The sequence below is a fragment of the Legionella busanensis genome (genome assembly GCF_900461525.1).
GTDB lineage: Bacteria > Pseudomonadota > Gammaproteobacteria > Legionellales > Legionellaceae > Legionella_C > Legionella_C busanensis.
Map to the genome: position 1 here is coordinate 57672 of NZ_UGOD01000001.1, position 57671 is coordinate 115342.

Sequence of the window (57671 nt, forward strand, 5' to 3'; positions counted from 1 at the left end):
GCATCCTGTAGTTAGCGTTGTGCAAGCCCACCTTGAAGTGGGAAGCCTGAACTAACTCATCCGCTACCCACCTGAACCCAAGGGTTCAAATCACATACTGTCGGCTACCTAAACATCAAAACTCTTTAATTGATCTTTGTAAGCTAACAACTCATCCCTTACTTGTGCTGCTAACTCAAATTCCATATTTTTTGCATGCGCATACATTTGTTTTTCAAGTAACTTTATTTGTTTTGCTAATTGTTCAGGGGTCAAAGATTTATAAGTTGGTTGCCGTTCAGCAACTTGGTTTTTACGCTTAGCACCACCATAAGCGCCTTCCATAATATCCTGGACAGCTTTATTAATACCTTGTGGTGTAATATTATGCTCAAGGTTAAACGCAATTTGCTTATCACGGCGCCTTTTTGTTTCATCTAAAGCACGTTGGATTGAGCCTGTAATCCTGTCTGCATATAAAATTGCTCGGCCTTTAATATGACGAGCAGCACGGCCAATAGTCTGAATCAATGACCGATCAGAACGTAAAAAACCTTCCTTGTCAGCGTCTAAAATAGCAACTAACGCTACTTCAGGCATATCCAGGCCTTCCCGAAGTAAATTAATACCTACTAAAACATCGAATTCACCTAGACGTAAGTCGCGAATAATCTCAACACGTTCCACTGTATCAATATCAGCGTGTAAATAACGTACTTTTATACCGTGCTCGCTTAAATAGTCTGTTAAATCTTCGGCCATGCGTTTGGTTAACGTTGTAACTAAAACACGATAACCTTGTTTAACAACAAGATTGATTTCAGAAAGTAAATCATCAACTTGATTTTTTACAGGCCGTATTATAACGTCTGGATCAACAAGTCCAGTAGGTCTTACTACCTGTTCTGCTATATTATCAGCGTGCTGCATTTCAAAAGGGCCCGGCGTTGCCGAAACATAGATTGTCTGTGGTGAGCGCGCTTCAAATTCTTCAAAACGTAATGGTCGATTATCTAGTGCTGATGGAAGACGAAAGCCGTAATTAACTAAGGTTTCTTTTCGAGAGCGATCACCCCGATACATTCCTCCAATTTGCGGTACTGTTACATGCGATTCATCAATAATTAATAATGCTTCTGGCGGGAGGTAATCAAAAAGTGTAGGTGGTGCTTCACCTTGCTGGCGTCCTGACAAATAGCGTGAGTAATTTTCTATACCAGAACAATAACCAAGCTCTAACATCATTTCGATATCAAAACAGGTACGCTGTTGTAGCCGCTGCGCCTCTAATAATTTATTTTGCGCGGTAAATTCATTAACACGTTCACGTAATTCTTCTTTTACCAATTCAACTGTTTGTAATAATTTATCTCGCGGTGTTACATAATGAGTTTTTGGAAAGACGGTAACGCGTGGTAAGCGTTGAATGACTTCGCCTGTTAGCGGATCAAAGCTTGCTAAATTTTCTACATAATCATCAAATAATTCAATACGAATAGCTTCTTTCTCAGCATCAGCAGGAAACACATCAATAACATCACCATGGACTCTAAATTGACCTCTTTCTAAGAAATTCAGGTTTCGAGTGTATTGCATTTCAGCAAGGCGTTGTAAAATTTTACGCTGGTCACATTGTTCTCCACGGGATAGATGTAATAACATACGCAAATAAGAATCAGGATCGCCTAAGCCGTAAATGGCAGAGACTGTAGCAACGATAATGGCATCTTTGCGTTCAATTAAAGCTTTTGTAGCTGATAAACGCATTTGTTCAATATGCTCATTAATAGAGGCATCCTTTTCAATAAACATATCAGAGGAGGGGACATAGGCTTCGGGCTGATAATAATCGTAATAAGAGACAAAGTATTCGACAGCATTATCAGGAAAAAACGCTTTAAATTCGCCATAGAGTTGTGCTGCTAATGTTTTATTAGGCGCCATGATCAATGTAGGTCGCTTTAATGCCTGAATAACATGAGCAATAGTAAACGTTTTACCTGAACCAGTTACACCTAAAAGGATTTGGCGCGCTAAGCCTGATTTTAGACCATCAATTAAGGAATTAATCGCTGTAGGCTGATCGCCTGCTGGTTTATAATTCGAATAAATTTTAAATATATTTTTCATTTTAACAATAACCTAATTTGATTTAAAACTACAAAAATCAATTTAATAGGAGCTTTAATATGTACATTGCACTAGCTAATCGCGTGCAGCAAGTAAAACCTTCTCCTACCTTAGCTGTAGCAGCAAAGGCTACTCAAATGCAAGCTCAAGGGCTTGATATCGTCAATTTAGGAACAGGCGAGCCTGATTTTGATACACCCAATCATATTAAAGAGGCTGCCATTGCTGCTATCAATGCCGGGTTTACTAAATACACAGCAGTTGACGGTATACCTGAATTAAAACAAGCTATTCGCGATAAATTTAAGCGAGATAACGGTCTTGATTATCAACTAAATCAGATCCTTGTTTCTGTCGGCGGTAAGCAAAGTATTTATAATCTTTGCCAAGCTCTTATTAATGACGGTGATGAAGTTATTATTCCGGCGCCTTATTGGGTATCTTATCCAGATATCGTTTTATTAGCTTGTGGTAAACCAATTATTATACCGTCTACGCCGGCAAATCGCTATAAAATTACACCTAATCAACTTGCAGAGGCTATTACTCCTAAAACAAAATTATTATTCCTAAATAGTCCTTCTAATCCTTCAGGCGTAGCTTATAGTATAGCTGAATTACAAGCCCTTGCTGAGGTGTTGCAGCGTCATCCGCACGTCATCATTGCTACAGATGATATGTATGAGCATATTATCTGGTCGCACCCCTTTGCCAATATCTTAAATGTATGTCCTGATCTTTATGAACGCACTATTGTTCTTAATGGTGTTTCTAAAGCATATGCTATGACTGGCTGGCGCATTGGTTATGCTGCAGGGCCTGCCTCCCTTATCAATGCGATGAAAACCATCCAATCTCAAGCAACCTCTAATCCGTGCTCTATTGCCCAACGCGCAGCAGTTGCTGCTTTAAATGGTGGTTTGGAAACTGTAAAAGACATGGTTAAAGCATTTAAAGAACGTCATGATTATTTAGTCGCTCGACTTAATAATATTAATGGAATTGAAGTTATTCCAGCTGATGGTACCTTCTATATTTTCCCTAGTGTGCAAGAAATTATTACGCGAAGAGGCTTTGCTAATGATATAGAATTTGCAGAAAAGTTGTTACAAGAAGAGGGTGTCGCATTAGTGCCAGGATCTGCGTTCGGTAATGAAGGTTGTATTCGTTTATCGTTTGCAACAAGTATGGAATGCCTACAAAAAGCCATGGATCGCTTACAGCAATTCTGTCAAAAATAAAAAAAATTCAAAATACTTAATAATACTATTGACCCACAAGCGGAATCGATTTAAGATTCCGCCTCATTCCCCGGTAGCTCAGTCGGTAGAGCGGATGACTGTTAATCATTAGGTCGGCGGTTCGAGCCCGTCCCGGGGAGCCAACACACGTGGCTTCTAATAAGATTCATAATCAATCATAAACCATCAGGTTCCATTTAGATAAAAGTGATCAATCTTTTTCTATAATCTTCATAATAGGAGTTTTAATAGATGCTTTCCAATAGGAAATTCATCACGATTTTATTAAGCGTCCTAGTCTTATCTTTTAATATAAAGTTATGCGCATCTGCCCATCTTGTTGAGAGAAAAAATATGTCGAAATTTTCTGAGCTTGCAAATGAATATGAAAATAGTTTATTTGAATATTCACCTGAGTTAGGTCTTTTTTGGGGAAGATCGACGAATATAGCTTTAGATCGTTTCATGGATTCTTCTCTAGAAGGTTATGCAGCCTGGTTAAAGCAAGAGGATAATTTTTTATTAAAACTCAATGAACTCAATGAAAAAGATTTGGAAAATACACCGGAATACACCACCTATTTACTTTTAAAAGAAACGTTAGAAGCTAAAAAGGCAAGCCGTATTTGTAGAGAAGAATTATGGGATATTAATCCAGCTTTTGGTTGGCATAATAAAATGGCTATTGTTGCTGAAAAACAGCCTATTGGAACACCGGAATATCGACGATTAGCCCTTACTCGATGGCAATCCTTTGATAAAGTTGTAGACGATCAAATTAATAATTTAAAATGGGGACTGAAACTTGGATATACTGCCCCAAAACCCGCTGCTAAGAGAGTTTTAACTCAACTCCGTATAATAATTGATGGTCCTATTAAAGAGTCTCCATATTTTGATTTCGCACGTCGTGATGGTGATGAGAAATTTAAAGCGCAAGTAGAGGATTTAATAAAAATAATAATTAACCCTTCCTTAAAGAAATATACAGATTATCTGGAAAATGAGTATATTCCTTCTACTCGAAATGAGATAGGTGTCGGAGTTTTACCCGCTGGTGCTAAATGCTATCAAGCTAAATTAAAACAAGAAACTACATTGAACTTAACGCCAAGCGAAATTCATGCTCTAGGTTTGCAGGCAATGCAAAAAATATCTGATGAAGTAGTAGAAATCGGGTTGAAAAAATATGGCATAAAAGACCTGACTGCTATTTTTGAGCGTGCAAAAAATGAATCAGTGAATTATTTTTCAACAGAACAGGATATCTTAGATTATAATTTTGCAGCGTTAGAAAAAGTTAAATCTAAAGTTTCTGAATGGTTTGATATCATGCCAAAAACCGAAGGAACAATAAAAGCTTATCCAGCTCATCGAGCGAAAACTGGTGCTTCTGGAGAGTATCATCCTCCTAACGACGCAGGTACTAAACCTGGTATTTTTTATATCAATACTTATGAACCTACGAAAAAGAGTCGTATTGACCAAGAAGCTACTTTATTTCATGAGTTAATACCTGGACATCATTTTCAAATTGCGCTCACCTATGAAAACAAAGCACTACCTACGCTAAATCGGTATCTATTTAATGCTGGATTTGGTGAAGGGTGGGCTTTATATGTTGAGCGTCTTGCTGATGAGATGGGATTATATCAAGATGATATTTCACGCTTGGGAATGTTATCTAATGAATCATTAAGAGCTGCTCGTCTTGTTATTGATACTGGAATACACGCTTTCCACTGGAGTCGAGAAAAGGCGGTTAATTATTTAAAACAACATACTGCTCTTAGTGACAATATTATTGAAGGAGAAATAGATCGCTACATTATGATGCCAGGTCAAGCTACAGCTTATCTATTGGGCAAAAATGAAATACAAAGCTTGCGGCAAATAGCTAAAAAAGATTTAGGCGCTCATTTTGATATTCGTCACTTTCATAATGAAGTCCTAAAAAATGGTATGGTCAGCTTATCTATATTGCGGACTCAAATTAAGGCATGGATAGAACAAAATAAAGCCAGTATTTAACTGATTATAGTCAGCGTAGCCTTGAGATGGAAACGTAGTCGTAATTGAGGCTCTTCATTTTCGCTACACATACCTAAGTATGCCTGAGCGCCATTGTTTAATTAAATAACTTTAATACCTATAATGATATAAAAATAAGCAATGTTAATTAAGAAGGTAGATAAGTAATATTGATTAAGCTCTAATTTCAAAGCGACTCTTGCTAGGCTTGTAACGGCGATTGAAATTATATCCCTTTTATTAAATCTAATTATTTTAATGTTAGAATTAATAAGTATATGTCTGGAGAATCTTTGATGAAATTCACAGTGGCTCAACTTGAGTGGGTAAAAAAATTTTATAATCCTACTTTTATAAGATTTGTGATAGTTGGCACTCTAAACACGCTTATTAGCTACCTTGTATATCTTATTCTATTAAATGTTACAACACTTAACATTGCGTATTCTATTACTTATTTATTAAGTGTTGTTACCTCTTATTTACTTAATTTAATTTATGTATTTAAAGAAAAACATTCTTTTAAAAAGAGCCTGCAATTTCCTCTAATCTATGTGCTACAGTTTATTTTTAGCGTAATTTTATTGAATTTTTTTGTTTATTTTTTGGGCATGAATGAAAAGATTGCGCCATTACTGATTATTTTACTTTTTGTACCGTTTACCTATTTTCTCATGCGGATCATTCTAACCAAAAGTTAAAGCACACGTTATAATTAGCCGGCTTGTTCTGGATAACCGGGTGGCCTTGGCCCACGAGAAATATCAAAGGGATTTGGTGATTTGTAAGCATCTGCTTTACTATCCTGAGGGAGAAAAACTTCTTGTTTTTGTGCAGTTTGGGCCAGATCTAACTCCACTTTTTTTGTAGGAATTAAATTTTTATCCATTAGTCTTGTAACAAAAGCATCGTAGTATTTTGATGAATCACCACGAAAAGAAATACTTAATTTATTATCTACCCGAATTAATGTGGCATTAAGCTTAATATTTTGATCGCTCAATTCTTTTCTAAATTGTTTAAATTCATTGTTTATCGCATCATATAGAGTTGCAAGGTCCTTTTGTTCATCTGTATCAAGTAATTTATTTTCTTGAAAAGTAATCAAGCCTTGGGATAAATTCAAAGATAAAAATACAAGGGCTAAATCGTTCTTATATAAATATAATAGGTCCTCTTCGAGAGATTCATGCCAGATTTCACTAGCTTCTAAAAATGAAGATAATAACATTCCCTCTATAAGGGAGGGTTTTAAATTGAGTGAAAGTGGGCTTTCGTTCTCATATAAATCACCGGGATCACGTCCTGATAACTTATCTTCGTTACCAGAGCCACCACCTCCGCCGCCACCCCCATGGCCTTGGCAACTACTTAAGCCAAGTACTCTACACATATTACAAGGGTTATTTTCAATAGCTTTAGCTTTTAATTCTTTTCTATCTCCATTTTCTAACTTGGGTGGAGTACCAAGTGCTGATAACGTAGCCATGTCTGCTTCCTTAATACTTTACTAATGTTATGATCTTAACCTTAATTAGAGGTTTACTTAGGCAAATTGAAGCTTTTTTTACAATTTATTTGCAAAAACTAATTTCATACAGCCTTTGTTAGTATAGGGATTGTTAAGTTTTTCCAAGTTCAGTTTCATCGATTTAATATTGGGATGTCATGGTTGATAAAATTGTTTCAGGTGGCCAAACAGGAGTAGATCAAGCGGCGCTTAAGGTTGCATCGAAGTTAGGATTTATGACGGGTGGGTGGTGTGTAAAAGGTGGGTTAGATGAAAACGGCAGTTGTATATTAAATTACTACCCTACTTTACAAGAAACTACTACATCAAATCTGGCTAAACGTACAAAATTAAATGTTCGTGATTCGGATGGTACCTTAATTATTGTTCCTAATTGGCCCTGGGTTAATAAGAAAGATGTTACTTGCTTAACACTGCAAGAGGCTATAAAACAACATAAACCTTATTTAATTATTAATCTAATGGCAAAAAAGGATGAAATAAATAATTTAAAGGAATGGGTAAGTATAAATAATATTTCTATACTTAATATTGGTGGACCTCGGGAATCTAGTAGCCCCGGTATTTATAAAGAGACCTATCAATTTCTTAAGTGCTGTTTACCTAATTTAAAACAAGTTTCTAATCAATCTACCTAGTTTTTATCTCAATTTAATATTGGTATCAGATATCTCCTGTAATTAAAAAAATTCTCACTTTAAGTGATTAGTAAAGATACTTATACTGCTTTAGTTATTTAATACTGCGTCTAAATTTTGGGGATTTTAAAGGTAAGTTGATAAAAAAATTTAATGGGTAAAAGGAATTGCTGAAAAAACCCTTTTCGTAAATTAGAGAGATTTTTAATGAATAAAAACATCTTACCCACCCTTTTTGTAATAGGAAGTATTTTTACAATACCACTATCGGCTGCAAATTTTTTTCATAAATTAATGCCTAGTAAAATGTCAAATCAGTTTAAGGACTTACACCCAGCAAAACAAGCGAAACAGCAAGGTATCAAATATACAAATTTTTCCGGCAATTGGTCAGGTAATTGTGTCATAGGTAATTTTCCAGCAATACCGATGGATTTCACTATAGAAAATGATGCGGAGTATTTTAGTATAGATGATGAAGAATTTAGTATAGGCGCTCTTCATACGCAAGGAACTTCAGGTGGCGAAAATAATGAGGCAGCGTTTGACCACCAGGTATTTGAATGGAATCAGGATATGTCTAAGTTAACCTTAAAAGGCATGAGTTTTGAAAAATATTCAGATACTAAATTTAATACTACGGAAGCTATTCTTACGCAGATGACTCTTTCTTTAAATAATGAAAAACTGATTATGGAAGGTCAAGTTATAGGGTTTGTTGATTTGGAACCGCAAACACAGAATGTAAGCTGTGCTTTTACCAAAAAATAAATATACATATTAATGTTAGTTTGTCTTAACTAGGTTGTACGAAACTAATAAAAAATGGTAGGTTAGCTTGGGCTCAACCTACGTTTATTTTTTAACTCAAGGACCATTAGCCCCAGCTAAGATATTCAATTTTGTCCAGCCACACTTGGAAAGTGCTTCTACAGCCCTGCATTCATGACTTAGCAAAAAAACCAGGTGAAATTCTAACCAAATTAAAGCTTTTAAAATTTTTCGCATAAGTTTATACTCCAGCGTTCAAATTGACTTATATATGTATAAAATGCCAAAAAATTTCAATAATTTGTTAGAAGGTGATAAAACCTCTCGGAAAATTCACTTTTTTTTACAAAAAAAGTCTTTTGGTATAGGAGAGCAAACCCAAAGTGATAGATGGTCTGCTATTAAGAAAGTAAAACTTACTCTCTTTTATGATATAGCTGATAAAGCTATGATAGAAAATACAACTCAATACGGTATATTTCATTCAGGATTGGAGTGGACTATTCTTGATGAAGAATTAAATCAATTAAAAATTATACCTCAAAAAAGCGTAATAATAGACGTTACTCTTTTAATCAAAAAGTCTCCAGATACGCCTTGGGCTGTAAAATTTATGTCTTACCCTAGTGTAGAAGCAACTAGCGCTTTTCTAGTATTAGGAGGGCTTTTAGCGTTAACTGCGGCGCTTATCACTTTAATACCACCGGTTGGAGCAGCAGTAGCTGTAAGTAGCGCTAGCATTGCATTAGCTGGAGGCATTCTTCTTACTATAGGTTTAACCCTGGCACTTATAGCACGCCATTGTCAAAATAAAGTTGATAATGCACCTTTAAAAGAAGAGGTCGATTTAATTGTAGAGCAATCCGGTACGCTCGATTCTAGGAGGTCAGTTAGTCAGCAAGCAAAAGAGGCTTTAATGCCGCAATTTTTCTCTGTCAAGAAAGACAAGAGTGAAATTGATGAAGAATTTCCTACAAATATCTATAGTAATAATTGAGCTTTATTAGTATATAAATTAGACGCTAAACTTATAATTTATCTTTGTTTATAAAAGCTATTTTCCCTCTTAAATTTAGCAATTATAAAATTTTGTACTATGTTTAAACTGTAGTAGTGAATTATGGACTATTAACGAAAGAGGGAAGAATATGAAAAAGTTAATACTCACAGCAACTTCTGTTGCTATACTTTCAGCAGCCTTAGCTGGCTGTGGTTGGAATACTATGGACAACATGGGTGGTGCTGTAGTTAGAACAAGCACAGGTGTTGTAAATACAACTGGTGCAGTTGTTACTGACACAGTTGGTGGTGGCGTAGCTGTGTTAACAGGCCAACCTGTTGTTTATCGAGATATGGTTGCTTACCGTAAGCATGGTGTTATTTATCATAATGGACATACTTATACTGTTAAACATGGCCGTTATGTTATGATGCACTAATTTAGTTTGCCTTTCATTAACTAGTTTAATGAAAGGCATCTTTACCTACCTTTAAATAAAGTTTTTCTACGTTTTCTATTCTTTTATCAAATTAAAATTCATAGACATTATTTTTAAAAATTAACTTATGCTATTTGCTTAATCTTATCGGGAAGCGATAAAATTATAATTATTTTTCTATATTTAATTAGTAATAGCGGAATAGATTATGCTTAAGTATAGGTATATTTAAAGTCTAAATAAGCATGATAATTAGCTGAAGCATTTATTAATCTAATTCATTATCACGGGGAGTAGCGCTCATGAGGATAATTCTGGCTGGCTTGCTTTTAGTAACAAGTAGCTTGTTAACAGGTTGCTGGACAACTCAATCCGGACAGAAGTCAGGTATTATTGTCAAAGTCGCAAAAGAAGGTCGTTACTGGGGTACGTACGAAGGGGAGTTAATTCGTGGTGGGCTTGATAATGCAAGTGGCGCAACTGGCAAAGAGTTTCATTTTACGCTTGGTCAATTTAAATCAGATTTAGTAAAGAAAGCCATTTTAGCCATGGAAAGTAATAAACATGTGATGCTGACTTATCATTGTGAAGCATTTACTTTTCCTTGGAGTGGTGAAACAAAATGCTTTGTTGATGATATTAAAATTTTAGAGTCTACTATTAAAGGACCTTAAAGTAGTTTTCTAGTTAGCAGGCTTATAAATAAAACCCTAACTTTAGGGTTTTATTTAATTTAATGTTAATTGATCAATGAATGCTGCGCCCATTAATTGTGAAGGTGTTCGATACCCACCTTTTACTTGATTTTTTAAAAGATATTCAACAATTGCTAAGCTACCTGTGACTGTAAGGGCGTATCCATTACCTGTGGTAATACGCATAGTTTTACTGTCACCCATAGTGTTTTTAACTTCTCCCCAAACATAAGTAACAAGATTTTTAAGTTGCTTAGCATCGGGGCCTTTTTGGGCTGCAGCCTTCTTTTTTAAAAAATTTTGTACAAAGTTTAATTTTAGAAGCCACCGTAAGTAATTGGCTTTTTTAAGGGTAGATAGATTTTTTGGAGAGATAGGAAGATAGACTTCAATATTAGGTATTCTGGTTGTGTAATAAGCAGTGCTCACGTCGCCCCAAGGAATAGTGACGGCTAATTTTTCACCTTTACCAAAATCAATTTTACGTGTTTTCCACCCTAATGGGACCGTTTTTAGTTCCCCACTAATACGCACCTTACCTCCCTCCGCTAAACCTTCGACCGCCGTTTTTGCTGTGCCTGGTGACAAAGTAGAGTTAGAATCAAAGCCTAGTGCTAAATAATTGGCATCTGGCAGCGCTTGCTTTAATTTTGCTGCGACGCAATCTGTAGGTATAACATCAAAGCCAGCGCCTGGACAAAGGACAATATTAGCCGTTTTTGCTTGGTCATTTTGACCATAAGCATATTCAAAAACACTGATCTCACCTGTAATATCTATATAATGTGTATTTGACTGAATACAGGCTGAGATTAATGGCTGGCTGGTAGAAGAAAAAGGACCGGCGCAATTTAAGATTAATTTTATATCAGCGAGTTGTTTTATTAAGTCAGCTTGCTCGGATAAGCTAAAAACTCGGCTTGTAAAGCCTAATTCATTAGCCAATAAGTGAATTTTATCAGCGTTACGTCCAGCAAGAATTGGGTTAAGTCCTCGCGCTTTTGCTTCTCTTGCTATTAATTCACCCGTATAGCCATTTGCGCCATAAATCATCCAATTATTCATTATTTTATTCCATAAAATAAGTCTGATGAGGTCTTATCTAAATCATTATCAAAATTTCTGCTCTTATCATAGCGTTATTCATAAAAACAAATAAAGAAGAGAAATAAATAAATTTGTATATCTATAATTAACACATATAGATTGTAAAGGGGTTTGTTATGGCGCCTAGATTTGAAAAAAGGGCTAGTGATTCGAATAATAAATATCTAGTTTTTCTTGCGGACTGTAACAACCTTAATGAAATAACTACTCACTACCTAAACTTATCTGACGTGCAAGAAGCTCGAGCAGACCTGAATAATTTAAATGAAATTATTTCTATAATAGAAACCTGGCAAGCTCAAGGTTTCGACTCTAATTATATTTCTAAGGTAATTGATCAAGTAAAAGATAGAATGGGCTTTGAGGCAATTGAAAGGGAAGTAAAGTCGAAAGAGAGCTACATGCAAAGTTCAAAAGCAATTCTGGGCCAAAATTCTCCATATGAACTTTCATTAGAGGAATTAATATTATTATACAAACTGTTAGGCCGGTCTAAAGATAGCAGAGGTATTGATGAGGCCTTATCACGAGAAGATTTCATCACACAATTACGAAATTTAGCTGAAGATAAGGTCAAAGATAATGGAAATCAGGAAATAATAGCTAGTATTGAAACAATTATTAAAAAAATAAATAATCCTACAATAGGGGAGCTTGATTTAGCAAGGGGCAGAAATAATCCCGATAAGCTGTGGGATTATTTAAAATTTACCTTAAATAGAAAACTTAATCAGGCATATCAATTTATTGAGGAGCGAGATATGTATCATGAGACTCTCCTAAGGCAAAAAGCAATGGAAAGAGGGATTCAATTTTTAACCGGTGATAACAGCAGGACTGCTTTACAACTTTTAAAAGAAAAAAAGGAGAAGATTCAAGCTTATCTTGCCCCTATTGATGCTATTAACCGCGATATGAGTAAATATGGGATTCAATCTACTGTAAATGCTACTAACCTGAAAAAAGATTTAAAAAAAATTTAAAATATGATTAGCAAAGAAAAACGTCGGGGGGATGATCCTGAAAAGATTCATAGCCTTCAACTAAAAGAAAAAAAATTGTTACAATTAATGAAACCGGAGCGGTTCGCTGAAATTCATCACACCATACGAGAACATATTAAATGGGTAGATGTAATAAAGCTGACGCGATATGCAAGTGTAAAACAAGAATCAGAGGAAGAGTTTGAAAAAGGACTCTTGAGAGCAAATAAATCACAGTCTCTGCCCAGAACCAATCATCCTCAAAGATTTTTTAGTTCTACTGATGGCAATTTAACGGAAAGGGAAAGGAAAGTTATTGAACGGAACATGCAAAAAATTAAGTTACTAAGGGAAATGGCGAGTAGCACGCCTGAAAGTGATGTTCCAACAAGGGTAAAAATAGAAAGCTGGAAAAAAATAGAGGCAGAGATAGAAAAATTGGAAAGTAAAAATGAAACAATCCTGTCTAAAGCAGGAATGTCAAGCAAAAGCCCTGCTATAGGAGTAATAGAAAATCAAATTCACTACTTAAAAGAAGGTATAAGAGGTGTTTCCTTAGAGGGTAAAAGCAAAGTTTCTCTAGAAAAAGTATCAAAACATTTAGAAGTTGTAAAAGAGCAGATAGAAACGCTACGAGTTGAAATTGACAAATATCGCGAAGATGCAAATACATCAAGGCAAATAAGCCAGCCTATCTAATTAAATAGGTAACTATTAACCCAACTTTTAAATAGCGTTAATAAAAGTGACCTAAGGCATTTAAGCCAGGAACAGAAAAAAGTTGTTTATCCTGAAGACGTAAAGCCGTAAGACGCCCGCCCCATAAGCAGCCTGTATCCAGAGCATAAATACGAGGATGGGGACTCCTACCTTGTAGAGCTGCCCAATGGCCAAAAACAATATCTGCCTCAATTTCTTGCCTTCCTGGCACAGAAAACCAAGGTATAAATTGGGGCGGAGCTTGCTCAATAGTCCCTTTATATTCCAGATGTAATTCACCATGAGTTCCGCAAAAGCGCATACGGGTAAAATAATTGGTAATTACTCGCCACCTCTCAAAACCTGTAAGATGGGGCGACCAAGAATTCGGTAGGTTGCCATACATATGGTTTAGATAAGCTTGGTAATCTTCACCCTGTAAAACAGCTTCTAGCTCTAAAGCACATGCCTTGGCTGTAGCTAAATTCCATACCGGTGCTATGCCAGCATGACACATGACCATATTAAATTCTTCACTGTAATAAAGAAAAAGCTGTTGACGTAACCAGTGCCCTAGTTCATATCTATCATCGGCTATTAAGATTGCTTGTAGCGTGTCGTCTTTATTTGTCCTTGAAGCATTACCAAAGATTTTATTTAATAAATGTAAGTCATGATTGCCTAATGTCATAGGGGAGGTAATAGGTAAATTTTTAACAAACCTTAAGACTTCTAAAGACTGGGGGCCGCGGTTGACTAAATCACCAACAAACCAAAGTTTGTCCATATGTTCGTTAAATTGGATATGGTCAAGTAAACGTAAAAGAGACTCAAAACAACCCTGTATATCACCAATAACATAGTCAGCCACGTGATGTTAATCCAGAATTTAATTTTTGCTCTGGCGTTTTTGCAGCAGTTGCTTGTTGCCATTGCCCCGCTGTATTTAATATCTCTAGTGAATGAGTGACATTTGTTTGTTGCGGTGCAGTAAAATTACTAGAAAATTGCGCTGAATGAATAACTTCAATATCTGATAAGGTTAATGTTTTGCCTGTGTTTAAGTTATAGAACTGAACTGAAGCAGGTAAGGCAACCGCATAATGGCTAAATACAATACCACTTTGCATTTGCTTAGTATTCTTTTGCTCAAAGCGAGCTAAAGTGTTACCGTCAGGGCCAACTTCATGTAATTTTAAGGATAAAAACGCATTTTGAGCAGCTTGCCAGTTTTTATATTCAGGATGTTCTCGAACAAACCATTTAAAAATATCAGGAGACATTAATAAGCCACCGGGTACCATATACAACGGTGCTTTATTAATCATAATAATTCCGGACTCTAGGGATTTAGTCAGCCATTGGATAAATTGTGTACCTATTTGTTGTTCCAAATTACTAATAGATTCTGGCACGCTGCCCGTGAAAGTGCCTGTCCTACTATAGCGATTATTTTTACTACTTGTAAGTTTAAAGTTTAATTGATTAAGATATCGTTGTATTGCAATCGCATCAGCGCGAATTAATATAGCGCCCAATGTTCCTGCTGAATAAAGATCTTCATTGAGTAAGGCAAGCCAAACAGCTAAAACTTGCGTATTGGAAACAATCCAACTAAAGCCACTGGTTGGCATTAATGTTCGTGCTAAAAGAATATTTAAACGCCTACGTAATTCATTGTCACTTTCTTTTTGAAAAGAGTAATCATAGCAGCTACCTACAGAAGCTAGATTTTCCAATAAGGGATTCCATAATTTTAGAAATTGCCCATTATTATCATAAAGTTCAACGAGATAATCGATTTGTAATTTGCCAATACCTTGTAATAAGGCTGCAGAAAATAAAGTATATTGCCATAATTTTTGTTCTTCAGAATAGTCAGTCTCTTCTTCAAGTAACACAAATTTTTTAAATAAATTAAGTGCTGCTTCAGTTCGATTAAGCGCATAATCTAATAACCCACCCTGCTGAGAATAGTAACTATTTGAAGTTTCAGGTAAATTTTGTACATGATTAACTAGATTATGAATAATACTTAAACAAAGGCTATCAAAGCGTGAGGTCTCTAAAGAGCATGCGCTACGAATTTGCTCCAGCAATAAAGCCCTTTTTTCTTCAGAAAGTATTTCTTCTGCAGTTAAGATTCGCGTTAAATCCTTTAAGGGCTTAGCCTGTCCTGTACCTTTTTTACTGTACCGATTAAACAAGTTAATCTCCAAAAATTTAGCCATAATTTATAATATTACCGTTTATTATTTAAATTTATTTTGTCTGCTAAAAAATTAGCCACTCTAATATAGTTTAGTAGACTAATTTGTTCAGGCCTATAACCAGCATCAATTCCTAAGTTAGTTAATTCTTGTGCGCTAATAAGTGATTTTAAATTATTAGCTAAGGTCTTGCGTCGCATCGAAAAAGCGGTTGCTACTAAATTTTGTAATATTTTAAGGTCAGCCGCTGGATGAGGTAAAGTTAAGTAAGGTACTAATTTTACTACCGATGAGTTGACCTTGGGCTCAGGATAAAAAGCCTCTGGCGGTACATCAAATAAAGGGGTTACTTCACAATAGTATTGGACGATAATACTTAAACGGCCGTAGTCCTTGCTACCAGGTTCTGCACTTAATCGTTCAACAACTTCCTTTTGCAACATAAAATGCATGTCTTTGATATTTTTAACAAAAGATAACAGATGTAAGATTAAAGGGGTAGAAATATTATAAGGTAAATTACCTACAATACGTAACTGACTTCCCCAGGTATCATAAGGAATAGCTAGTGCATCAGCCGCTATAATTTCTAATTGATCTGGCTTAAAAGCTTGGCTTAGAAAGGCCTGTAAATCTCTATCAATTTCAACCGCTCTTAGTTTTTTTAAATGTTTTAACAGTAGATGGGTTAATGCGCCTTTACCAGGGCCAATTTCTAAGACATTATCATCAGGATGCAACCTAAGTGCATTAATTATATTTGCAATAATAGCCTGATCTTTTAAAAAATTCTGGCCAAATCGCTTGCGTGGCTTATGTTTCACTTAATTACCTCAAAACACCTTAAACTGTATTTAATAGCTTATTATATCGCTTTAAGGCTATATAAAGGTATTATTTTAACTTGTAGTTTACAGTCTTGACAGGAATTAGATAGATAATAATGGGTTAGCTAAGGCTGCAATTATACTAAGTAAAATGTTCTTTTCCTGTGAATTTTAAGCTGCATAATTAAAAATTTTGCAGAAAGGTTGCTCCTAATCAAGAATAAAATTATGCTAATTTAAAACTTAACTTATCAAGCGAGTTCATGTTAAGCCACTTATTAGAATTAAGACAACGTGCGTTGCTTGTGATAAGTATTTTTCTATGCTTTTTTTTACTGTTTTTTTATTTCTCGCAACAGCTATTTTATTGGCTTGTAAAGCCGTTGCTTTCTATTTTACCGGCTGATAATTTTATTATTGCGACACAAATTACGTCTCCTATTCTAACACCACTCAATTTAGCTGCTGACACAGCCTTACTTTGTACCGCGCCAGTCGCGCTTTATCATATTTGGCAATTTGCAGCGCCGGGACTTTATGCACGTGAACGACAAAATTTAGGTAGTAGTATTTTACTAAGTATTTCTTTATTTACTATGGGTGTGCTGTTTTGCTTTTATATTGTATTGCCTTTTATGTTTCAGTTTTTTACCAAAGCAACGCCTTTCCCAGTTAAGATTATGCCTGATATGGCAAGCACACTCGATTTTATTACACGGATGTTGCTGTTATTTGGTTTTTGCTTTCAAGTACCACTTGTCTGTTTAACATTAGCTCGCCTAGATTTGGTGAGTATCACCACCTTACGACAAATTAGGCCGTATATTATTGTGGGTGCCTTTACTGTTGGAATGTTATTAACGCCACCGGATGTTTTATCGCAAGTTATGCTCGCAGCCCCTCTGTGTATTTTATATGAGCTTGGTATTATTTTAGCTTCTTATAAACAGAAAAATACTTAAGTTTATAAACATAGTAACCGATATAAAACATGTTCTACCTTTATTAGAGGGAGGTGACATGCAAAAAGTGGCAAAGTTTAATATTGGTGATTGCGTTGTACATCAACAGCATGGTTATCGAGCAGTTGTTATCGATATTGATCCCCTCTTTCAAGCTTCAGGGCGCCCTAACCCGCAAGCGACTAAGCGTGATTTTGCTACGCGTAACGCTTGGTATCGTTTATTAGTTGATAACAGTAGTCAAACAACTTATGTGGAAGAATGCCATTTAAAAAGCGATCTTTTTGAGCATGAAATAGATAATCCGAAAATTTCTTCATATCTTAAAATACAACAGGGCCGTTATTATAGTACTGTAAGTAGGCATTAAGTATTTCTAACCATAAGTATTAATAAGCCTACAAAGGCAATTAAAATAATAGCTAGTATTCCCATAGTAAAAAAACTCTTATTTAAATTGTCGCGACTAAATAAATCGGGCCTAGATTTAATACTGCGATACATAAACCAAATAATTAATCCTGCACCAATAAGTCCTAAAATTTGATAAAATGTTTCCATTTAATTACTCCTTTTTTGCTTCAAAGCTAAATGCATCAGAATACATATGATGAGTTGGAATTCCTTGCACAACTAATGCATCGCGGATGTCATAGACCATATCAAATGGGCCACCAATAACAATTTCGTACTTATCCAGGTCATGTGGATGTTGTTGAACAATATAATTAGCAATTTTATCTTTTATATTGGTATTAGATAAAAGAGGAAAATAACGAAAATGGTCAACATGGGCTTGCCATTGTTTTACTTTTTCATCCATATATAAATCACTTTGGGAGCGCGCACTCCAATAAAGCTCAAAAGGCCTTGCATCACCCGTAGCTAATAATTGTTCTATCATCGCTTTAATAGGTGCAAAGCCAGTTCCCCCAGCAATAAACAATATAGGCGACTTAGCTTTTAATTTATTTAAATGACAATCGCCAAAAGGCAAGCGAATATTAACAGCACCTTGCTTTTTGATTTCGGCAAAAAGGGTGCGATTACAAAAGTCTTGCTGGACATGTCGAATATGTAGCTCATATTTATGAGAGCCTAAGGGCGCATTAGCAATGGAATAACTTAAATAGTCATTTATTGAGAAAATTTGTAAATACTGTCCCGCCTGGTAATCAATGTAATGACTGGGTGAAAGTATTAGTTTGATAACTCTATCAGTTAATGGCGCAATACGCTCAACCTGTGCACTAATTAAAGCCTGATTCACGATGATAGTCCTAAATGTTGCCAATAAGCTTCCACAGTTTGTACAACATCCTTGTCCATGGTTATAGGCTCGCCCCATTCACGTTGTGTTTCACTGGGCCATTTACTTGTTGCATCTAAACCCATTTTAGAACCTAGTCCTGAAATAGGTGAGGCAAAATCTAAGTAATCAATAGGTGTATTATCCATTAAAACAGTATCACGTGATGGGTCCATACGCGTCGTCATCGCCCAAATAACATCCTGCCAATTTCGTGCATCAATGTCATCATCACAAACAATAACAAATTTTGTATACATAAACTGTCTTAAAAAAGACCAAACGGCCATCATAATTCGCTTAGCATGACCAGGATATTGTTTGGTGATGGTAACAACAGCCAATCGATATGAACACCCTTCCGGAGGCAAATAAAAATCGACAATTTCCGGAAACTGTTTTTGCAATAATGGTATGAATACTTCATTTAAAGCAACACCTAAAATAGCCGGTTCATCAGGTGGGCGGCCAGTGTAGGTACTATGATAAATAGGTTGATCGCGATGGGTTATTCGTTCTACGGTGAAAACAGGAAAAGCCTGTACTTCGTTATAATACCCAGTATGATCACCATAAGGACCTTCCGGTGCTTCAACGCCAGGCTCTAGATAACCTTCCAAAATAATCTCTGCAGTCGCTGGTACATGTAAATCATTACCTATACAACGGGTTAACTGAGTGCGTTGACCACGCAGTAGCCCTGCAAAAGCATATTCAGAGAGCGTGTCAGGAATAGGAGTCACAGCCGCAAGAATAGTTGCCGGATCAGCGCCTAAAGTAACCGCAATAGGAAAACGTTCCCCGGGGTAAGTTTGTTGCCAGGCTTGAAAATCTAAAGCGCCACCGCGATGTGATAACCACCGCATAATCAGTTTATTTTTACTTAGCACTTGTTGGCGATAAATACCCATATTTTCGCGTGCTTGCTGCGGGCCTTTAGTCGTTACCAGTCCCCAAGTAATTAAGGGCGCTGCATCTTTAGGCCAACAAGTTTGAATAGGTAGGCTATATAAATCGACCTCATCCTTCTCCCATACATGAGTTTGGCAAGTTGCATAGGTAATGTATTTAGGTGCCATATTTAAGGCTTGTTTTAACAGAGGTAATTTGCTGAAAGCGTCCTTAAACCCTTTAGGGGGCTCAGGTTCTTTTAATGCAGCTAGTAATTTACCTACCTCTCTTAAAGCTGTAATACTTTCCTCACCCATACCTAATGCGACTCGTTCTACTGTTCCAAAAAGATTAGTTAATACAGGCATTGAAGCTTGTTTAGGTTGAGTAAAAAGGAGCGCAGGCCCTTGAGCTTTTAAAACTCTATCGCTAACGACAGTCATTTCGAGATAGGGCGATACAGGATAATTAATACGTTTTAATAAGTTACGGGATTCAAGTTGTTCAATAAAATCCCGCAAGTCAGAATACTTCATATTATTTTAGGGTAAATCATTTAATACGGATTATGTCATAGTCTTTCTAGGAAAGAATAGTTTTATTCATTAAGCTTTATACTGCGTTGCAAGTTCACTTGTCTCAGTGTTGTACGCTTATATATACTCCTTCACCTCCCTCATGAGAATCTTAAGTTTTACTCTAAGCTTGCCACCAAGATTAAAAATGGTATAGTGCAGCTAGATATGATTTAAATTTAACCATGAAGACTTTTAAGGTTTGATGCTTTTGGTAAACATGCGGTTAATAAGTTTAGTGCTTGGTTGGGCCTTAGCTATAATTTTAGGGGCATTTGATCTTTATGCCGCTTCCATAACGACTCCTAAAGAAAGTAGTTCATTATATCGTTGGGTAGAAGCGCCCAAGCAAGAAGCTCTTGAAGTTAGTCAAGCAGGTCAACGTTTAGAGACAGCCATGGCTAATCCTGAATACATGCTTAATAATTGGGTTGAATTACCAACAGCGCCAAATATAAAAAATAAGAAAATTCAACATTTAAGTTTAAGAGAAGCTATTTTATTGGCTTTACGGTATAACCCTAATATTCAGAATGCTGAACTTGATAGAATCATTCAGCGCTATCAGTTACGTTTGGCCAATAATGAATTTGAATTGCAGTATGCTATAGAGGGTGCGGCTTCTATAGAGAAAAATCGCTTTAGCGGGGTAGGTAATAGCGTCAATAAGTCTCTTTATGTTTCTCCTGAGGTATCCTTAAAAACGAAGTATGGAACAACATTAAGCGTAGGTATAGATAATAATGTACCTAATTATAATACTTTTACGCCTGTACTTAATTTCTCTTTTAATCAACCATTATTACGTGGTTTTGGTAAAAACGTTAATGAAGCGAGATTATTAGATGCACGTGATGCAGAATTTATAAGTAAAATTAATTTAAAACAATCCATTATTGACCAAATCACCCAAGTAATTAGTGCTTACCGTAATTTAATTTTAAGTGGGAATAACTTAGAAAATCAGCGCCGTCAGTTAGAAGAAGCACGCAGGACGTTTGAAATTAATCAAAAGAAAATTGCAGCAGGGCAGTTAGAACCTACGGGCAATATTCAACAATCTTATCAAATTGAGTCATTAAGTTTGATGGTTGAGCAGGGAGAAAATGATTTTAAAACTGCAGCGCAAGATTTATTACAAACAATTGGCCTTGATCCAAATATGCACTTAGCTGTACCTAACGATGTGAATTTAGATAATGTTAAAGTGCCGAGCTTACAGCAGTCCATTGATATTGCGCTTAATCATAATAGCCAATATTTAGCACAAAAAATGACGGTGAAAGCGGATGAAAGAGCCTTTAATCTAGCTAAGAATGAGCAACTCTGGGAGCTTAACTTAAGTGGTGGTGTTCAGTCAGGTACGACATCAGATGTAACTGGCCTAAATCGAGGTTTAAGAGGTATTTATAATGGTCGCAATATAAATGAATCCATAAATTTATCGCTTAATATTCCTATTAATGATATCGGTCGGCGTAGTCAACTGATCAATGCTAAAGTACAGTTAGAAAGAGATAAATTAAATTTAATTGCTGCAAAACGTGCACTTATTACCACCATTACTAATACAATTAATGCGATTCAAAGCCAGGCTAAACAATATCGCTTAGCAGAAAAGCAAGTTAGATTAGCTAGGCAATCTTATGAGTTAGAAAAGAAAAAATTACAAGCGGGTATTGCAACAGCGCTCGATGTAAGTAATACCCAAAATCAGTTAATACAAGCTCAAGCAGGATTGATTAGTGCTAAAATAGCCTATCTTAACCAACTATCAGCCTTGCAACGCTTATTAGGTACAACATTAGATGAATGGCAGATTAAGCTTAGGTACGGTCAATGAAAATTATTTCAACATTAACAATTCCATTATTAGTAATGCTACTAATAAGCTGTAGCGATTCCAGTAAACCTACAGCAACTAAACAACAAACTTATACTGTTAAATCAGAACCTATTCATAAAACGCTGTATTTTACGGGAACTATTCAGCCACTTCATGAAAGTGCTATTACATGCCCTATGGATGCTGTCATTGAAACGATGAATTATAACTATGGGCAAGTAGTTAAGAAAGATGAGATAGTCATCACTTTAAATTCGAATGAGTTACAAAAACAATATAATGAAGTTTTAACGGATTACTTAAAAGCTAAAGATAATTTCACAATTGCCAAGGCTAAATTTACCGGGACCGATGAACTATGGAAAGCAGGTCTAATTGCTAAAAATAATTATTTAAGTGAAAAGTCTAGCTTAGATACAGCACGTGTTGCGCTTATGCAGTCAACGCGTAAACTGACAGAAATGTTAGATAAAATTGATGATACGGATGCGAAAAATTTGTCAACTTTAAGTATTGCAGAATTTAATAAAGTTAAAGAGGCTTTAACAAGAAATCATAATCTTATTCATTTAAAAGCGCCCGCTCAAGGTGTATTGCTTTCTCCGCCTAAATCAAGTGATGAGAAATCAGGCCATTTAAAAGTGGGCTCAGCAGTTAAAGCAGGTCAGGTGATTGCCTTAATTGGAGATTTAAGGGGAATTAGTGTAGAGATTGATGTACCTGAAGTGGACATTGATAAAATTAAGCCAGGTATGCAGGCTAAAATAACAGGCGTTGCTTTAGGTAAAGAAGTTTTAGAAGGTAAATTAGTCGCTATTAATGCACAAGCCTCAAGTACAGGAAGTAATGGTTTACCTTCTTTTAATGCTACCGTTGAAGTTAAACAGTTAACAGCAAAGCAACAAGCATTAGTTAAAGTAGGGATGAGTGCAGCGATTGAACTTTCGCTTGATGGAAATAATCAATTAGTTATTCCGATTGCGGCTATAAAGCGTGAGAAGGGCAGCAATGTCGTGCGAGTACTTGCAGATGGTAAAATTGCTACTCGTCAGGTAGCGACCGGTTCAGCCTTGGCGGATAAGGTAATTATAGAATCGGGCTTAAAAATAGGTGATACAGTAGTCTATGATGGATAAGCCACTTATACAGATTAAAGAATTAGTTAAAAATTATTCTCTAGGAGGAGTCACAAGTCAGGTATTAAAGAAGGTTTCTTTATCTGTTGACTCTGGTGAGTTATTAGCTATCGTTGGTGCCTCAGGTTCAGGTAAATCTACCTTAATGAATATTATCGGTTTACTTGATAAAGGCGATAATGGTTCCTATCTGCTTAACCAGCGTAATGTTGCAGCACTTAATCAAGATGAGTTAGCGGCGCTGCGTAATTTACAAATTGGTTTCGTGTTTCAACAATTTAATCTATTGTCGCGGTTTACAGCGAAGCAAAATGTAGCATTACCTCTTATTTATAGAAAAAATATGAGCGCCTCAGAGATAGATGAACGAGTCATGCAGGCTTTAGCGCGTGTTGGTATGGAAACATTTGCTGAGCGTCGTCCTACGCAATTATCAGGCGGGCAGCAACAGCGAGTAGCTATTGCTCGTGCTTTAGTCGGTGAGCCTCAAGTTATTCTCGCAGATGAACCAACAGGTGCTCTTGATTCGAAAACAGGAACTGAAGTTTTAAATTTATTTCTAACTTTGCACGCTGAAGGTCGAACCATTATCATGGTAACGCATGATAACCACGTTGCTGCTCAATGTAAGCGTCGTATTACCATCGTAGATGGCCAAATTGTTGCTGAGAGTGAATCATGAATTTATTAAGTCATTGCCAGCAAGCAATCATTAATTTAAATGCAGCAAAACTGCGATCGTTTTTAGCGGTGTTAGGTATTTTAGTAGGCACTGCTGCGGTGGTGGCTTTAATTAGCTGTGGTCAATTAGCGACTGAGAAAGCTTTAGCTCAGTTCAAAGCACTCGGCACTGATTTGCTTGCTGTTTCTTTATTTCAACAAGAACAAAAGCAAAGTTCGCAAAGCGGTGGGAATGAAGTGTCTTTATCAGTTTGGCAGCAAATTCCTGATAGAATTTCAGCAGTGCAAGAAATAGCACCCTATGCAACAGCTTACCAAACAATAAGTTTTCAAGGATTTCCGTTAAGGGGCGCTATCGTCGGTGCCGATGATGCTTTGGCACGCATTATTCATATTGATATGGCAGAAGGTCACTTTGTTTCCTTCGTTGAATCCTTTGAACATTATTGCGTTATAGGCAATGGCCTTGCAGATCAGTTAAAAAAGCTCACCTTAGATAATCCTATTGGGAAACAATTACGTATAGGCCAGGCTATGTATACTATTATTGGTATTACCAAGCCGTGGCAAGAAAGTGGCTTTTTTAATGAAGATATCAATCAAGCCGTCATTATTCCTATTTCTGGCATGGCCTTAATTAGTAAGGATACCAAGATAAATAATGCAATTATGCTTTTAAAGCCAAATAGCCCCATTGATGACGTTATTTCCGAGCTTAAGCACTACATCACAACATATGCGCCTAAACTAAGTGTATTTCCTCGCAGTGCTAAGCAGATTATTGCTAGTATGGAAAGCCAAGGTCGTATTTTTACCTTACTCTTAGCAGTCATTGGTGGCATTTCTTTATTAGTGGGTGGTATTGGCGTCATGAACGTCATGTTGGTTTCTGTTAGTGAACGTAAAAAGGAAATAGGCATTCGTAAAGCCGTTGGGGCGCGTAACCAAGAAATTCAAATGTTATTCCTAGTCGAGTCAGTTATTTTGTCCCTACTAGGCGGAGTTCTCGGCGTTATTTTAGGACTATTGTTTACAGCCGGCGTTGCTTATTTTAGTGGTTGGGCATTTATGCTCTACTTATTGCCACCCGTTGCGGGTTTTGCTGTTTCCGTTGCTACAGGCATTTTCTTTGGCTTTTATCCTGCTAAACGAGCAGCCAAAATGGAGCCCATTGTTTCTTTACGTAGTGAATAATAGCCTCTTTCTAATTTTTTATTTATCTCCCCTTGAATTTTGAAAAATAATTAATATTTATTAGGCATACCCTATTTCATAAAGGAGAAATTAAGTATGAATAGTTTAAAACGTGATTATTTTCCATCTTTATATCGAGACATCAATTCTTTATGGGATAATTTTTTAAGAGGTCAGCAACAAGATGACTCGTCTTTTGTTACAACGAGTACTTGGGCACCTTCAGTTGATATTAAAGAAGATAAAAATCAATTTGTTGTTATTGCTGATATTCCTGGGGTTAATAAAGAAGATATTCATATTTCACTTGAAAATAATTTATTAACCATTCAAGGCGAACGGAATTTCGACAAAACGGAAGAAAAAAATGGTTATACTCGAGTAGAACGCGCACAGGGACAATTTTATCGTCGTTTTAGTCTGCCTCAAACAGCCGATGATGCCAAAATAAGTGCTAAATACAAACAAGGTGTTCTTGAGATTATTATCCCTAAAAAAGAAGCAGCGCTTGAGAAGAAAATTGATATTCAAGTCGAAGAATAATTTTAAATTTCAAGGCGCCTGCGAGTTTTTATTTAGTTCATAAGCGCTAGTTGTTTCAAACTAGCGCTTGATTCATTTGTTAAATAATAGTGCAAGAGCTATTTGTTGTTTGTTGAGGCTGTTGAGGTACTTGGTTCGGAGCTATAGGAATACCAACGTGGTTAGGCGCATTGTTTGCTTGTGCTCCTGGCAGGGCCGATGCTGCTTGTTGAATCCGCTGAGCATAGGCTTTAATTTCACCCTCACTCCATCCTAGCGATAAAGTACCCGTATAAAGAGCCTTAAATAAAAAACAAAGCTTACAGATTAAATCCGCATTATTTTCGCAGCTTCTACCTTGAACAAGTAATATAATATTTAAAACTAATTGCGCCAAAGCAAAGGCTCCTAGGGCGGCATTTTGCGCTCTTTCCTTATTTTCTACAGCATTAAAAGCACTATAAAAGCCTGCAATTGTTTGTATAATTTTTTGTGGAATTTGTATGATAGGGGTGTCATTGTCACTTAAACTAGCAATAAAATTGCCAACTAGTTCTGTGAATGCTGCTATCTTCTTAGAATTTAAGTCAGTAGTTGAAGGTAGATTTTGAGTTGCATGCTGGATAGCTGCTGTAATTTCACCTACGCTCCAACCTAAAGATAAAAGACTTATATAGAAAATTTCTAATATAAAAATACTACGACAGATTGGATTAGAATCATTTTCATTACAGTTTAAATTTTGAAATAATGAAGTGGTAGTTAAACTTAAGTGCGCTGCAGCAAGTAATCCTAATAAAGCATTTTGTATCTTTTCAAAATTTGTAACGTCTGGTCGGAAAAGGGACGAAAACCCAATTATGGTTTGAACAAATTTTTGGGGAATTTGAGTAGTGGGATTAAAATCTATTACAGCATTAGTAGAGGCAAGGCTGCTTGATACTATTTGAGTTAAGGCACTTGATTTATGAGCATTCAGGCCTGGTTCCGAGGCCGAGGGTTTGATAGAGTCAAAAAACGTAAATGGCATTACTTTATCCTAAAATAAATTATTTAAAGTCTTATTTTACCCAAAAAACATACTATTTGTCTAATATTTTTTCAATTAAAGATTTGTTTTCCTATATATTTTAACTAACCTATTGTAAATAAAAACAAATTGTTTTATCATCGTTCAAAGTTTTCAATTGTTAATTACAATGATCTTTTTTAAAACCAAAAAAACTGTTGCAGAACTTAGAAAAACCCTAAGAACGGGGAATATAAAACAGTGGTGGCTAGATAGTCGAGATGCATACTCAAAACTTAGTGGATTAGCAAGCTATCAGACCCATTTGCTAGATAAAACGATAGCAGCGTTGGATGAGCAAGTAGAAAATGGAATTTATGCTTATAGACTGGATCAATTAAAGGCACTTCATACTCAGTTATCTAATTGGGAAGCTATACACGCTATTCATTCCAAGACTTCCAGTCGAAGTATACAAGTGGAGATTTTAAAAAGTTGGCTTAATGAACAGCTCTATTTTTCTATCCATACTCATATTACTTTACCCATTAAGTACGAAGAAACGGTCTCTACAGCGCTTAAGAAATTAAATTTAAATATACCTTCTAATTCGCAACCTTTACACAAGCAAAGTTTGTATTATTGGTGGAAAGATAAAAGTGATCTTGGGTTTTTTAGTTGGCGTACTAAAGCAACTAAAGAGTTAGATGAACTTATTTATTGGTATTCTACTAGTATAATTATTGATAATTTAGATGCTTTACAAAAAATTATGGATGGAATTGAAGTTTGGCTGAGTGAGCGTAAAAATATTAGCCATCCTTCCCGAGTTGCAGCGGTTATTAATTTACAAAAGATTCTAACTTTAGAGATGGCAAGAGAACTGCAAGTTCGCAAGCAAGATAATTTAAATTCTACACTAGTTAATTCATTTAACTAATGTGAATTCAACATAAAATATTTGCTATATTGTATGTCGAATTTAATTATATTTAATCTGGATCCCGTATAAATGCTTCGCATTTCACGGGATAACGTTCGTTTAGCGACATAAAAGAGCCTTCGTCTCTTTTATGTCGAACTTACGTTAATTAGAATATAATTTTATCTTTTTATTTAAATTCTATGTATTCTAAGCTGATAGGCATTGCTTTAATTCATATTTTTGTAATTTGTCTTAGTAATGTTCTCGTGCAACATCCCTTTACACTCCTAAATTTTCATACAACTTGGGGTGCCTTTTCCTATCCGCTAGTTTTTATCTGTACTGATTTAACAACTAGGCTCATTGGTGCTATTGAGGCTCGTAAAGTTATTTATTTTGCTATGTTACCAGCCTTAATTTTATCTTTTTTTATCTCAAATTGGTTTGATCATGGCTATCTATGGGGTTTAAATCTAATTGTCTTTAGAATTGCATTGGCGAGTTTTCTTGCCTATGTTCTAGGTCAATTACTCGATATTTTTTTCTTTCAGAAATTAAGACACTATGGTCGGTGGTGGGTGGCGCCAAGTATTGCTTCGATTTTTGGCAATATATTAGATACTTTTTGCTTTTTCTTTATTGCTTTTTATCATAGTAATAATCTTTACTTAAGTACGCATTGGGTAGAGATTGCGGCTGTGGACCTAGGATTTAAAATTTTAATTAGCTTAATATCATTTATTCCTCTTTATGGTTTTTTATTAAACTGGCTAACTAGACAGCGTGCCTTTGCAAATTTAAAAATTATTTAAGCATGGCTGCAATGGCAATACATCCTTTACCGGCATGTAAACCAATGGCAATTGATACAGGATCAATAAATAAAGGTTCTTTTTTAAACGCTTCAGTAGTCATGACAGCGAATTCTTCTGCTTTTTCCGCGACCCCTGCATGAATAATACAATAGCTGTCTAAATCCTTGTCTTGCATTAGATTACTCACATTAACAACAAGCTTACTTAACGCTTTCACTTCATTAAATGCTTTATCAACAAGGATAACTCTACCTTCCTTGTCTAATGAAATAATAGGTTTTAATCCTGCATAATGTGCAACTCTTCCTTTTAATTTACTTACTCGGCCGGAGCGTATTAAGGAATCGAATTGATTTACCATAATAAAAAAGTAAGTTTTACTAATTTTTTCCAATACAGCTTCTTTCACTTCACTTATAGGTAAATTTTGGTTAATTAGCTCGGCAGCATAATTTAACAATAACCCCTGACTTCCTGAAACATGGCAAGTGTTGATCACATGAATATTAGCGTAGCGGTTGGCAACATTGACTATGGCGTTATAAGTACCACTTAGCACTTGAGCCACACTAAGAATAAGAACCTGTTCATAATTTTTTGCCAGATAACTAATTTTTTCATTTATAAAAGCATAGGTAGGTGATGAGGTGGTAGGGTAGGTTTTCAAATTTCCTAAAACATTAAAAACATGATTGGCATCAAAACAATAATGATCTAATAAATCATGCCCATCTAATTGGACATTAAGTGGTATTAAATGTATTTGATGTTGATCTAATAGGTATTGAGGAATACTAGCACTTGAGTCAGCAACCAAAGCAATGGGATGCTTTCTTTCGTAAATGGATTGATATTGTCGTAGCATGTCATCTACTTTGGAATATTGAATTTTGCCAATTTCGCGCAAATTAGTAAAAATTTTAGGTGGGTTATTACTATGAATGTGAACGCGACATAAATTTTGATTCGTAGTAATAACCATACTGTCACCTAAATCACCTAATAAATGAGTTAGTTTTTTTTGGTTAAGGTCATCACCTGCTAATAAAGCTTCATTACAATAACGATTTGTTGGTGGCTTGCTATGGCTAGGAAGCTCATGTAAATTCTGTTCGAAATTAAAATCTACTTTTTCTAGTTTTTTAATTGGATTTGCTAAAAACTCGGTAAAACCTTGGATAAAAAAATTAAAGCCTAATGCGCCAGCATCGACTACGTGCGACTCTTTAAGTAATTGTAGCGTCTGCATAGTTGACGCTAGTGCTTTATCAACGACATCTTTTGTCTTTTGTAAAAGAATATTAAAACAGGCAATATTTGTGGCGTTATCCATTAAACTATTAGCCCATGCATCCATCACCGTTATAATAGTTCCCTCAACAGGATTAACAATAGCTTTGCGAACACTAACACAAGCTGTTTTAATCAAATTAGCAAAATCGTTGGTTTTTAATGCATTCGATAAAGGCGTCTCTAAAAAGCCATTAAAAAATTGCGAAAAGATCATCCCCGAATTACCATGTGCTCCTAAAATACCAGCGTTTGCTAAAGATTGGCAGGTTTCAGAAAAAGTAGGTTTAAGTGATGCATGCGTAATGATGGCTTGCGCTGTTGCTGCCATATTATTACCTGTGTCGCCATCAGCAACAGGAAATACATTAATTGCATTTAATGCTTCGCGATGCTCAATAATAGCTTGGCAAGCATTAATGATGGCAGAATAAAACAATTCGACATCAAGTTTAAGTAATGTCATTGTTTTAATTAAATTAATTAGGGTAAATTAAATAATAGCCTGAGTTTGTAAGCTCTGCATCCTATAAAGCGGTTTTAAGTGAATTTTTTACATAATTTAATTCTTAAAGCCTATTATAAGAGCAAACAGGTTGAGTTTTTAGAAGGTGCTTCTTCAGTAGACGGTTGTTTAGAGGGAAAAAAACTTAGTCTTGTGTTTGCTGGCTTTGCACTATTTTGGGTATTAATAGCTTGGTTATCTGGAATTATAACCTCTGGCTCATGTTTTTGGGTTCTACGATGCCAAGTTTCTGTAAATCTGATTTCTCTTCTATTATCTGAACTCTTTTGTCTTTCTTTTTTTAAAAATTCTTGATGAGTCATCATAGTTAATAGTTTAATAGGTAGATGGCCTATTGGTGAATTAAACTTTTTATTTTCCATATGAAGCAAAGTAAAAGGTGAGGATGAAATAATTTTATTATTTAGCTTAGTTAAAAATCTGCCTTGTTTATCTGGTGCATAAATTATACCTTGATAAAAATAGATATGAACATATTCTGACCGTAGTAAAGATAACTGAAATTGATTTGCCATTAATTGATTTTTTTGTTTGTTACCACAGCAATAAAGATGAATGGCACTAATTTTATAAATTATACTTAAAAAATCAAATTCAAATCGTGAAACAAGACTGTCAATATTGATTATTGAAGCCTGATTAGGCTCGGGATGATTTGCTAAAATGTTAGAAATATCAAGTGCCCCATGAGCCAAGATAAAAATAGTACTATTTGGATCAATATTTTCATAATCAAAGTCATCTTTATAATAAATGATACTTATCTTTTCTGTAGTATTTAAAGAATAATTATCTTTCCATAGTTTAGCTTTTTCTCCAAGGTCTCCACAATTAGCGCGTTCAAAAGGGACATATAAAATAATCATACCAGTACCATTTGCATTTATAATAAAACTTTTAACTTAAAACATTAATATTTTTTTATAAAATAAACAAGTAAATTAAATATTATTCATATTTTTCTGTTAACGGAAAAACTTATTGTCAACTTGTTTAAATTAATTAAAAAAAGGTTAATCTAAGCCCTTGTCTTGAAATTGAGCAATTTTATAATTAATTAAGATGTTTGCAAGACTTGTTAGCATTGGTACAAGAATTAGAAGTACCCAGGGGGGATTAAAAGTGAAATTAAGAGCAATGGTATTGAAATAGTAGTTAATCACAATAGCTAAAATAATAGCGAGTAAACCGGCATAAAAACCAATAATAGCTGCTTCACTACTTCTAATCCAAAAAAGCGCTTTTTTCTGTATACCTAATAACTTTAATACATAAATTTCTTGTTGTTTAATATCATTAAAGGCAAGCATCGCTAAAATAGCGATGATGATGCCTATCAAGAAACTAAATATTGTAATCAAGTTAATAGCCTTACTTATATTACGAAAAATTGTTTGTACTTTTTTTATCGTATTTGCAATATCAATAATTGTAATGCCTGGGAATTGCCTTACTAAATTTACTAATAGATGTTGTTTTTCCTCAGGTAAATAAAAACTAGTTAAGTAAGATTTAGGTAAGTTAGCTAATAAAGACGGACTAAATAAAATAAAAAAATTAGGCTTAAAGCTTGTCCAGTTGACTTGTCTAATACTTGTAATAGGCGCATTTATCGTTTGCTCTCCTATACGAAAACCTAACTTATCTCCTACATGGACATCTAATTGCCGTGCTAATCCTTCTTCAATCGAAAGCCACGTGGATTGATTTGTTTGCCAGCTACCCTGAACAATTTTATTTTCTTCAGGTAATTGTTTGGACCAAGATAGATTTAATTCTCTTTGTAAGGCATTAATATCGTTTGCCTTAGCGCCTAATTTTAAAGAAACTTGAGTATCATCTATGGTAATTAATCGTCCCTTAACAATAGGATATAAAATAGCATTTTTAACTTGATTTTGTTTAAGAAAATCTAAGAAATTAGAAGTTTGTGTAGGCTGAATATTAATAACAAAAAAATTGGCGGCATTGGCTGGCAATTGTTGTTGCCAATTTTCAACTAGGTTGGTTTTAAATAAATTTAAGGTTAATAGCGCTGCTAGTGCCAAACCTATACCTATTAATTGTAATAAACTGTTAGTTAAATTACGGCTTATACTTGTAAAGCCAAAACGCCAAATAAACGAAATTTTATTTTTTATAAAGTTAATAAAGAAGTTACTTATTAATATCAGGCTTAAAGCAAAAATGGCAAAATATATTAAGCCTATAAAAACGATAAGAATTAATTGCCAGGAACGAATGTATAAGAACGCAAGCCCAAACAACACGAGAGATGTAATAAAATAATTTAAGAAGGAATATTTATTTATTTGATACTGGGATTTAAATAACGTTATAGCTGAAATTTTACGTAAGCTTAACAAGTGCGGCAGAGTAAAACTAAGTAATATTAAAATGCCAGTAGAAAAGCTAAGCAGAGCAGGTTTGAAGCTATAGCCCCCTTGAAAATCTGGTAATAATCCTTTTAGCCAGTTGAACAAAAAAGGTTGAAAGAGGTAGCTTAATAAGATTCCTATTAAAGAAGCAAAGCAGCCTAAGATAAGTATGATACCTAGATAAATAAGAAAGATATCTTTCTCAGTAGCACCAAAACATCTTAAGATAGATATATTTTTTTGATGTCTTTGATTATAGCGCTGCATAGCCATACTGATAGCAATACCAGCTAGAATTAAACTCATTAAAATACCTAAGTTTAAATAAGCTAGAGTACGTTCAATTGCTTTAATAAGTGTAGGGTTAGTTGTTTTATCTTGCCAATTTTGTTGTTCACTTAAAGGCGGATTAAGTGAATTTTTAAGTTTAGTTAATTGATTCTCTGAGCCTATTAATAACCAGTTATAGTTTACTTTACTACCTGTTTGAATAACTTTCGTTTTGGCAAGATCACCTTGATTAATAATAACGCGCGGTGAGATATTAAACCAATCTCCTGTTTGCCCAGGCTCTTCTATTAATACACTACTAATGATAAAAGTTGCCTCACCGATGGTAATTTTATCACCAATTTTAGCGGATAAAAGAGAGAGTAGTTTTGCCTCAGCCCATAACTGGCCTAATTCTGGTGCATGATTTACACGGGTTGCTAAAGCAAAAGGTTGTGGGGCAACTTTGATGGCCCCTTTTAAAGGATAAGGTGAGGTAATTGCTTTGACCTGAACGAGTTGTAATTTATCATTTGTCATAGCCATACTGAAAAAAGAAATAGTTTGAGTTGTTACTAGTTGCAACGCCTTTGCTTTCCTCTCCCAGTTTTTAGGAATAGGTGAATTGCTTGTAATAGAAACATCTGCGCCTAACATTTGTGAAGCTTGTTGGTTTACTAAGTTTTCAATAGAAGATGTAATATTATTGATACTACTCATACAAGTAACTGCGATAAGTAGCGCTAAGAATAATAGACTAAGCTCGCCGCTACGCCATTCACGTACAAACGTACGTAAGATTAAAGGAAAATTTAGCATTGTAGTTGCCCATCTATAAGTGGCCAGTGAAGTTGGCAACGTGCTGCGAGCGTATCATCATGAGTGACCATAACTAAGGTCGATTGATATTGTTGATTGAGAGAAAATAATAAATTAATAATGGCTTGCCCAGTTTTTTTATCTAGATTTCCTGTGGGCTCATCTGCAAATAAAACAGCTGGTGTAATAGCAAAGGCCCGAGCAATAGCCACACGTTGTTGTTCGCCACCAGATAATTGACTCGGATAATGTTTTGCTCGCTTATTTAGACCAACTTGTGTAAGCCAATCCAAAGCAATAGGTGCAGGATTTTTTTGCTGATTAATTTCTAAAGGTAACATGACATTTTCAAGCGCGGTAAGGTTAGGTAATAAATGAAAAAATTGAAAGATAAAACCAACCTGTCTTGCTCTAATTTTTGCGCGTTTATCCTCATTAAGACTGCTAATTTCTTGTAAACCATAATAAACTTGACCTGAAGTAGGTTTTTCTAATCCGGCCATAATATTTAAGAGAGTTGTCTTACCCGAGCCAGAAACACCGGTGATAGCGATGGTTGCACCAGCAGGAATAGTAAGGTTAATGGCGTTTAAAATGGTTAAAATGTCATTATCAACAGGGATGCTATAATTAACATTTATTAATTTAATTATGGCGTCCGAGTTAATCATGATTAAAAAATTCCTTTGGATAATATGTTTTATTTTTATAATAGCACCAATTTATGCAAAGACGATTCTTATTCTTGGTGATAGCTTAAGTGCAGGCTTTGGTATAGAAGAAGGTAAAGGCTGGGTAAATTTATTAAATGAACGGCTACAAAAAGAGTCTCTGCCTTATAAAGTTGTTAACTATAGTACTAGTGGTGACACTACTTCAAATGGACTGGCTAAATTGTCAGGCGCATTATCAAAACATAAACCGAATATTGTAATTATTGAATTAGGCGCAAATGATGGGCTGCGAGGCCTGTCGATTGCAGAAATAAAGGGTAACTTAGAAAAATTAATTGTTAAATCGCAGGAAAAATCAGCAAAAGTACTTTTACTCGCCACCTTATTACCACCAAATTATGGTTCAACCTATCTAAATCGATATAAGCAAGTCTATATGGATTTAGCAAATCAATATCAAGTTCGATTAATTCCTATGTTTTTAGAAGGCATTGCGGGCAATCCTAGTGCAATGCAATCAGATGGTCTGCATCCTAATCAAGAATCGCAAGTAAAAATATTGGACAACATTTGGCCTACCTTGCAGCAAATGCTTTAAATTTGGTAATAATTGATACTATAATTCTTGTTTACTAAATTTAATTGTAAAAATAATTAATTTTACATTAATTACGGCATAAATCCTGCATATTTATCTTTTACCATGATAAATATATAGTTATATCACCATGGGCTATCAGGTTAATTCGTGAGAACCTACCTACTTAATGAGAGAAAAAAATGAAAAAGTTGATATTTAACTTATTGCCCTGGATTTTGAGTTGCTTTTCATCTGTTGTTATAGCTAGCCCAAGTTGGAATCAATGGGTTGCTACTGTGAGGCAAGAAGCTATTAATCAAGGCATTTCAGCCGAATTATTTGATCAAGCGTTTGCTGATATTCGTGAGCCTAGTCGGCAAGTAAAAAGCCTTGCTCGTTCACAACCTGAACATCGTCTAACGTATACCAAATATTTACATACCCGCGCAGATAGTTATCGAATTACAATGGGGCGTAAACATTATGGAAATAATAAAGCGCTTTTAGAAGATGTAGGTCAACATTTTGGCGTTGATCCTTGTTTTATTGTTGCTTTTTGGGGTATGGAAACCAGTTATGGCTCTTATATGGGTAATTTTCCAGTTATAAAATCTCTAGCAACATTAGCCTATGATTCAACAAGGCCTGATTTTTTCCGTAACGAACTATTTATTGCTCTACGCATTGTTAATGATGGTCATGTTACACTGGACCGTTTTAAAGGTGAGTGGGCAGGTGCTTCTGGCCAACCACAATTTTTACCTTCAAGCTGGGTAAAGTTCGCAGTTGATTATGATGGTGATGGCCGTAAAGATATTTGGTCAAGTAAGCCAGACGTGTTTGCTTCGATTGCTAATTATATGAAGAAAAATGGTTGGCAAACAGGTCAGCCCTGGGGCATTCATGTTAAATTACCGAATGGTTTTGATAAAAATTTAGAAGGTAAATCCATTGTCAAAAAAGTAAGTGAATGGAATGCTATGGGTGTTCGAACAGAAGACGGCCAACCCTTGCCTTATCCAGAACTAGACGCAAGTATAGTACAGCCCAATGGTGGTCCCGTTTTCTTAGCCTATCCAAATTACAAGATGATTTTACGCTATAATAATTCTATATATTATGCAGGTGCAATCGGTTATATGGCTGATAAAATTTGCAATCGCGTAAAGTAAGAAGTTTATTTTCTCTTTAAAGTGGGGTGTGCAATGACTACATACTTAGATAAAACAGCTAGTCTAACTCCACTTGCTAAACGTATTATTTGTCATAAAGCAACGGAATATCCTAATACAGGTATTTATAATCATCTTGTCGGTAGAGGCACATACCTTTGTAGGCGTTGCGGTTTGGCATTATTTAGAGCAGAAAGTCAATTTCACTCTGGTTGCGGATGGCCTAGTTTTGATGAAAATATTGATAAAGCCATCAAGCAATTACCTGATAAAGATGGGATGAGAACAGAAATTGTATGTAATAGATGTGATGCACACCTAGGCCATATCTTTGTAGGTGAATACTTAACTCAAAAGAATATACGACATTGTGTTAATTCCGCGTCTATTGATTTTGTTTTAGATAAAACAGTCTTAGATACTGAAGAAGCTATTGTTGCCGGTGGATGCTTTTGGGGTATTGATCATTTTTTAAAACTTATTCCTGGTGTATTAAAAGTTGAAGTAGGTTATATCGGCGGTACTGTGCAAGAACCCTCTTATGAGCAAGTGTGTCAAGGGTCAAGTGGTCACTATGAGGCTGCTCGAATTGTGTATGATCCATCTCGCGTCAATTATTCTGCTATTATTAAACGGTTTTTTGAAATTCATGATCCAACTCAACGCTCAGGTCAAGGGCCAGATATTGGGCCGCAATATCAAAGTGCTATTTTTTGCTATGATGATGACCAATATCTTGCTGCAAATGCCCTAATACAGACATTAACAAACCGTGGCTATAATGTTGCTACTAGGCTATTTGAAGTGATGCCTTTTTGGGCGGCAGAAGACTATCATCAAGACTATTATGCTAAACATCATAAAGCCCCTTATTGCCATCGTCCTGAATTACGTTTTGGTTCATAAAAAGGCTTATTTTTAGTTATGTTTAATCTCTATTTTTATAAATAGTATCTGCTTGTTCAGCTTTTTGCTGATTCTCACGCAATTGTTGTTCCTTAAGTTGTGCTTGCCAAAAATTAGTTAGCTGCATTTTGAGAGAATTAAGTTGACGAATAAACTTGCCTAAATGTTCAGCAAGCATTGGTAATTTATTGGGCCCAAAAGCAATAAGGGCTACGATGATAATCACCAATAATTCACTCATATTCATGATTTTTTCTCATCATTGTCTTCATTTAATGCTTTGCGAAAGCTTTTAATTGCGCTGCCTAAATCAGAGCCAATATTTTTTAGCTTATTCGTACCAAAGAGAGCAATAATAATTAAAAGGATTAACAATAATGACAATGGACTAACTCCACTTAATCCCATATCAACTCCTGTTATTAAGGTTACTTACGTAAATTAAACCGCCAATTAAAGCAATAGTAAAGGTTGTAGCAGTTAATCTTTCTGGATTAAGTAAATTTAAATAGCTAAGTAAACTTATTATAAGCATAGTGACGAAAATGCCGAAGCCTAAACCTTTAAACCAATTGTTTTGAGTTGATTTATAGCGTTGACGATTAGCAAGATCATTTAAGGACCGAATTTTCTCTTCTTTACTAAGTACTAATACTTCTTGTAATAGACGAGGCATATGAGGTAATTCTTCAACAAAGAAGGGAACGTTTTCACGTAATCGTCTAAAAAACGCTCTTGGTCCTAGCTGCTCTTTTAACCAATTTTGTAAAAAAGGCTTTGCTGTTGCCCATAAATCAAGTTCTGGGTAGAGTTGCCTGCCTAAGCCCTCAATGGCTAAAAGCGTTTTTTGTAAAAGAATTAACTGAGGTTGGACTTCCATATTAAAACGTCTAGCAACTTGAAAAAGTCGTAAAACGACTTGGGCGAAAGAGATATCTTTTAATGGCTTTTCAAAAATGGGTTCACAAACAGTACGAATAGCGCTTTCAAATTCTTCAATACGTGTATTTCTAGCAACCCAACCAGATTCTATATGCAGTTCGGCAACCCGACGATAATCGCGATTAAAAAATGCATAGAAATTTTCAGCTAGGTAACGTTTATCGCTATCATTTAAGGTACCAATAATGCCAAAATCAATACAAATATATTGTGGTTGTTCTGGATGCTCATAAGAAACAAAAATATTGCCTGGATGCATATCAGCGTGAAAAAAACAATGTTTAAAGACTTGGGTGAAAAAGATTTCTACACCACGTTCTGCTAGTTTCTTAATATCAACATGATTAGCTTTTAATGTAGCAATATCACTTATTGGAATGCCATGAATACGTTCCATAACCATGACATTTTCGCGAGTATAGTCCCAAAAAACTTCAGGAATATATAATAAAGGTGAATTTGGAAAATTGCGGCGTAATTGGCCAGCGTTGCCTGCTTCTCGTTGTAAATCAAGTTCGTCTATTAAATTATGCTCAAATTCTTGAACTATTTCTCGCGGCTTAAGTCGCTTGCTCTCTGCTGACCAGTAACGCTCCGCAAGAGATGCAATGGTATACATAAGGCTAATATCTTGGTCGATAATTTTACGCATATTAGGGCGTAAAACCTTTACTACCACCTCTTCACCTGTTTTTAATTGTGCAGCATGTACTTGAGCCATTGATGCAGAAGCAAGAGGCTCTGGATCAAAGTAGGCAAAAACATCATAGGCTGATCGCCCAAACGCTGCTTCAATAATAGCTAACGCTTGCTCGCTAGGAAAAGGAGGGACACTGTCTTGTAATTTACAAAGCTCTAAAGCAATATCAGCAGGAATAATATCAGGTCGAGTAGATAATGCTTGACCAAATTTAACAAAAATAGGCCCTAAATCTTCTAATGTTTTCCGAAGTGCCTCACCTCGTGTAAGTTGTTCTTTGCGAAACCAGTTCCAAGGGTTTAAATATACTATAAAGCGTAGAGCAGAAAAGAGTGGAATTGAAACAATAACTTGATCAAGCCCGTTACGAGCTAAAATAGTATTAATATGAATTAAACGTATTAACTGTTTAATGGATTTCATTGCTTATCCAAGAGATTAATTTGAGCATGTAAGCGCTCAACTTCCAACACTAAATGATCAATATCAGTAAAGAAGTTTTCCACTTCCTCATGGGTAGGAAATAGCCGTAGCTCTTCTTGTAAATAATCAGTCATATTGTTTTGTAACGAGGTGCTAAGTTGACGTTTAAACTCTACACCACGTCGAATCATTGAGCCTAATTGATAAGCGATAACATCGCCTGTAAAATGCGCTAAATGACCTTCCCAGTCAATATCAATTTCATCAAATAATTTTTTGATAGCTAAACCTAGTTCAATATCACCTGAGACTCGTATTTTATCATTAAATAGTGAGCGAGCTTTAGATGCAGGTAAAAAACTTAAACGTATAAGGCCGAGAGGATTACTATGAATAATGGTATCTGGATCATCTGTAACGCGCTCTAATAAACAGAGCTGCCCTGTTGTAAAAGTAATATAAAAGTTAACATTTAATGGCGCAACAATAATTTCAATTACTTTACCTTCAAAAGTTTTAATTTTTGTAGGCATGCTTTCATCTAGGAAAAGAGCTTGATTAATAGCTGCCTGTAATGCTTTTAAAGAATATTTTTTAATCATATCGATGTTCTCAATATTTATAGGCGATATGTAAAGCAACGATACCGCCACTTAAGTTCAAATACTGACAATCTTCAAATCCGGCGTCCTCAATTAATTTTTTTAAGTTTTCTTGGCTTGGATGCATCCGGATTGATTCAGCAAGGTATTTATAGCTATCAGCATCATGCGCAATGAATTGTCCTAATTTAGGTAAAATATTAAATGAGTACCAGTCATAGATAGTTTTTAGGCCAGGAACATTAGGCATAGAAAATTCTAAAATAAGTAATTTACCGCCTGGTTTGCAAACTCGAAACATCGAGCGTAATGCTGCCTCTTTGTTAGTAACATTACGCAAGCCAAAAGCAATAGTAATACAATGAAAACTATTATTATGAAAGGGTAGGATTTCAGCGTTAGCTTGAACATAGGTAATGTTATTAACAAGCCCTATGTTAATTAACTTTTCACGGCCAACACTTAACATCGCGGCGTTAATATCAGCAAGAACAACATGACCTTGATCGCCTACTTTTTGGCTCAATAATCGTGTTAAGTCCCCACTTCCACCTGCTAAATCTAGAACAGCCTGCCCTGATTTAACTTGGCTTAATTCTACCGTAAAACGTTTCCAAAGACGATGGATGCCAAGCGACATAAGATCATTCATTAAATCGTAATTTTTAGCAACAGATTGAAAAACAGCCCCAACTTTTTTTTCCTTCTCATGCCAAGCGACGGGGGTAAAGCCAAAGTGGGTTGTTTTTTCTTGCTTACTCATTGATTTAAACTTTTAAAATTTAGCTCTATATTACCTGATTGACTTGAAAATAGTAATTAGAAATCTTGCAAACTTACTAAATTAACGAAAGATTGATTTAAAAAAGTAAGGCTTTTCAGTTAAATGAGCCTAACTTTTAATTAATTGTATATCTATTCGGAAACTAAAATTAAAAAAAGATATTTTACTAATAAACTAACTTTGAATGCTTGCTAGACCAAGACCTAACAATGATCTCTTAAAAGAATTGTTGCCGCAAGGGTGCATTCTATATAAGGTAGCTAGCGAAAATATGATACATTAATTATTGAGAATTCGGTATTGTTTGATTGCTTGACTCTGGTGGAGTTATATCAACGTTATCCATAAAGAATATATCGTCATCTTCTTCAGGCTCTTCCTCATTATCGAAGATTATTCTATCTTCGGAATCAAAAATAGATGAAGTATTATCTTTGGGGTTTACTATAGCAGGCTTATTGCCATTGGGTGAATCATTGGCAGTGCCACTATCATTATTTAAGGCAGGAGGCGCACTTACAGCAGGAGCCCCTTTAGAATTACCCGGCGCTCCTTTAGTAGTATTATTTAAATTGGTGTTAATATCTTTCTGATTATCTGTTTCCTCAGTCGTTGAAGAAGTAGTACCACTAGGTGTAGCGCTTAAATTAGTATTAACATCGGTGTCATTAGTAGTATTACCACTTTCATCAACCGACGTTGGGGTTGTTGAGTCAACGGTACTATTATTTATAGAAGGATTATTAGTGGTATTACCTTGTTCATCCATAGAATTAGGAGCAGTTCCAGTATTCGGTGTTGTTGGGTTAGGCGTATTACTTGAGTTTAATTGAGAAGGAGGTGGATGATCAGGTTGTAAATGAATAGTTTGATCTGGATTCTCAGTTATAATGGGAGTAATTTTTTGTGATTCAATGCCACTTATTATTAATGGCGGTGTCTTAGCGTTTATAACTGTTGAAGCAAAAAATAAAATAGATATATAAATAGTAACTCTACTCATAGTAATCTCCTTAAACCTCTCTTAAAATCCTTTATTTGTAGTATAATTTATTTTAAGCCTCTATCAGTTATAAAGTATTTTTCAAAAAAATTTTAATTTTTAGCTAAGAGAATGGCTTATCCACTTATTATTTATAGTAATAAAGTTAACTAATTATTTTCTTGCTACTTCTAACTATAGCTGTTTATTTGCGAAAGTATAGCTCCACCCACCAAGCTTTATACTGCGTTGTATGCTCATTCATTGAAGTACGATACACCTATGTACAATCCTTTGCCAAGCGAACTTGTACCTTGTCGAAAACTTAATGGGTGACAGCTACAACAGTAGCATTTAACTGGTTAAAAAGTGACTCTATTTTGTTCTAGAAGTTATTTTCATAAAAGAAAATTTATAATAAGCCTAAGGCTGTGATGTAGGCATTTTCATCAGGAGGCATTTGATTGCGTTGCGCATGCCAAAGACACTCGGCTAAACAATCCATCATTTTATGTTCAACTAATAAGGGATCTTGATAGCGCTCAACCAGTTTTTTAAAACATTTAGTAATTCCTACCGGCCGGTTGGTCGCAATTTGTTCGCGAATAGCCAGGTGCAAACCCATATGTAAAAAGGGATTAGTTTGTCCAAGCTCTGGAAAGTACTGCTGGTTAAGAGAGCCATTATTTGCCGCTAAAAGAGAATGATATTCAGGATGCGCCAAAATAACGTCAACAAGTTGTTGTTCAAGTGGTGTAAGCACTTCTTTTAAAGTATATTTTCGCCAGCTTGTGAAGAAAATTTGTCTGGTATCTTCTACACTATTACCAAAGAACATAACTACCTCGGATACCAATTTTAAATAAGAAGAGATATTAGCCTATTCAACATTAAACAACAATTAAACTAAATGTGAGTCCTGGATAAAAATTGGCTAGAACCTTCGCTAAATAAAAGTTATCTGCGTTTTGTTTCAAACTCTTTAATTTTTCTTAATTTTAACTGATCTCAATCCATAATTCGTATTTTAAGATAAAAATATATAAATTACTTTATTGTTAAGCTTATAGAAAACTGGGTTGACAACTTCTTGGCAAATATGCAATATTATTAATGCGAGGTTGGACTTGCTATGTGTCATTCCACTGGGTCAATTGGCGACACACTGATTGGCCCTTTCTATTAAAATCTTACATCTTCCTTAACCTTCATCAATTAGCTCTTTTTTTTACAAATTGCAATAAAAAACAATTTATGGTAAACCAGCATAGTATGTCAAAGGATGGAGTAGTCATTATGTTTGGAATCTTATTCAGTAAAAGCCCAGGTCAATCTTCTCAATTGAATTTACCTAAAGAGACTTTTAATTATAAAAATTCTGCCCATTTAGAATTTGTTGAAAAGCAAATTTCGCGTTTTAAAGAATCAGCAGATGCCTTAAAAGCAATTGATTATAAGATCTGCTTAGGTGTAATTGTAGGTAGTACCTGTTATTTGGGCGCTTATATATTTCCATTAGTAACACTATCTATAGCTGGTTTTAGTTTTGCAGCACACGCTCAGGCTAAACGTTCAGAAGCTTATGAAAAATATCGTCAATCTTTGGACGATTTAATTGCTATATATAATTGGTCTATGGGTAAGAACACTGGAGATCATTGGTATAAGTTGGCTATTAAGCCTATACAAGATTTAATTTTAACTTTGGGACCTTGTGTACCACCTGATGTAATTCATACTTGGACTTCTGAGGATTTAAAGCCTAATAGTTTAAACCCGAGGAACTTCTTTGGTGGACGTCGTAATGATATTTCTCAAGAGTTTGAAAATCAATTAGCGCGGTTTGCTGCAGGCACACAAGTTTCTGACTTAACTTATCGCATTTATGGCCAGCATGGATTTAATGATTTATTGCAAACCTTAAAAACAACTGTAGCGAGTCAAATAAATAATACAGCGCATAAAATTTTTAATTATCAACCTGGAAATTAATCTGAGTTCAACATAAAAGTGACAAAGACTCTTTTCGGCCTTTAAAAAGAAGTAACGAATTCGACATAAAAATATTTTATGTCGAATTTAGGTTAAATTAAATTACATAAGTATTAGTTTTGCGCCTAAAAATATCATTAAGATACCACTACCAAATTCAAGCCGACGCCAGACAGTTTCCCTAGCCAAAATCTCGGAAAAAAATTGCGTCACAAATGTCAGTAGCATCAGCCAAAGAAAACTGGAAGTAATAACACCTAAGAAAAAGGCATTTTGATGTCCCGGAAATTGGCTACTGCTACCACCAATAATAATCAATGTATCAATAATAGCATGTGGGTTGAGTAAGCTAAAACCTACTGCCAGTAAAATGATTTGTAATCGATTATTAGGCGTTTCCTTTAGTTTAGGATTCTCCTTAGACGATTTTTTCAGTGATTTACTTAAGGCGCTGAGACCATAATAAAAAAGGAAAAGGGCGCCGGCCCAAGTAATCCAAGTTTTTAAAAAGGGGTGAAGATTAAGTAATTGATGTAAACCTACCACGCTTGCAGATACCAAAATAATATCACATATCCAACAAACAGCTGCAGATAATACTGCATACTGACGTAGAACACCTTGACGGATTAAAAAAATATTTTGAGGGCCAAGGGCTGTAACGAGAGACAAGCCTAACGCTAAACCACTAAGATAAACTAACATAGTTTTAGCCCTCCTTTAAAAAAAAATAGGCTTCTATTATCGCTTAAATTTAATTATTATTAAAATTAATTATTTTAATAATTGATAAATTTTACTTATGAAGATAGATTATCGAGCTTTATGTGCCTTGGATATGGTTATTCAAACGCAAAGTTTTGCAAATGCGGCTAAACAATTATTTATAACGCAGCCTGCCGTAACTCAACGTATAAAACAGCTGGAAAATCAATTTGGCCAACCCCTACTTATAAGATCGTTACCCTATACGGCGACGCCACTAGGTGAAAAGTTATTAAGCTTATTACGGCGTACAAGATTGCTTGAAGAGCATTTGTTGCAAGAATTACATCTTGATACACCAAGTCGTTTATCAATTGCTTTAAATCGAGATAGTTTAGAAACATGGTTTATGAAGGCATTACCTAATATAAATAGTTTAAATACGGTAAATATTGACATTATTACTGATGATCAAGAGTTAACTATTGATTATTTACGTAAGGGCATTGTGTCTTCATGTTTGACCAATTATGCCAAACCCTTACCTGGCTGCGAATGTGGACTCTTAGGGCATATGGATTATTTATTAGTTGCTTCTCCTGACTTTATTAAGCGCTACTTTAAAAAAAATCTTTCTATACAGGAAAATATGATGTTAGCGCCTATTTTAGTTTTCGATAGTCGTGATAGATTACATGAACATTATTTTCAACATTTTTTTAAAATTTCTTTTAATCCTAAACGCTATCATATGGTGCCGTCTGTTGAAGGATTTAAGCAATTTGCTTTACAGGGTTATGGTTTTGGCTTAATTCCAAGGCTCGATATTCTAGACGAGTTAGAGCAAAAGAAGCTTATTGAAATTAATCCTGGTAAGCGCTGGCTTATGCCACTTTATTGGCATTATTGGCAAGTATCTGCTCCCCAGTATCAAAAATTTATTCAAGAAATAGCCAATGAGGCAAAATTATACCTTATTTAACTTAACAAGATTGTCTTTAATTTAGTCCACATATAATTTAAGATTACCTGCTTTTGATTTATCACCTTGATTAAGAATGATATTTTAGCTCGAATAATTTAAAGGAGTAACAATCAATAATATAAGTTTTTATAAAAATTTATAAAGAAGTAGAATTCCATTAAAACTAGATTGCAAGTTATAGCTTGAGAAGTATAAAATGCCTGATTATTTTGAGTATTCATGAAGTCAGTCGTCTGTTAATTAAGGAGGGAGCGTGCGCTCTTTGTTGAAAAGTAAGGCAATATTGCTTTTTGTTTTTGGCATAACTAATTTGTTTAATGTATATGCAGATACAGTAAATAACGAAAATAAAGCTAATACTGCCAATACAGCCAATGTGACTAATACAGCTAAACCAGCTGCTCCAAAAAATAGTACAGGCTCAACAAGTGCAGCAGGTACTGCAACTAATCCTAATGCAGCGAATAATGCAGGAACTACGAATGGTTCAGGGACCGGGAATACAGCGAATACCACTAATCCAGCTAATACAGCCAATCAAACAGGAACACCCAATAAAGCAAATGTTACTACGTCCCCAGTTACAAATGAGCCTAAAGAAATACCTAATACTGGTAACGTTAATCAAGCAACAAAAGTAATTGAACCTTATCTTCAAGAACTTTACCCTACCTACCCACCTACTAAACCGGCTACTGGCGCGCAAGAAACGTTAATAAAGCGTGGCGAATATCTTGCTAAAATGGGCGATTGTATTGCTTGTCATACAGATGTTAAAGGTGGAACACCGTCCTATGCAGGCGGATTACCTATAGCAACGCCATTTGGCACATTTTACAGCCCTAATATTACCCCAGATAAAGAGACTGGTATCGGTAATTGGACTGAAGCAGATTTTATTAGAGCTTTAAAAGATGGTCGGGATCCCCACGGTAGAAATTATTTTCCTGTTTTTCCCTATGTATATTTTTCTAAAATCACTGATGACGACGCACGCGCATTGTATGCTTACTTTATGAGTATTCCTCCTGTTAAGCAGAAGAATAAATCACTTCCTTTCCCTTTTAATATACCTGGTGCAAGGTTTGCTCTATGGGGATGGAATCTTTTATTTTTCTTCCCTGAGGAAAATGAATTTATTTACGAAAAAGATAAATCACCTGCTTGGAATCGAGGTAAATATATTGTAGATACACTTGGTCATTGCAGTATGTGTCATACACCACTGAATATATTTGGTGCTCCAAAGCAGCGTTATTATCTAACCGGAGGTTTCATTGATGGTTATTGGGCACCCAATATCACAGCTGCCGGATTAGAATCTGCAAGCCATCATGAAGTTGCGAATGTCTTTAAGAAAAGTGAATTGATTAATCAAGCAGGACCTGTTGCAGGTCCAATGGCTGAAGTAAATCATAACAGTCTGCAAAATTTGACTAATGAGGACAGATTGGCTATTGCTACTTATTTAAAAACGGTCGTTAGTGAAGAACGCTTAGGTGTTGCTGCTTCAGAGAAACAACCCACGTTAAAGCGCGGCAAACAAGTTTATATTAACGCCTGTATTGTTTGTCATCAGAAAGGAATGATGGGTGCGCCTGTAATTGGTAATGGTGCAAATTGGTTTAATCGCTTAAAAGATAGTGGATTAACCGGGCTTTATCGTCATGCGATATATGGTTATAACAGCATGCCTGTCAAAGGGGCCTGTGTAACCTGTTCAGATAATGATATTATTTCGGCAACCGATTACATTCTAAACAGCTCATTATCTCGCTCTCAATGGCGTGATCTAAAATCAGGCGGTTCAAAAAAATACCCTTCTAATGGAAAATTAGTTTATAACGAAAACTGTAGCGTATGTCATAACGAAGGAAAAAATGGCGCACCTAAACTTGGTGATAAAGCAATATGGGGACCATTAATTGCTAAAAATATGGATGTTTTAATTGAGAATACTATTCACGGTGAATACCATCCTAAAAATGGTGGTTGTAAAGTCTGTTCAACCGATGAGATTATCGAAGCTATCAAGTATATGGTAAGCCAGTCAAAAACTGATGGTAATTATAGTTTATGGTAGGACTTTAAGTTAAGTGGATAACAATTTGATTTAAACATTAAGCCATAACTGCGGTTAGTTTATGGCTCATGATAAGGTGAGGATGGGGATGCTAAATAGGTTTCAGGTAAGTAAAGTGCTTACCCTTTTGGCTGGATTAATAATCAGCTCAGAGGCAATGGCCAGAAATGAGTGGCAGTTAAATATGCATAGAGGTGTTACTCCATTAAGTAACGATATGTATAATTTACATAATATTGCCATGATTGTTTGCTCTATTATTGGAATAATTGTTTTTAGCGTTATGATTTACTCCCTTATCTATCATCGGAAATCTCGGGGTTATGCGCCAGCAACATTTATACATAATAGTCGCTTAGAAATTTTTTGGTCTATCGTTCCATTCCTTATTTTAGTTGGTTTAGCAATTCCAGCGACAAGTATTCTCCTAAATCTTGAAGATACGGCAGAGGCTGACGTTACAATTAAGATCGTGGGTTATCAGTGGAAATGGCAATATCAATATTTAGACCAAGGGATTAGTTTTTTTAGTAATCTAGCTACCCCATTTAATCAAATTGAAAATAAAGATAAAAAAGGACAATGGTATTTGTTGGAAGTAGACAAGCCTTTAGTCTTGCCTGTGAATAAAAAAATCCGCTTTCTTGTTACATCTAATGACGTTATTCATTCTTGGTGGGTACCTAAATTAGGTGTTAAGCGCGATGCCATGCCTGGCTTTATGTATGAGGCGTGGGCGAGAATTGAAAAACCCGGTGTTTATCGAGGCCAATGCACTGAGTTATGTGGCCTAGGTCACGCTTATATGCCGATTGTAGTACAAGCTGTTAATGATGAAGATTTTACAAAATGGGTTAACCAGCAACCTAAAGTTGCTGATCAATATTCCAGCACGGCCACTAATACGCAAGTACAAAAAAACATGACTAACGCAGAAATTATGGCAGCAGGTAAAACTAAATATGAACAAGTTTGCGTTGCTTGTCATAAGGCAGATGGAACAGGAATGCCGCCTGTATATCCGCCCTTAAAAGGTAGTTCAGTTGCGGTAGGTAAGCCAATTTCAAGACATATAGACATTGTTTTAAATGGCGTCCCTGGCACAGCAATGCAAGCATTTAAAGATCAGTTAACTGATGAGGAAATTGCTGCCATTGTAACGTATGAGCGTAATGCATGGGAAAATAACACCGGTGATATTATTCAACCTGCTGATGTTTTAAGCGTTCGGCAAGGTAATAGTCAAGAACCTAAAATGGTAAATAAAGCTCAAGCTGGAGGTTTACGATGAGTGAAGTAATAACCCACAATGTTGATGATCATCATGATCATGGGCCTGAGCAAGGCAGAGGTATTTTAGGATTTGCAAAACGTTGGTTGTTTACTACTAACCATAAAGATATCGGCACTCTTTATTTATGGCTTGCTATGATTAGCTTTTTTGTTGCAGGCGCTATGGCACTTGTAATTCGAGCTGAATTATTTCAACCCGGACATCGATTTGTTGATCCAAATTTTTATAACCAAATGGTTACTCTCCACGGCTTAATGATGCTATTCGGGGTCGTTATGCCAGCGTTTACAGGTATGGCTAATTGGCAAATTCCCATGATGATTGGTGCGCCGGATATGGCATTACCTCGCTTAAATAACTGGAGCTTTTGGTTATTACCTTTTGCATTTGCTTTATTAGGTTCCACGGTATTTCATAGCGGTGGTGGGCCCAATTTTGGCTGGACAATGTATGCACCGTTATCTACTAAATTTGCTCCGCCCAGTACTGACTTTATGATTTTTGCCATTCATATGATGGGCATCTCCTCTATTATGGGCTCGATAAATATTATTGCGACTATTTTAAATATGCGAGCGCCAGGCATGACTTTAATGAAAATGCCCATGTTTGTTTGGACTTGGTTAATTACAGCCTTTTTACTTATTGCAATTATGCCAGTATTAGCTGGAGCTGTAACGATGATGCTAGCTGATAGACACTTCGGCACTAGCTTTTTTGAAGCAGCAGGTGGTGGCGATCCTATTCTCTTTCAACATATTTTTTGGTTTTTTGGTCATCCAGAAGTGTATGTATTGGTATTACCTGCATTTGGAGTAATATCAGAAATTATTCCTACTTTTAGCCGTAAACCTTTATTCGGTTATCATTTCATGGTTTACGCAACGGTTGCTATTGCTGGCTTATCATTTATTGTTTGGGCACACCATATGTTTACAACCGGCATTGCGTTAGGTGCAGAGTTATTTTTTATGTATGCGACGATGTTAATCTCTGTGCCTACCGGCATTAAGGTGTTTAACTGGGTAAGCACGATGTTTAAGGGTGCTATGACTTTTGAAACGCCTATGCTCTTTGCAGTTGCTTTTGTGTTTTTATTTACTATAGGTGGTTTTACCGGTTTAATGTTGGCGCTTGTTCCCGCTGACTATCAATATCAAGATACTTATTTTGTGGTTGGCCACTTTCATTATGTATTAGTGCCTGGCGTCATCTTTGCACTTCTTGGCGCGACTTATTATTGGCTACCGAAATGGACAGGCCATATGTACAATGAGCGCTTAGGTAAGTGGCATTTTTGGCTATCGGTTATTTCTGTTAATGTTGCCTTCTTTCCAATGCATTTTTTAGGATTGGCAGGTATGCCTAGACGTATTCCAGATTATGCTTTGCAGTTTACAAACTTTAATATGATTTCATCAATAGGTGCCTTTGTTTTTGGATTTGCTCAATTATTATTTCTCTATAATGTTATTAGAACAATCCGTAGAGGCCATAAAGTAACTAATCAAGTTTGGGAAGGAGCACAAGGCCTAGAGTGGACTTTATCTTCGCCACCTCCTTATCACAGTTTTACGATACCTCCAAAAATTGATTAACAAGAGGATATTTTTTGATTAACTTACTACTTAAAAAGTTAATAGAAAATAGTTATATAGAGGAATAAGTTAGTGGTAAAACGACATACGCGATTAACTATTATTCTAAGCTTTATTACGCTTGGTATGTTTGCCTTTGGTTTTGCATTAGTACCAATCTATAATCGCTTATGCCAAACCTTAGGAATTAACGGTAAAGTCAATAGTCAAGTTGAGGCATATGAAGCTACTGATAAAACGATTGATAAAAATAGAGAGATAACCGTTGAGTTTGTAGCCACAAATAATAGTAGTGTACCTTGGGCTTTTTATCCGAAAACAAAAAAGATTAAAGTACATCCAGGTGAAATTGCCAAGCTTGCCTTTTATGCTGAGAATCAAAGCAATTTTCGTATGACAGTACAAGCTATACCAAGTGTAACTCCAGGAATTGCGGCTAAATATTTAAAGAAAACAGAATGTTTTTGTTTTACTCAACAAACCTTAAATGGCCATGAAGCAATGAATATGCCTTTGTTGTTTCATTTAGATACCGATTTACCAGAAAAGGTAAAAACAATAACCTTATCCTACACTTTATTTGATGTAACCAACCGGGTGATTAACTAATAAAGTTTAAGTTAAAAGAGATAGAGATAATAGGAGAATTAATTTATGGGAGCGCATGGCACCTATTACATTCCCAAACCTAGTCACTGGCCCTTAGTAGGCTCTATAGGGCTTACAACAACCTTAGTGGGCGCAGCATCATGGTTGCATCATGATTGGTATGGGCCCTATATTTTCACCTTAGGCTTTATAATACTTATTGGTATGATGGTTGGCTGGTTTGGCCAGGTGATTTATGAAAATCAAAAAGGATTATATGACTCGCAAGTTGACCACTCATTTCGTTGGGGAATGACGTGGTTTATTTTTTCTGAAATTTGCTTTTTTGGTGCTTTTTTTGGCGCTCTATTTTATACCCGCTATTGGGTTGTACCCATGTTGGGTGGTGAAATACACCCTATGACTCACTATACATTGTGGCCAGATTTCAAAGCAACTTGGCCTTTGCTGATGAATCCAAATAATCAAATTTTTGCTGGCGCTAATGAGGCAATGGGTGCTTGGGGATTAGCAGCGATAAATACTTTAATTCTTTTAACCTCAGGCGCTACCATTACTTGGGCACATTGGGCTTTAAAATTAAATAAAAGAAAGCAACTTATCGTTGGTATGGCATTGACGATTGCGCTAGGTATTTTGTTTTTAACATTACAAGCCTATGAATACCATGAGGCTTATACAGAAATGTATTTAACCCTAGATGCTGGTATTTATGGTACGACCTTTTTTATGCTTACAGGATTCCATGGTCTACATGTTACTATTGGTACTATTATGCTAATAGTGATTCTCATACGCTGTATAAAAGGGCATTTTACGCCGGAACGTCATTTTGCGTTTGAAGCCGTGGCTTGGTATTGGCATTTTGTCGACGTGGTGTGGTTATTCTTGTTTGTGTTCGTCTATTGGTTATAAAGTGGCGGCTGTTCAGCTCTATTTGCCGAACAGCTGCATTTGTCGCAACCAAACTTTAAATCCGATCGATTGCTTAGTCAGATTTAAAATTTCGCTTTATACACTTACGGCTATAAAGTTGTTAAAGAAATCATTTTTATATCATAATACTTAAGCCTTATTTACCAAATATTATAAATAAATTAGTTTGACATAAAATTAGAGTATATCTTTGCTGTCGAACTAATTTTAACTGATAATTTGCTCAATCACTGTTTCTAATTCTTGTAAGGAATTATAGTGAATAACTAAGGAGCCTTTGCCCGCTTTACTATGTTTAACATTAATTTGGGTATTTAAATGCTCTTTTAATTTTTCTAAATGTGAATAAATTAATGAAAATTGCGGTAATGATTCACGGCTGTTAGGCTGAGGTAATTTATCAGCCTCTTCTTTGAGTCGGTTTACCAACTGTTCTGTTTCCCTTACAGAAAGATTTTTAGCAATAATGATGTTAGCAACTTGTATTTGCTTTTCTTCATCAAGAATAAGTAGAGCACGCGCGTGCCCCATGTCTAAATCGCCATTATCAAGTAACCTCATCACTTCAGGCGAAAGTGTTAACAAGCGAAGAAAATTACTAACTGCGGCTCTAGATTTAGATAAAAGATCTGCAATTTGCTGGTGAGTTAAACCAAACTCTTCAATCAATCTTGCCATTGCGCGAGCTTGATCTAAAGGGCTTAAGTTTTCGCGCTGTAAATTTTCAACTAAAGCCATGGCTATAGCAGTTTCATCATCTACTTGTTTGATAATAACTGGTACCTCAGTTAAACCAGCTAATTGACAAGCACGCCATCGTCTTTCACCAGCAATAATTTCATAGGCTCCATTAACGAGAGAGCGGGCCAGGATAGGCTGTAGTAACCCTTGTTGCTTAATAGAACTAGCTAATTCATGCAATGTTAAATCATCTATTGCTGAACGCGGCTGATATTTACCAGGCTGTAAGCAATCAAGCGCTAATTTAATTATTATTTCATTTTTGCTGGTATTAGAAATAAGGTTTGGCGCGGGTGTGCTAAGTAAAGCTGATAAATTACGCCCTAAACCTCCTCGTTTGATAGACATAAATTACCCCTTAAATTGTAACAGATTGTTTTTTAATAACTTCAATGGCAAGCACCATATACGCTTTAGCTCCAGCAGATGTTTTATCATATTGTATTGCAGGCATGCCATGACTAGGTGCTTCTGCTAAACGAACATTACGAGGGATAACGGTGCGATATATTTTATTACCAAAGTGTTGTATTAATTGTTTGGATACTTCTGAACATAGACGGTTGCGAGCGTCATGCATTGTTCGTAAGATACCTTCTAGTTGTAAGCGTGGATTTACCGAGCTTTTAACCTGTTCAATTGTTGATAATAAAGCTGCTAAACCCTCAAGCGCATAATATTCACATTGCATTGGAATAATTACTGAATCTGAAGCAACAAGTGCATTAATAGTAAGAGTATTTAAAGCAGGAGGGCAGTCAATTAATATAACGTCGTAGGAATCACGGATTGTTTGTAATGCTTTTAAGAGAAATGTTTCTCGATGATTTCTTTCCATTAAACTAACTTCAGCTACAGTTAAATCACCATTTGCTGGAATTAGATCAAAGCCACATGCCGTCGTAAGGCATGCTTGTTCCGCTAAACAATCACGTAAAATAACGTCATTACAAGTATGTACGAGGGTATTTTTGTCAACGCCAACACCCATGGTGGCATTTCCTTGCGGATCTAAATCAACAAGCAGCACTCGCTGGCGATTTGCAGCAATAGAGGCAGCTAAGTTGATAGCGGTTGTGGTTTTACCTACACCACCTTTTTGATTGGCAATTGCTATAACTTTCGCCATATTTTTATTCCTTGGTTTTATTATTCTTTATAATTACGCAGCAGCGTTCACCTTCTAAGCCTGGTATGCTATATGCTTTAACTTGATAAGGAAAGCTAATCCCTTGTAATTCATCTTCTGGATAACGACCTTTCATGGCGAGCCATATTCCAGAAGGCGCAACTAATTGTTGTGTCCAGGTTATCATTTGAGCAAGGCTACTAAAAGCTCGGCTCATAACTGTATCAAAACCTAGCGTTGGACGATAGGTTTCGACCCGAGATTGTTCCACTATAACATTATCGAGATGTAATAATCGTTTTGCCTCTTGCATAAAACGAACTTTTTTACCATTACTATCTAGAAGGACAATTTCTAAACTAGGGTTAGCAATGGCTAGAGGAATGCCTGGTAAACCTGCTCCTGCTCCTACATCAATTATTCTTTTTCCGTAAATCCACGGCAAGATGGCAAGGCTATCTAACAAATGTTTAATGACCATATCGTCTAGATTACGCACTGCAGTCAAATTATAAGTGCGATTCCATTTTGATAAAAGCAGAAGATACTGAATTAATAAATCAGGATTAATAGTTAAACCTAACTGTTTTAATCCCGATTCTAATAATCGTTCTGTATTATCCTGCAAGCTCATGCTGGCGCCTTATGCTTTTTAAGATAAATGAGCAGTAAGGATAAAGCGGCGGGCGTTACACCAGAAATTCGGCCTGCTTGTGCAATAGTTATAGGTCTTATTAGACTTAATTTTTGTACTATCTCAGCTGATAAACCTGAGACTTCAGCATAGTTAAAATCAGCAGGAATCGCTGTTGCTTCATGCTTGCGTAGACGGTCAATATCCATCTGTTGCCGCTCAATATAACCAGCATATTTACTTTGTATATCTAGCTGCTCAGCTACCTCATCAGCAAGAACAGGCAATTGAAAGCTATCGATAGATTGTAACTTTTGATAGTTTACCTCAGGCCGTTTAATTAAATCAGACATTCTGCAGTCATGCTGTAATGGTGTAGTAAGGATAGGCGCAAGCGAGGCATTATCATTAACACGTGCCCAAGTATTGTAAAGTTTGTCTTGCCCCGACTTAATTGCTTCTTGTTTAATATTAAAAGCCTGCCAACGTGCTTCGCCTACTAAACCTAATTCATAACCTTTTGCTGTTAAACGTTGATCGGCATTATCTTCACGTAATAATAAGCGATATTCAGCTCGAGAGGTAAACATACGATAGGGTTCTTGCGTACCGCAGGTAATTAAATCGTCAATTAATACACCAATATAAGCTTCATCACGACGTGGAGACCATAATGGTTTTTCTTGTACTAATAAAGCGGCATTTAAACCGGCAATAATACCTTGCGCAGCTGCCTCTTCATAACCTGTGGTACCATTAATTTGACCTGCAAAAAACAAATTTTTTATAGGCTTTGTTTGGAGAAAAGATGTTAAACCACGAGGATCAAAGTAATCATATTCAATGGCATAACCTGGACGAGTAATGTGCGCGTTTTCAAACCCTTTAATTGTACGTACAAATTGGATTTGTACCTCATAAGGTAAGCTTGTTGAAATACCATTAGGATAAATTTCAGACGTAGTTAACCCTTCTGGCTCAACAAAAATTTGATGAGAAAGTTTATCAGCAAACCGAACAATTTTATCTTCAATAGAAGGACAATAGCGTGGTCCAATGCCTTCAATAATACCAGCATACATCGGTGACTGATGTAAATTTTCAAGAATAATTTCATGGGTTTGTTCAGTTGTATGTGTAATATGACATGGAACTTGTTGCGGATGTAAAGTCACATTGCCTAAGTAGGAAAAAACAGGAGTCGGCATATCACCTGGTTGAACCACCATTTTAGAATAATCAAGGCTACGTCCATCAATACGAGGAGGGGTCCCCGTTTTTAAACGTCCTACTGGTAAATTTAAATCCCGTAGCTTTTGTGCTAGCGCATTTGCAGGAGGATCACCCGCACGTCCACCGGCATATTGTCGCATACCTACATGAATTTTCCCGCCTAAAAAAGTACCTACTGTAAGGACAATAGCGCGAGCATGAATGGTTAGCCCCATTTGAGTTACCACACCTGTTACTCTATCACCACTAATGATTAAATCATCAACTGCTTGTTGAAATAGAGTAAGATTAGGTTCTGCTTGTAAGTACTGGCGAATTGCTTGCCGATAAAGAACTCGGTCTGCTTGAGCACGCGTAGCACGAACAGCAGGGCCTTTCGAGGCATTAAGAATTCTAAATTGAATACCTGCTTGGTCAGCGGCTAAAGCCATCACGCCATCTAGGGCATCAATTTCTTTAACTAAATGTCCTTTGCCAATGCCACCAATGGCAGGATTACATGACATCTGACCTAATAAGTCGAGGTTATGCGTAAGTAAGAGAGTATCAGCACCAAGTCGTGCAGCTGCAAGTGCCGCTTCCGTACCAGCATGACCACCACCGATAACAATAATATCGTAAGTTTTTTTCAGATTCATGATTTAAATTTGGGCAACAAAAGAGGTAATTATACACATTTTAAAAGGGAAAAGTAATTGAAGAATACAAAACTTAGATGCCTTAACAGGCATCTAAGTAAAAATAATAACTACATAATATTACAGGGCCTACATTTAGATTTATTCGCATTTTCTTCATCATGTTCATGATTTTTATGTACTAGGGTATTGAATTTATCTTTTAATTGAGCAAACTTGCCATAGCGACTATTACTAACCTTGGATGGCTCAGTTGTTTTTGCTGTTTCTGGTTTAACTTCTCTAACTTCTTGCGCTATTTCAGGCTTAACTTCCTTAATTTCTTGCGGTGTAATATTACTAGTATTTACATAAGATGAAGTCATTTGATGCTGTTTAGCAGCCTCTGCCATAACATTAGCCGTTTGGAACTGAGAATAGAGTATGCTTAGAGGATCTGCATTACTCATTACCTGCGGTTTAAGTTGTTCTAAGCCTGAGTTAATAGCAGCTCTTTCGTTACTATTAGCTAGCCGTTGAGCAATTTCTGCTTCACGACCAATTAAATAAGATGCTACTAGACGTGGATGTTTGTGGAATAAAGCTGGATTGAAATCTGAACTAGTGAATGCCAGATGTGGCTCTGAGCTTTGTAATAGAGTTAATAGTCTTTTAAGCACAAAAGCTTCACCTAAAGCTGGCCCAAGTTTAGTTTCTGATAGGCCTGCGCGAACATTTTGGTTTAATTCTTGTATTTGATTATCAGGCGTTTTAAGAACTAAGTTATTGACTAGATCTGTTAATTCTTGCTCAGTTAATTGAATTTTTAAATCTCTAAATTCATTAAATAAGTCAGCATTAAACTCATTGCCTAATAAATTATTTTGTGGATGAGGATTTTGCTGATCAGCCATAGCTTGAATACGGTGACGTACTTCTAAGCCTCGGCTTAATACACGATGGAAGGATTCCTCAGTCTCTTGATGATGGCGTAGTTCTTCTGATTTTAAACTAAGTGAACGTAATTGATTATTTGGGCATGCTAAAACCATTTTAGTAGCTACGCTAATCTTATCTTGATAGCCTAACTGCTCTAGACTATCGCGATTTTCAGCCATCGTATCACTATCTTCAAATAACTCTTTGTAGGGGTTAGATAGGTTTTTTAATTCTTCTACGGTGTACTTAGGCATCTCACTCTCCTTTTGTAGATATCCTGCTGCGATAAAATGAGATATGTTGGTAGAGTTTATTTCGATTTACTTATTAGACCTCTTATATAACCTGTTTATTTTACGCGATTGCTATGTTGCAAGCTTTTCTCCGGTGCTTATTTACTCCATGTAAACTTCCGCTCCTCAAAAACCTTACGCCTTGCACTCACAAAAAATAAACAGGTTATATAAGAGGTCTATTTAAAAGCGACCTTAATAGAACTGCTTACATATCTATTAACCTATGGCTTAACTTAGCCAAACTTCTTAGTGAAGAAGGTTATTATAGTAACCAAATCACTTAGAGATGCAAGTCAAGTTTAAAAAAGCTAGATAAAAATTACTTAAGTTTTAGCCAAAACGGACGATGATAGCTATGAGTGTTGTTGCCTCAACAAGAATAAAAAGGAGAGGGCAATGTCTAAAATTAATTTGTTGCAAGATGCTTTTCTTAATGAATTACGTAAAGAAAAAGTGCCAGTATCTATTTTTTTAGTAAATGGTATTAAATTACATGGTGTGGTAGATTCCTTTGATCAATATGTAGTTATGCTTAAGAATTCAGTAACACAAATGGTGTATAAGCATGCAATTTCTACGGTGGTACCTTCAAAGTTAGTTAAACTACCGTTTAATGAAGAAAATGAGTCAGAACAACAGCCAGGTAATAGTTAATTTTCTTTTATAAAAAGATAACTATAAATAAT

57 protein-coding genes, 1 tRNA gene and 1 other RNA gene (1 of these 59 only partly in view) are annotated in these 57671 nt (G+C 35.7%); 32 read left to right on the forward strand and 27 right to left on the reverse strand.

All coding sequences use genetic code 11. The features are described from left to right. A non-coding RNA gene (ssrS, locus tag DYH30_RS00235) (6S RNA) lies at window positions 1-110 on the forward strand (it extends 49 nt beyond the left edge of the window). Here ssrS and uvrB read toward each other — a convergent pair. Then, a complete protein-coding gene (gene uvrB / locus DYH30_RS00240) occupies window positions 109-2109 on the reverse strand; it encodes an excinuclease ABC subunit UvrB (protein WP_115329462.1) in 2001 nt (666 codons plus the stop codon). The genes ssrS and uvrB overlap by 2 nt on opposite strands. 59 nt (window positions 2110-2168) lie before the next feature. Between uvrB and DYH30_RS00245 the strand changes: the two genes are divergently transcribed. The 4 genes from DYH30_RS00245 to DYH30_RS18665 all read left to right on the forward strand — a co-directional run bounded on the left by DYH30_RS00245 (window position 2169) and on the right by DYH30_RS18665 (window position 6082). Further along, the gene (locus tag DYH30_RS00245) at window positions 2169-3350 is read left to right on the forward strand and encodes a pyridoxal phosphate-dependent aminotransferase (protein WP_115329463.1); all 1182 of its coding nucleotides are present in this window, start codon (window positions 2169-2171) and stop codon (window positions 3348-3350) included. Window positions 3351-3417: 67 nt separating this feature from the next. Continuing rightward, window positions 3418-3493 (forward strand) — tRNA-Asn (locus tag DYH30_RS00250). Window positions 3494-3704: 211 nt separating this feature from the next. Further along, window positions 3705-5381, forward strand: a complete 1677-nt coding sequence (locus tag DYH30_RS00255) for a DUF885 domain-containing protein (protein WP_115332453.1) — start codon at window positions 3705-3707, stop codon at window positions 5379-5381. A 296-nt stretch (window positions 5382-5677) separates the two neighbouring features. Further along, complete coding sequence (locus DYH30_RS18665) at window positions 5678-6082, forward strand: GtrA family protein (protein WP_160116131.1); 405 nt, start codon at window positions 5678-5680, stop codon at window positions 6080-6082. 14 nt (window positions 6083-6096) lie between these two features. Here the strand turns inward: DYH30_RS18665 and DYH30_RS00265 are convergent, their stop codons facing one another. Next, window positions 6097-6870 carry a hypothetical protein gene (locus tag DYH30_RS00265; protein WP_115329465.1) on the reverse strand — a complete coding sequence of 258 codons (774 nt, stop codon included), beginning with the start codon at window positions 6868-6870 and terminating at the stop codon, window positions 6097-6099. Window positions 6871-7049: 179 nt separating this feature from the next. On the opposite strand from DYH30_RS00265, the gene DYH30_RS00270 reads away from it, so the two are divergent. The 5 genes from DYH30_RS00270 to DYH30_RS00290 all read left to right on the forward strand — a co-directional run bounded on the left by DYH30_RS00270 (window position 7050) and on the right by DYH30_RS00290 (window position 10434). After that, the gene (locus DYH30_RS00270) at window positions 7050-7550 is read left to right on the forward strand and encodes a putative molybdenum carrier protein (protein ID WP_115329466.1); all 501 of its coding nucleotides are present in this window, start codon (window positions 7050-7052) and stop codon (window positions 7548-7550) included. A gap of 207 nt (window positions 7551-7757) precedes the next feature. Next, window positions 7758-8321, forward strand: a complete 564-nt coding sequence (locus DYH30_RS00275) for a hypothetical protein (protein WP_115329467.1) — start codon at window positions 7758-7760, stop codon at window positions 8319-8321. Between the two features lie 271 nt (window positions 8322-8592). Then, window positions 8593-9318 (forward strand): hypothetical protein, encoded by a 726-nt coding sequence (locus DYH30_RS00280; RefSeq protein WP_115329468.1) that lies wholly within the window; start codon window positions 8593-8595, stop codon window positions 9316-9318. Between the two features lie 151 nt (window positions 9319-9469). Continuing rightward, window positions 9470-9760 (forward strand): hypothetical protein, encoded by a 291-nt coding sequence (locus DYH30_RS00285; protein ID WP_115329469.1) that lies wholly within the window; start codon window positions 9470-9472, stop codon window positions 9758-9760. A gap of 302 nt (window positions 9761-10062) precedes the next feature. Beyond that, entirely contained in the window at window positions 10063-10434 is a 372-nt protein-coding gene (locus DYH30_RS00290) for a hypothetical protein (RefSeq protein ID WP_115329470.1), read from the forward strand. Between the two features lie 54 nt (window positions 10435-10488). On the opposite strand, the gene DYH30_RS00295 is transcribed toward DYH30_RS00290, so the two are convergent. Then, a complete protein-coding gene (locus DYH30_RS00295) occupies window positions 10489-11520 on the reverse strand; it encodes a saccharopine dehydrogenase family protein (RefSeq protein WP_115329471.1) in 1032 nt (343 codons plus the stop codon). A 158-nt stretch (window positions 11521-11678) separates the two neighbouring features. On the opposite strand from DYH30_RS00295, the gene DYH30_RS00300 reads away from it, so the two are divergent. Together DYH30_RS00300 and DYH30_RS00305 are read left to right on the forward strand one after the other, a co-directional pair. Beyond that, window positions 11679-12545 (forward strand): hypothetical protein, encoded by an 867-nt coding sequence (locus DYH30_RS00300; RefSeq protein ID WP_115329472.1) that lies wholly within the window; start codon window positions 11679-11681, stop codon window positions 12543-12545. A gap of 3 nt (window positions 12546-12548) precedes the next feature. Beyond that, window positions 12549-13244, forward strand: coding sequence for a hypothetical protein (locus DYH30_RS00305; protein WP_115329473.1), 696 nt, complete (start codon window positions 12549-12551; stop codon window positions 13242-13244). A gap of 37 nt (window positions 13245-13281) precedes the next feature. Here the strand turns inward: DYH30_RS00305 and DYH30_RS00310 are convergent, their stop codons facing one another. The 3 genes from DYH30_RS00310 to rsmA are packed head-to-tail and all read right to left on the reverse strand — an operon-like array spanning window position 13282 to window position 16278. Further along, window positions 13282-14115 carry a symmetrical bis(5'-nucleosyl)-tetraphosphatase gene (locus DYH30_RS00310; RefSeq protein WP_115329474.1) on the reverse strand — a complete coding sequence of 278 codons (834 nt, stop codon included), beginning with the start codon at window positions 14113-14115 and terminating at the stop codon, window positions 13282-13284. Continuing rightward, a complete protein-coding gene (locus tag DYH30_RS00315; protein ID WP_174233261.1) occupies window positions 14108-15451 on the reverse strand; it encodes a TraI domain-containing protein in 1344 nt (447 codons plus the stop codon). Before DYH30_RS00315 ends, DYH30_RS00310 begins: the two co-directional genes overlap by 8 nt. 35 nt (window positions 15452-15486) lie before the next feature. Continuing rightward, complete coding sequence (rsmA, locus tag DYH30_RS00320) at window positions 15487-16278, reverse strand: 16S rRNA (adenine(1518)-N(6)/adenine(1519)-N(6))-dimethyltransferase RsmA (protein ID WP_115329476.1); 792 nt, start codon at window positions 16276-16278, stop codon at window positions 15487-15489. A gap of 266 nt (window positions 16279-16544) precedes the next feature. Here rsmA and tatC point away from each other — a divergent pair, with 266 nt between their 5' ends. After that, the gene (gene tatC, locus DYH30_RS00325; protein WP_115329477.1) at window positions 16545-17243 is read left to right on the forward strand and encodes a twin-arginine translocase subunit TatC; all 699 of its coding nucleotides are present in this window, start codon (window positions 16545-16547) and stop codon (window positions 17241-17243) included. Window positions 17244-17301: 58 nt separating this feature from the next. After that, window positions 17302-17613: a heat shock protein HspQ gene (gene hspQ, locus DYH30_RS00330; RefSeq protein WP_115329478.1), complete on the forward strand. Its 312-nt coding sequence runs from the start codon at window positions 17302-17304 to the stop codon at window positions 17611-17613. Here hspQ and DYH30_RS00335 read toward each other — a convergent pair. The 3 genes from DYH30_RS00335 to ubiD are packed head-to-tail and all read right to left on the reverse strand — an operon-like array spanning window position 17610 to window position 19979. Beyond that, window positions 17610-17804, reverse strand: coding sequence for a hypothetical protein (locus tag DYH30_RS00335; protein WP_115329479.1), 195 nt, complete (start codon window positions 17802-17804; stop codon window positions 17610-17612). The two genes, hspQ and DYH30_RS00335, sit on opposite strands and share 4 nt — an antisense overlap. Window positions 17805-17808: 4 nt before the next feature. Continuing rightward, window positions 17809-18513, reverse strand: a complete 705-nt coding sequence (locus DYH30_RS00340) for a ferredoxin reductase domain-containing protein (RefSeq protein ID WP_115329480.1) — start codon at window positions 18511-18513, stop codon at window positions 17809-17811. After that, entirely contained in the window at window positions 18510-19979 is a 1470-nt protein-coding gene (gene ubiD / locus DYH30_RS00345) for a 4-hydroxy-3-polyprenylbenzoate decarboxylase (protein WP_115329481.1), read from the reverse strand. The genes DYH30_RS00340 and ubiD overlap by 4 nt, the downstream gene beginning before the upstream one ends. A gap of 259 nt (window positions 19980-20238) precedes the next feature. Here ubiD and DYH30_RS00350 point away from each other — a divergent pair, with 259 nt between their 5' ends. The 5 genes from DYH30_RS00350 to DYH30_RS00370 all read left to right on the forward strand — a co-directional run bounded on the left by DYH30_RS00350 (window position 20239) and on the right by DYH30_RS00370 (window position 25418). Further along, window positions 20239-21861 (forward strand): TolC family protein, encoded by a 1623-nt coding sequence (locus DYH30_RS00350; protein ID WP_115329482.1) that lies wholly within the window; start codon window positions 20239-20241, stop codon window positions 21859-21861. Continuing rightward, on the forward strand, window positions 21858-23000 hold the full coding sequence (locus DYH30_RS00355; protein ID WP_115329483.1) for an efflux RND transporter periplasmic adaptor subunit: 1143 nt from the start codon (window positions 21858-21860) through the stop codon (window positions 22998-23000). Before DYH30_RS00350 ends, DYH30_RS00355 begins: the two co-directional genes overlap by 4 nt. Then, on the forward strand, window positions 22990-23682 hold the full coding sequence (locus DYH30_RS00360) for an ABC transporter ATP-binding protein (protein WP_115329484.1): 693 nt from the start codon (window positions 22990-22992) through the stop codon (window positions 23680-23682). The genes DYH30_RS00355 and DYH30_RS00360 overlap by 11 nt, the downstream gene beginning before the upstream one ends. Next, window positions 23679-24875: an ABC transporter permease gene (locus tag DYH30_RS00365; protein WP_115329485.1), complete on the forward strand. Its 1197-nt coding sequence runs from the start codon at window positions 23679-23681 to the stop codon at window positions 24873-24875. Before DYH30_RS00360 ends, DYH30_RS00365 begins: the two co-directional genes overlap by 4 nt. A gap of 96 nt (window positions 24876-24971) precedes the next feature. Continuing rightward, window positions 24972-25418, forward strand: coding sequence for an Hsp20/alpha crystallin family protein (locus DYH30_RS00370; RefSeq protein ID WP_115329486.1), 447 nt, complete (start codon window positions 24972-24974; stop codon window positions 25416-25418). Between the two features lie 79 nt (window positions 25419-25497). Here DYH30_RS00370 and DYH30_RS00375 read toward each other — a convergent pair whose 3' ends face one another. Beyond that, the gene (locus tag DYH30_RS00375; protein ID WP_115329487.1) at window positions 25498-26427 is read right to left on the reverse strand and encodes a hypothetical protein; all 930 of its coding nucleotides are present in this window, start codon (window positions 26425-26427) and stop codon (window positions 25498-25500) included. Between the two features lie 169 nt (window positions 26428-26596). Here DYH30_RS00375 and DYH30_RS00380 point away from each other — a divergent pair, with 169 nt between their 5' ends. Both DYH30_RS00380 and DYH30_RS00385 read left to right on the forward strand, forming a co-directional pair. Continuing rightward, window positions 26597-27346 (forward strand): hypothetical protein, encoded by a 750-nt coding sequence (locus DYH30_RS00380; protein ID WP_115329488.1) that lies wholly within the window; start codon window positions 26597-26599, stop codon window positions 27344-27346. A 185-nt stretch (window positions 27347-27531) separates the two neighbouring features. Continuing rightward, window positions 27532-28143 carry a 7-cyano-7-deazaguanine/7-aminomethyl-7-deazaguanine transporter gene (locus DYH30_RS00385; protein ID WP_115329489.1) on the forward strand — a complete coding sequence of 204 codons (612 nt, stop codon included), beginning with the start codon at window positions 27532-27534 and terminating at the stop codon, window positions 28141-28143. On the opposite strand, the gene DYH30_RS00390 is transcribed toward DYH30_RS00385, so the two are convergent. From DYH30_RS00390 to DYH30_RS00405, 4 genes are all read right to left on the reverse strand, one after another. Beyond that, window positions 28136-29902: a DegV family protein gene (locus DYH30_RS00390; RefSeq protein WP_115329490.1), complete on the reverse strand. Its 1767-nt coding sequence runs from the start codon at window positions 29900-29902 to the stop codon at window positions 28136-28138. The genes DYH30_RS00385 and DYH30_RS00390 overlap by 8 nt on opposite strands. 113 nt (window positions 29903-30015) lie before the next feature. Next, on the reverse strand, window positions 30016-30828 hold the full coding sequence (locus tag DYH30_RS00395) for a hypothetical protein (protein WP_115329491.1): 813 nt from the start codon (window positions 30826-30828) through the stop codon (window positions 30016-30018). Window positions 30829-30975: 147 nt separating this feature from the next. Continuing rightward, window positions 30976-33429 (reverse strand): ABC transporter permease, encoded by a 2454-nt coding sequence (locus tag DYH30_RS00400; RefSeq protein WP_115329492.1) that lies wholly within the window; start codon window positions 33427-33429, stop codon window positions 30976-30978. Beyond that, window positions 33423-34100, reverse strand: a complete 678-nt coding sequence (locus tag DYH30_RS00405) for an ABC transporter ATP-binding protein (RefSeq protein ID WP_115329493.1) — start codon at window positions 34098-34100, stop codon at window positions 33423-33425. Before DYH30_RS00405 ends, DYH30_RS00400 begins: the two co-directional genes overlap by 7 nt. On the opposite strand from DYH30_RS00405, the gene DYH30_RS00410 reads away from it, so the two are divergent. The 3 genes from DYH30_RS00410 (at window position 34099) to DYH30_RS00420 (ending at window position 36761) form a co-directional block, all read left to right on the forward strand. Continuing rightward, the gene (locus tag DYH30_RS00410) at window positions 34099-34701 is read left to right on the forward strand and encodes an arylesterase (RefSeq protein ID WP_115329494.1); all 603 of its coding nucleotides are present in this window, start codon (window positions 34099-34101) and stop codon (window positions 34699-34701) included. The genes DYH30_RS00405 and DYH30_RS00410 overlap by 2 nt on opposite strands. Window positions 34702-34883: 182 nt before the next feature. Continuing rightward, complete coding sequence (locus DYH30_RS00415) at window positions 34884-35855, forward strand: lytic murein transglycosylase (RefSeq protein WP_115329495.1); 972 nt, start codon at window positions 34884-34886, stop codon at window positions 35853-35855. Window positions 35856-35888: 33 nt separating this feature from the next. After that, on the forward strand, window positions 35889-36761 hold the full coding sequence (locus DYH30_RS00420; protein WP_115329496.1) for a bifunctional methionine sulfoxide reductase B/A protein: 873 nt from the start codon (window positions 35889-35891) through the stop codon (window positions 36759-36761). Between the two features lie 22 nt (window positions 36762-36783). On the opposite strand, the gene DYH30_RS00425 is transcribed toward DYH30_RS00420, so the two are convergent. The 7 genes from DYH30_RS00425 to DYH30_RS00455 all read right to left on the reverse strand — a co-directional run bounded on the left by DYH30_RS00425 (window position 36784) and on the right by DYH30_RS00455 (window position 42032). Further along, window positions 36784-37008: a Sec-independent protein translocase subunit TatA/TatB gene (locus tag DYH30_RS00425; protein ID WP_115329497.1), complete on the reverse strand. Its 225-nt coding sequence runs from the start codon at window positions 37006-37008 to the stop codon at window positions 36784-36786. After that, window positions 37005-37169: a twin-arginine translocase TatA/TatE family subunit gene (gene tatA, locus DYH30_RS00430; RefSeq protein ID WP_115329498.1), complete on the reverse strand. Its 165-nt coding sequence runs from the start codon at window positions 37167-37169 to the stop codon at window positions 37005-37007. Before tatA ends, DYH30_RS00425 begins: the two co-directional genes overlap by 4 nt. 1 nt (window position 37170) lies before the next feature. After that, window positions 37171-38826: a ubiquinone biosynthesis regulatory protein kinase UbiB gene (ubiB, locus tag DYH30_RS00435; protein WP_115329499.1), complete on the reverse strand. Its 1656-nt coding sequence runs from the start codon at window positions 38824-38826 to the stop codon at window positions 37171-37173. After that, the gene (locus tag DYH30_RS00440; protein WP_115329500.1) at window positions 38823-39428 is read right to left on the reverse strand and encodes a ubiquinone biosynthesis accessory factor UbiJ; all 606 of its coding nucleotides are present in this window, start codon (window positions 39426-39428) and stop codon (window positions 38823-38825) included. Before DYH30_RS00440 ends, ubiB begins: the two co-directional genes overlap by 4 nt. 10 nt (window positions 39429-39438) lie before the next feature. Next, the gene (ubiE, locus tag DYH30_RS00445; RefSeq protein ID WP_115329501.1) at window positions 39439-40191 is read right to left on the reverse strand and encodes a bifunctional demethylmenaquinone methyltransferase/2-methoxy-6-polyprenyl-1,4-benzoquinol methylase UbiE; all 753 of its coding nucleotides are present in this window, start codon (window positions 40189-40191) and stop codon (window positions 39439-39441) included. Window positions 40192-40495: 304 nt separating this feature from the next. Then, window positions 40496-41215 (reverse strand): hypothetical protein, encoded by a 720-nt coding sequence (locus tag DYH30_RS00450; protein WP_115329502.1) that lies wholly within the window; start codon window positions 41213-41215, stop codon window positions 40496-40498. 391 nt (window positions 41216-41606) lie between these two features. Beyond that, complete coding sequence (locus tag DYH30_RS00455) at window positions 41607-42032, reverse strand: DUF1841 family protein (RefSeq protein ID WP_115329503.1); 426 nt, start codon at window positions 42030-42032, stop codon at window positions 41607-41609. 458 nt (window positions 42033-42490) lie between these two features. Here DYH30_RS00455 and DYH30_RS00460 point away from each other — a divergent pair, with 458 nt between their 5' ends. Further along, the gene (locus DYH30_RS00460) at window positions 42491-43186 is read left to right on the forward strand and encodes a hypothetical protein (RefSeq protein ID WP_115329504.1); all 696 of its coding nucleotides are present in this window, start codon (window positions 42491-42493) and stop codon (window positions 43184-43186) included. A gap of 102 nt (window positions 43187-43288) precedes the next feature. Here the strand turns inward: DYH30_RS00460 and DYH30_RS00465 are convergent, their stop codons facing one another. Next, window positions 43289-43891: a LysE/ArgO family amino acid transporter gene (locus tag DYH30_RS00465; protein ID WP_115329505.1), complete on the reverse strand. Its 603-nt coding sequence runs from the start codon at window positions 43889-43891 to the stop codon at window positions 43289-43291. 97 nt (window positions 43892-43988) lie between these two features. Here DYH30_RS00465 and DYH30_RS00470 point away from each other — a divergent pair, with 97 nt between their 5' ends. The 6 genes from DYH30_RS00470 to DYH30_RS00495 all read left to right on the forward strand — a co-directional run bounded on the left by DYH30_RS00470 (window position 43989) and on the right by DYH30_RS00495 (window position 51375). Beyond that, entirely contained in the window at window positions 43989-44873 is an 885-nt protein-coding gene (locus DYH30_RS00470) for an ArgP/LysG family DNA-binding transcriptional regulator (protein WP_115329506.1), read from the forward strand. A gap of 643 nt (window positions 44874-45516) precedes the next feature. Continuing rightward, on the forward strand, window positions 45517-46959 hold the full coding sequence (locus tag DYH30_RS00475; RefSeq protein WP_242604701.1) for a c-type cytochrome: 1443 nt from the start codon (window positions 45517-45519) through the stop codon (window positions 46957-46959). A gap of 88 nt (window positions 46960-47047) precedes the next feature. Continuing rightward, window positions 47048-48250 carry a cytochrome c oxidase subunit II gene (gene coxB / locus DYH30_RS00480; RefSeq protein WP_115332455.1) on the forward strand — a complete coding sequence of 401 codons (1203 nt, stop codon included), beginning with the start codon at window positions 47048-47050 and terminating at the stop codon, window positions 48248-48250. Then, window positions 48247-49851 carry a cytochrome c oxidase subunit I gene (ctaD, locus tag DYH30_RS00485; protein ID WP_115329507.1) on the forward strand — a complete coding sequence of 535 codons (1605 nt, stop codon included), beginning with the start codon at window positions 48247-48249 and terminating at the stop codon, window positions 49849-49851. The genes coxB and ctaD overlap by 4 nt, the downstream gene beginning before the upstream one ends. 72 nt (window positions 49852-49923) lie before the next feature. Beyond that, complete coding sequence (locus DYH30_RS00490; protein ID WP_115329508.1) at window positions 49924-50460, forward strand: cytochrome c oxidase assembly protein; 537 nt, start codon at window positions 49924-49926, stop codon at window positions 50458-50460. Between the two features lie 45 nt (window positions 50461-50505). Continuing rightward, window positions 50506-51375, forward strand: a complete 870-nt coding sequence (locus tag DYH30_RS00495) for a cytochrome c oxidase subunit 3 (RefSeq protein WP_115329509.1) — start codon at window positions 50506-50508, stop codon at window positions 51373-51375. Window positions 51376-51603: 228 nt separating this feature from the next. On the opposite strand, the gene DYH30_RS00500 is transcribed toward DYH30_RS00495, so the two are convergent. The 5 genes from DYH30_RS00500 to DYH30_RS00520 all read right to left on the reverse strand — a co-directional run bounded on the left by DYH30_RS00500 (window position 51604) and on the right by DYH30_RS00520 (window position 56943). Further along, a complete protein-coding gene (locus tag DYH30_RS00500) occupies window positions 51604-52485 on the reverse strand; it encodes a ParB/RepB/Spo0J family partition protein (protein ID WP_115329510.1) in 882 nt (293 codons plus the stop codon). A gap of 10 nt (window positions 52486-52495) precedes the next feature. After that, window positions 52496-53266, reverse strand: coding sequence for a ParA family protein (locus DYH30_RS00505; RefSeq protein WP_115329511.1), 771 nt, complete (start codon window positions 53264-53266; stop codon window positions 52496-52498). 4 nt (window positions 53267-53270) lie between these two features. Then, window positions 53271-53894, reverse strand: coding sequence for a 16S rRNA (guanine(527)-N(7))-methyltransferase RsmG (rsmG, locus tag DYH30_RS00510; protein WP_165482140.1), 624 nt, complete (start codon window positions 53892-53894; stop codon window positions 53271-53273). 2 nt (window positions 53895-53896) lie between these two features. Beyond that, the gene (mnmG, locus tag DYH30_RS00515) at window positions 53897-55771 is read right to left on the reverse strand and encodes a tRNA uridine-5-carboxymethylaminomethyl(34) synthesis enzyme MnmG (RefSeq protein ID WP_115329513.1); all 1875 of its coding nucleotides are present in this window, start codon (window positions 55769-55771) and stop codon (window positions 53897-53899) included. A gap of 110 nt (window positions 55772-55881) precedes the next feature. Next, window positions 55882-56943 carry a hypothetical protein gene (locus DYH30_RS00520; RefSeq protein WP_115329514.1) on the reverse strand — a complete coding sequence of 354 codons (1062 nt, stop codon included), beginning with the start codon at window positions 56941-56943 and terminating at the stop codon, window positions 55882-55884. Between the two features lie 438 nt (window positions 56944-57381). Between DYH30_RS00520 and hfq the strand changes: the two genes are divergently transcribed. After that, a complete protein-coding gene (hfq, locus tag DYH30_RS00525) occupies window positions 57382-57639 on the forward strand; it encodes an RNA chaperone Hfq (RefSeq protein ID WP_115329515.1) in 258 nt (85 codons plus the stop codon). The last annotated feature ends 32 nt before the right edge of the window (window positions 57640-57671 follow it).

Bases quoted from the DNA above. Each gene is read 5' to 3' on its own strand.
- DYH30_RS00450 (WP_115329502.1), bottom strand. From the start codon at position 41,215: ATGAGTAGAGTTACTATTTATATATCTATTTTATTTTTTGCTTCAACA.
- DYH30_RS00385 (WP_115329489.1), top strand. From the start codon at position 27,532: ATGTATTCTAAGCTGATAGGCATTGCTTTAATTCATATTTTTGTAATT.
- DYH30_RS00410 (WP_115329494.1), top strand. From the start codon at position 34,099: ATGATTAAAAAATTCCTTTGGATAATATGTTTTATTTTTATAATAGCA.
- tatC (WP_115329477.1), top strand. From the start codon at position 16,545: ATGTTAAGCCACTTATTAGAATTAAGACAACGTGCGTTGCTTGTGATA.
- DYH30_RS00265 (WP_115329465.1), bottom strand. From the start codon at position 6,870: ATGGCTACGTTATCAGCACTTGGTACTCCACCCAAGTTAGAAAATGGA.
- DYH30_RS00350 (WP_115329482.1), top strand. From the start codon at position 20,239: ATGCGGTTAATAAGTTTAGTGCTTGGTTGGGCCTTAGCTATAATTTTA.
- DYH30_RS00455 (WP_115329503.1), bottom strand. From the start codon at position 42,032: ATGTTCTTTGGTAATAGTGTAGAAGATACCAGACAAATTTTCTTCACA.
- DYH30_RS00380 (WP_115329488.1), top strand. From the start codon at position 26,597: ATGATCTTTTTTAAAACCAAAAAAACTGTTGCAGAACTTAGAAAAACC.
- DYH30_RS00275 (WP_115329467.1), top strand. From the start codon at position 7,758: ATGAATAAAAACATCTTACCCACCCTTTTTGTAATAGGAAGTATTTTT.
- DYH30_RS00500 (WP_115329510.1), bottom strand. From the start codon at position 52,485: ATGTCTATCAAACGAGGAGGTTTAGGGCGTAATTTATCAGCTTTACTT.
- ubiB (WP_115329499.1), bottom strand. From the start codon at position 38,826: ATGAAATCCATTAAACAGTTAATACGTTTAATTCATATTAATACTATT.
- DYH30_RS00255 (WP_115332453.1), top strand. From the start codon at position 3,705: ATGTCGAAATTTTCTGAGCTTGCAAATGAATATGAAAATAGTTTATTT.
- DYH30_RS00245 (WP_115329463.1), top strand. From the start codon at position 2,169: ATGTACATTGCACTAGCTAATCGCGTGCAGCAAGTAAAACCTTCTCCT.
- coxB (WP_115332455.1), top strand. From the start codon at position 47,048: ATGCTAAATAGGTTTCAGGTAAGTAAAGTGCTTACCCTTTTGGCTGGA.
- DYH30_RS00290 (WP_115329470.1), top strand. From the start codon at position 10,063: ATGAGGATAATTCTGGCTGGCTTGCTTTTAGTAACAAGTAGCTTGTTA.
- DYH30_RS00305 (WP_115329473.1), top strand. From the start codon at position 12,549: ATGATTAGCAAAGAAAAACGTCGGGGGGATGATCCTGAAAAGATTCAT.
- DYH30_RS00460 (WP_115329504.1), top strand. From the start codon at position 42,491: ATGTTTGGAATCTTATTCAGTAAAAGCCCAGGTCAATCTTCTCAATTG.
- DYH30_RS00370 (WP_115329486.1), top strand. From the start codon at position 24,972: ATGAATAGTTTAAAACGTGATTATTTTCCATCTTTATATCGAGACATC.
- DYH30_RS00300 (WP_115329472.1), top strand. From the start codon at position 11,679: ATGGCGCCTAGATTTGAAAAAAGGGCTAGTGATTCGAATAATAAATAT.
- uvrB (WP_115329462.1), bottom strand. From the start codon at position 2,109: ATGAAAAATATATTTAAAATTTATTCGAATTATAAACCAGCAGGCGAT.
- ubiD (WP_115329481.1), bottom strand. From the start codon at position 19,979: ATGAAGTATTCTGACTTGCGGGATTTTATTGAACAACTTGAATCCCGT.
- DYH30_RS00365 (WP_115329485.1), top strand. From the start codon at position 23,679: ATGAATTTATTAAGTCATTGCCAGCAAGCAATCATTAATTTAAATGCA.
- DYH30_RS00285 (WP_115329469.1), top strand. From the start codon at position 9,470: ATGAAAAAGTTAATACTCACAGCAACTTCTGTTGCTATACTTTCAGCA.
- DYH30_RS00395 (WP_115329491.1), bottom strand. From the start codon at position 30,828: ATGATTATTTTATATGTCCCTTTTGAACGCGCTAATTGTGGAGACCTT.
- DYH30_RS00360 (WP_115329484.1), top strand. From the start codon at position 22,990: ATGATGGATAAGCCACTTATACAGATTAAAGAATTAGTTAAAAATTAT.
- DYH30_RS00375 (WP_115329487.1), bottom strand. From the start codon at position 26,427: ATGCCATTTACGTTTTTTGACTCTATCAAACCCTCGGCCTCGGAACCA.
- DYH30_RS00390 (WP_115329490.1), bottom strand. From the start codon at position 29,902: ATGACATTACTTAAACTTGATGTCGAATTGTTTTATTCTGCCATCATT.
- DYH30_RS00505 (WP_115329511.1), bottom strand. From the start codon at position 53,266: ATGGCGAAAGTTATAGCAATTGCCAATCAAAAAGGTGGTGTAGGTAAA.
- DYH30_RS00425 (WP_115329497.1), bottom strand. From the start codon at position 37,008: ATGAATATGAGTGAATTATTGGTGATTATCATCGTAGCCCTTATTGCT.
- ctaD (WP_115329507.1), top strand. From the start codon at position 48,247: ATGAGTGAAGTAATAACCCACAATGTTGATGATCATCATGATCATGGG.
- DYH30_RS00520 (WP_115329514.1), bottom strand. From the start codon at position 56,943: ATGCCTAAGTACACCGTAGAAGAATTAAAAAACCTATCTAACCCCTAC.
- hspQ (WP_115329478.1), top strand. From the start codon at position 17,302: ATGCAAAAAGTGGCAAAGTTTAATATTGGTGATTGCGTTGTACATCAA.
- DYH30_RS18665 (WP_160116131.1), top strand. From the start codon at position 5,678: ATGAAATTCACAGTGGCTCAACTTGAGTGGGTAAAAAAATTTTATAAT.
- mnmG (WP_115329513.1), bottom strand. From the start codon at position 55,771: ATGAATCTGAAAAAAACTTACGATATTATTGTTATCGGTGGTGGTCAT.
- DYH30_RS00280 (WP_115329468.1), top strand. From the start codon at position 8,593: ATGTATAAAATGCCAAAAAATTTCAATAATTTGTTAGAAGGTGATAAA.
- DYH30_RS00440 (WP_115329500.1), bottom strand. From the start codon at position 39,428: ATGATTAAAAAATATTCTTTAAAAGCATTACAGGCAGCTATTAATCAA.
- DYH30_RS00415 (WP_115329495.1), top strand. From the start codon at position 34,884: ATGAAAAAGTTGATATTTAACTTATTGCCCTGGATTTTGAGTTGCTTT.
- DYH30_RS00335 (WP_115329479.1), bottom strand. From the start codon at position 17,804: ATGGAAACATTTTATCAAATTTTAGGACTTATTGGTGCAGGATTAATT.
- DYH30_RS00400 (WP_115329492.1), bottom strand. From the start codon at position 33,429: ATGCTAAATTTTCCTTTAATCTTACGTACGTTTGTACGTGAATGGCGT.
- DYH30_RS00295 (WP_115329471.1), bottom strand. From the start codon at position 11,520: ATGAATAATTGGATGATTTATGGCGCAAATGGCTATACGGGTGAATTA.
- DYH30_RS00355 (WP_115329483.1), top strand. From the start codon at position 21,858: ATGAAAATTATTTCAACATTAACAATTCCATTATTAGTAATGCTACTA.
- DYH30_RS00405 (WP_115329493.1), bottom strand. From the start codon at position 34,100: ATGATTAACTCGGACGCCATAATTAAATTAATAAATGTTAATTATAGC.
- DYH30_RS00470 (WP_115329506.1), top strand. From the start codon at position 43,989: ATGAAGATAGATTATCGAGCTTTATGTGCCTTGGATATGGTTATTCAA.
- DYH30_RS00465 (WP_115329505.1), bottom strand. From the start codon at position 43,891: ATGTTAGTTTATCTTAGTGGTTTAGCGTTAGGCTTGTCTCTCGTTACA.
- DYH30_RS00270 (WP_115329466.1), top strand. From the start codon at position 7,050: ATGGTTGATAAAATTGTTTCAGGTGGCCAAACAGGAGTAGATCAAGCG.
- DYH30_RS00495 (WP_115329509.1), top strand. From the start codon at position 50,506: ATGGGAGCGCATGGCACCTATTACATTCCCAAACCTAGTCACTGGCCC.
- hfq (WP_115329515.1), top strand. From the start codon at position 57,382: ATGTCTAAAATTAATTTGTTGCAAGATGCTTTTCTTAATGAATTACGT.
- tatA (WP_115329498.1), bottom strand. From the start codon at position 37,169: ATGGGATTAAGTGGAGTTAGTCCATTGTCATTATTGTTAATCCTTTTA.
- DYH30_RS00420 (WP_115329496.1), top strand. From the start codon at position 35,889: ATGACTACATACTTAGATAAAACAGCTAGTCTAACTCCACTTGCTAAA.
- ubiE (WP_115329501.1), bottom strand. From the start codon at position 40,191: ATGAGTAAGCAAGAAAAAACAACCCACTTTGGCTTTACCCCCGTCGCT.